Source organism: Halostagnicola sp. A56 (genome assembly GCF_000691505.1).
In the GTDB taxonomy this organism is placed as follows: domain Archaea; phylum Halobacteriota; class Halobacteria; order Halobacteriales; family Natrialbaceae; genus Halostagnicola.
Genome location: NZ_JMIP02000017.1, coordinates 1 through 56,452, shown reverse-complemented (window position 1 = coordinate 56,452; position 56,452 = coordinate 1). Strand labels below are relative to the sequence as shown.

At 63.5% G+C, this 56,452-nt stretch carries 55 protein-coding genes and 1 pseudogene (1 of these 56 cut by a window edge); 26 read left to right on the top strand and 30 right to left on the bottom strand.

Features of this window, described 5'->3' with window-relative positions:
- From EL22_RS07435 to EL22_RS07425, 3 genes are all read right to left on the bottom strand, one after another.
- A protein-coding gene (locus EL22_RS07435) for a TasA family protein (protein WP_050050909.1) crosses the window boundary here: on the bottom strand, positions 1–254 show its 5' end (the start). Its footprint begins 289 nt before the window's first position; 254 of the gene's 543 nt are visible here — the first part of the coding sequence; it begins with the start codon at positions 252–254; its stop codon lies beyond the left edge, outside the window.
- A 321-nt stretch (positions 255–575) separates the two neighbouring features.
- Positions 576–1,307, bottom strand: coding sequence for a hypothetical protein (locus EL22_RS07430; protein ID WP_156184073.1), 732 nt, complete (start codon positions 1,305–1,307; stop codon positions 576–578).
- 225 nt (positions 1,308–1,532) lie between these two features.
- Positions 1,533–2,144, bottom strand: coding sequence for a hypothetical protein (locus EL22_RS07425; protein ID WP_050050907.1), 612 nt, complete (start codon positions 2,142–2,144; stop codon positions 1,533–1,535).
- A 371-nt stretch (positions 2,145–2,515) separates the two neighbouring features.
- Here EL22_RS07425 and EL22_RS07420 point away from each other — a divergent pair, with 371 nt between their 5' ends.
- Entirely contained in the window at positions 2,516–3,709 is a 1,194-nt protein-coding gene (locus tag EL22_RS07420) for a redox-regulated ATPase YchF (protein WP_050050906.1), read from the top strand.
- A 78-nt stretch (positions 3,710–3,787) separates the two neighbouring features.
- Here the strand turns inward: EL22_RS07420 and EL22_RS07415 are convergent, their stop codons facing one another.
- Positions 3,788–4,012, bottom strand: a complete 225-nt coding sequence (locus tag EL22_RS07415; protein ID WP_050050905.1) for a hypothetical protein — start codon at positions 4,010–4,012, stop codon at positions 3,788–3,790.
- 182 nt (positions 4,013–4,194) lie between these two features.
- On the opposite strand from EL22_RS07415, the gene EL22_RS07410 reads away from it, so the two are divergent.
- Positions 4,195–4,848 (top strand): hypothetical protein, encoded by a 654-nt coding sequence (locus EL22_RS07410; RefSeq protein ID WP_050050904.1) that lies wholly within the window; start codon positions 4,195–4,197, stop codon positions 4,846–4,848.
- A 127-nt stretch (positions 4,849–4,975) separates the two neighbouring features.
- Here EL22_RS07410 and EL22_RS07405 read toward each other — a convergent pair whose 3' ends face one another.
- The 4 genes from EL22_RS07405 to EL22_RS07390 all read right to left on the bottom strand — a co-directional run bounded on the left by EL22_RS07405 (position 4,976) and on the right by EL22_RS07390 (position 9,013).
- The gene (locus EL22_RS07405) at positions 4,976–6,859 is read right to left on the bottom strand and encodes a carbon starvation protein A (RefSeq protein ID WP_050050903.1); all 1,884 of its coding nucleotides are present in this window, start codon (positions 6,857–6,859) and stop codon (positions 4,976–4,978) included.
- A gap of 148 nt (positions 6,860–7,007) precedes the next feature.
- The gene (locus EL22_RS07400; protein WP_050050902.1) at positions 7,008–7,970 is read right to left on the bottom strand and encodes a TRC40/GET3/ArsA family transport-energizing ATPase; all 963 of its coding nucleotides are present in this window, start codon (positions 7,968–7,970) and stop codon (positions 7,008–7,010) included.
- On the bottom strand, positions 7,970–8,266 hold the full coding sequence (locus EL22_RS07395) for a hypothetical protein (RefSeq protein WP_050050901.1): 297 nt from the start codon (positions 8,264–8,266) through the stop codon (positions 7,970–7,972). The genes EL22_RS07400 and EL22_RS07395 overlap by 1 nt, the downstream gene beginning before the upstream one ends.
- Before the next feature lie 90 nt (positions 8,267–8,356).
- Complete coding sequence (locus EL22_RS07390) at positions 8,357–9,013, bottom strand: helix-turn-helix domain-containing protein (protein ID WP_050050900.1); 657 nt, start codon at positions 9,011–9,013, stop codon at positions 8,357–8,359.
- Positions 9,014–9,151: 138 nt separating this feature from the next.
- On the opposite strand from EL22_RS07390, the gene EL22_RS07385 reads away from it, so the two are divergent.
- Positions 9,152–9,370 (top strand): DUF2892 domain-containing protein, encoded by a 219-nt coding sequence (locus EL22_RS07385; RefSeq protein ID WP_050051252.1) that lies wholly within the window; start codon positions 9,152–9,154, stop codon positions 9,368–9,370.
- Positions 9,371–9,396: 26 nt separating this feature from the next.
- Complete coding sequence (locus EL22_RS07380) at positions 9,397–9,606, top strand: hypothetical protein (protein WP_156184072.1); 210 nt, start codon at positions 9,397–9,399, stop codon at positions 9,604–9,606.
- Positions 9,607–9,678: 72 nt separating this feature from the next.
- Here the strand turns inward: EL22_RS07380 and gdhB are convergent, their stop codons facing one another.
- The 4 genes from gdhB to EL22_RS07365 all read right to left on the bottom strand — a co-directional run bounded on the left by gdhB (position 9,679) and on the right by EL22_RS07365 (position 15,223).
- Positions 9,679–10,968, bottom strand: a complete 1,290-nt coding sequence (gene gdhB, locus EL22_RS07375; protein ID WP_050050898.1) for a glutamate dehydrogenase GdhB — start codon at positions 10,966–10,968, stop codon at positions 9,679–9,681.
- Positions 10,969–10,971: 3 nt separating this feature from the next.
- The gene (locus EL22_RS17100; RefSeq protein WP_139231136.1) at positions 10,972–11,112 is read right to left on the bottom strand and encodes a rubrerythrin-like domain-containing protein; all 141 of its coding nucleotides are present in this window, start codon (positions 11,110–11,112) and stop codon (positions 10,972–10,974) included.
- Positions 11,113–11,221: 109 nt separating this feature from the next.
- Positions 11,222–14,269: a bacterio-opsin activator domain-containing protein gene (locus EL22_RS07370; protein ID WP_050050897.1), complete on the bottom strand. Its 3,048-nt coding sequence runs from the start codon at positions 14,267–14,269 to the stop codon at positions 11,222–11,224.
- Between the two features lie 99 nt (positions 14,270–14,368).
- A complete protein-coding gene (locus EL22_RS07365) occupies positions 14,369–15,223 on the bottom strand; it encodes a YihY/virulence factor BrkB family protein (RefSeq protein ID WP_050050896.1) in 855 nt (284 codons plus the stop codon).
- 236 nt (positions 15,224–15,459) lie between these two features.
- Between EL22_RS07365 and EL22_RS07360 the strand changes: the two genes are divergently transcribed.
- The 4 genes from EL22_RS07360 to EL22_RS07345 all read left to right on the top strand — a co-directional run bounded on the left by EL22_RS07360 (position 15,460) and on the right by EL22_RS07345 (position 20,339).
- Complete coding sequence (locus EL22_RS07360) at positions 15,460–17,394, top strand: beta-CASP ribonuclease aCPSF1 (RefSeq protein ID WP_050050895.1); 1,935 nt, start codon at positions 15,460–15,462, stop codon at positions 17,392–17,394.
- A gap of 211 nt (positions 17,395–17,605) precedes the next feature.
- Positions 17,606–18,568, top strand: coding sequence for an EamA family transporter (locus EL22_RS07355; protein WP_050051251.1), 963 nt, complete (start codon positions 17,606–17,608; stop codon positions 18,566–18,568).
- Positions 18,569–18,676: 108 nt separating this feature from the next.
- Positions 18,677–18,916, top strand: coding sequence for a hypothetical protein (locus EL22_RS17965; RefSeq protein WP_050050894.1), 240 nt, complete (start codon positions 18,677–18,679; stop codon positions 18,914–18,916).
- A 1-nt stretch (position 18,917) separates the two neighbouring features.
- The gene (locus EL22_RS07345) at positions 18,918–20,339 is read left to right on the top strand and encodes an ATP-binding protein (protein ID WP_082146706.1); all 1,422 of its coding nucleotides are present in this window, start codon (positions 18,918–18,920) and stop codon (positions 20,337–20,339) included.
- A 57-nt stretch (positions 20,340–20,396) separates the two neighbouring features.
- On the opposite strand, the gene EL22_RS07340 is transcribed toward EL22_RS07345, so the two are convergent.
- The gene (locus EL22_RS07340) at positions 20,397–21,461 is read right to left on the bottom strand and encodes a S1C family serine protease (protein ID WP_050050892.1); all 1,065 of its coding nucleotides are present in this window, start codon (positions 21,459–21,461) and stop codon (positions 20,397–20,399) included.
- A 160-nt stretch (positions 21,462–21,621) separates the two neighbouring features.
- On the opposite strand from EL22_RS07340, the gene EL22_RS07335 reads away from it, so the two are divergent.
- The gene (locus EL22_RS07335) at positions 21,622–23,010 is read left to right on the top strand and encodes a tRNA pseudouridine(54/55) synthase Pus10 (protein ID WP_050050891.1); all 1,389 of its coding nucleotides are present in this window, start codon (positions 21,622–21,624) and stop codon (positions 23,008–23,010) included.
- Positions 23,011–23,092: 82 nt separating this feature from the next.
- Positions 23,093–23,767 carry a ribonuclease HII gene (gene rnhB / locus EL22_RS07330; protein WP_050050890.1) on the top strand — a complete coding sequence of 225 codons (675 nt, stop codon included), beginning with the start codon at positions 23,093–23,095 and terminating at the stop codon, positions 23,765–23,767.
- 33 nt (positions 23,768–23,800) lie between these two features.
- On the opposite strand, the gene EL22_RS07325 is transcribed toward rnhB, so the two are convergent.
- A complete protein-coding gene (locus EL22_RS07325; RefSeq protein ID WP_050050889.1) occupies positions 23,801–25,441 on the bottom strand; it encodes a preprotein translocase subunit SecD in 1,641 nt (546 codons plus the stop codon).
- Positions 25,438–26,316 carry a protein translocase subunit SecF gene (secF, locus tag EL22_RS07320; protein WP_050050888.1) on the bottom strand — a complete coding sequence of 293 codons (879 nt, stop codon included), beginning with the start codon at positions 26,314–26,316 and terminating at the stop codon, positions 25,438–25,440. The genes EL22_RS07325 and secF overlap by 4 nt, the downstream gene beginning before the upstream one ends.
- Positions 26,317–26,570: 254 nt before the next feature.
- Here secF and EL22_RS07315 point away from each other — a divergent pair, with 254 nt between their 5' ends.
- A complete protein-coding gene (locus EL22_RS07315) occupies positions 26,571–26,903 on the top strand; it encodes a hypothetical protein (RefSeq protein WP_050050887.1) in 333 nt (110 codons plus the stop codon).
- Positions 26,904–26,942: 39 nt separating this feature from the next.
- On the opposite strand, the gene EL22_RS07310 is transcribed toward EL22_RS07315, so the two are convergent.
- Positions 26,943–27,416, bottom strand: a complete 474-nt coding sequence (locus EL22_RS07310; RefSeq protein WP_050050886.1) for a DUF5812 family protein — start codon at positions 27,414–27,416, stop codon at positions 26,943–26,945.
- A 383-nt stretch (positions 27,417–27,799) separates the two neighbouring features.
- Here EL22_RS07310 and EL22_RS07305 point away from each other — a divergent pair, with 383 nt between their 5' ends.
- Both EL22_RS07305 and EL22_RS07300 read left to right on the top strand, forming a co-directional pair.
- Positions 27,800–29,095, top strand: coding sequence for a hypothetical protein (locus EL22_RS07305; protein WP_050050885.1), 1,296 nt, complete (start codon positions 27,800–27,802; stop codon positions 29,093–29,095).
- Positions 29,096–29,186: 91 nt separating this feature from the next.
- On the top strand, positions 29,187–30,305 hold the full coding sequence (locus EL22_RS07300) for a CPBP family intramembrane glutamic endopeptidase (protein WP_050050884.1): 1,119 nt from the start codon (positions 29,187–29,189) through the stop codon (positions 30,303–30,305).
- A gap of 68 nt (positions 30,306–30,373) precedes the next feature.
- Here the strand turns inward: EL22_RS07300 and EL22_RS07295 are convergent, their stop codons facing one another.
- Together EL22_RS07295 and EL22_RS07290 are read right to left on the bottom strand one after the other, a co-directional pair.
- A complete protein-coding gene (locus EL22_RS07295) occupies positions 30,374–30,832 on the bottom strand; it encodes an NOB1 family endonuclease (RefSeq protein WP_050050883.1) in 459 nt (152 codons plus the stop codon).
- Positions 30,833–30,836: 4 nt separating this feature from the next.
- Positions 30,837–31,082 (bottom strand): PRC-barrel domain-containing protein, encoded by a 246-nt coding sequence (locus tag EL22_RS07290; RefSeq protein WP_049952146.1) that lies wholly within the window; start codon positions 31,080–31,082, stop codon positions 30,837–30,839.
- A 207-nt stretch (positions 31,083–31,289) separates the two neighbouring features.
- On the opposite strand from EL22_RS07290, the gene infB reads away from it, so the two are divergent.
- On the top strand, positions 31,290–33,089 hold the full coding sequence (infB, locus tag EL22_RS07285; RefSeq protein WP_050050882.1) for a translation initiation factor IF-2: 1,800 nt from the start codon (positions 31,290–31,292) through the stop codon (positions 33,087–33,089).
- Positions 33,090–33,109: 20 nt separating this feature from the next.
- Here the strand turns inward: infB and EL22_RS07280 are convergent, their stop codons facing one another.
- Entirely contained in the window at positions 33,110–33,484 is a 375-nt protein-coding gene (locus EL22_RS07280; RefSeq protein WP_050050881.1) for a cyclophilin-like fold protein, read from the bottom strand.
- Between the two features lie 184 nt (positions 33,485–33,668).
- Between EL22_RS07280 and pyrG the strand changes: the two genes are divergently transcribed.
- From pyrG to EL22_RS07265, 3 genes are read left to right on the top strand one after another with little or no spacing between them, the layout of a single operon-like run.
- Positions 33,669–35,342 (top strand): glutamine hydrolyzing CTP synthase, encoded by a 1,674-nt coding sequence (gene pyrG / locus EL22_RS07275; protein ID WP_050050880.1) that lies wholly within the window; start codon positions 33,669–33,671, stop codon positions 35,340–35,342.
- Positions 35,342–36,259, top strand: coding sequence for a glutamine-hydrolyzing GMP synthase (gene guaA, locus EL22_RS07270; protein ID WP_050050879.1), 918 nt, complete (start codon positions 35,342–35,344; stop codon positions 36,257–36,259). The genes pyrG and guaA overlap by 1 nt, the downstream gene beginning before the upstream one ends.
- Positions 36,259–36,579, top strand: coding sequence for a hypothetical protein (locus EL22_RS07265; protein ID WP_050050878.1), 321 nt, complete (start codon positions 36,259–36,261; stop codon positions 36,577–36,579). Before guaA ends, EL22_RS07265 begins: the two co-directional genes overlap by 1 nt.
- Positions 36,580–37,090: 511 nt before the next feature.
- Here the strand turns inward: EL22_RS07265 and EL22_RS07260 are convergent.
- Both EL22_RS07260 and EL22_RS07255 read right to left on the bottom strand, forming a co-directional pair.
- Positions 37,091–37,822 (bottom strand): 5-formyltetrahydrofolate cyclo-ligase, encoded by a 732-nt coding sequence (locus tag EL22_RS07260; protein ID WP_050051250.1) that lies wholly within the window; start codon positions 37,820–37,822, stop codon positions 37,091–37,093.
- A 178-nt stretch (positions 37,823–38,000) separates the two neighbouring features.
- Positions 38,001–38,537, bottom strand: coding sequence for a molybdenum cofactor biosynthesis protein B (locus EL22_RS07255; RefSeq protein WP_050050877.1), 537 nt, complete (start codon positions 38,535–38,537; stop codon positions 38,001–38,003).
- 135 nt (positions 38,538–38,672) lie between these two features.
- Here EL22_RS07255 and EL22_RS07250 point away from each other — a divergent pair, with 135 nt between their 5' ends.
- Positions 38,673–38,984: a hypothetical protein gene (locus EL22_RS07250; RefSeq protein ID WP_050050876.1), complete on the top strand. Its 312-nt coding sequence runs from the start codon at positions 38,673–38,675 to the stop codon at positions 38,982–38,984.
- Positions 38,985–39,044: 60 nt separating this feature from the next.
- On the opposite strand, the gene EL22_RS07245 is transcribed toward EL22_RS07250, so the two are convergent.
- Together EL22_RS07245 and EL22_RS07240 are read right to left on the bottom strand one after the other, a co-directional pair.
- On the bottom strand, positions 39,045–39,362 hold the full coding sequence (locus EL22_RS07245; RefSeq protein WP_050050875.1) for a hypothetical protein: 318 nt from the start codon (positions 39,360–39,362) through the stop codon (positions 39,045–39,047).
- 158 nt (positions 39,363–39,520) lie between these two features.
- Complete coding sequence (locus EL22_RS07240) at positions 39,521–40,075, bottom strand: NUDIX domain-containing protein (RefSeq protein WP_050050874.1); 555 nt, start codon at positions 40,073–40,075, stop codon at positions 39,521–39,523.
- Between the two features lie 147 nt (positions 40,076–40,222).
- On the opposite strand from EL22_RS07240, the gene EL22_RS07235 reads away from it, so the two are divergent.
- The 4 genes from EL22_RS07235 to glmU all read left to right on the top strand — a co-directional run bounded on the left by EL22_RS07235 (position 40,223) and on the right by glmU (position 43,377).
- The gene (locus EL22_RS07235) at positions 40,223–40,750 is read left to right on the top strand and encodes a hypothetical protein (protein ID WP_050050873.1); all 528 of its coding nucleotides are present in this window, start codon (positions 40,223–40,225) and stop codon (positions 40,748–40,750) included.
- Positions 40,743–41,237 carry a hypothetical protein gene (locus tag EL22_RS07230; protein WP_050050872.1) on the top strand — a complete coding sequence of 165 codons (495 nt, stop codon included), beginning with the start codon at positions 40,743–40,745 and terminating at the stop codon, positions 41,235–41,237. Before EL22_RS07235 ends, EL22_RS07230 begins: the two co-directional genes overlap by 8 nt.
- 226 nt (positions 41,238–41,463) lie before the next feature.
- A complete protein-coding gene (locus EL22_RS07225; protein WP_050050871.1) occupies positions 41,464–42,078 on the top strand; it encodes a hypothetical protein in 615 nt (204 codons plus the stop codon).
- 117 nt (positions 42,079–42,195) lie between these two features.
- Complete coding sequence (gene glmU / locus EL22_RS07220; RefSeq protein WP_050050870.1) at positions 42,196–43,377, top strand: bifunctional sugar-1-phosphate nucleotidylyltransferase/acetyltransferase; 1,182 nt, start codon at positions 42,196–42,198, stop codon at positions 43,375–43,377.
- 387 nt (positions 43,378–43,764) lie between these two features.
- Here glmU and EL22_RS07215 read toward each other — a convergent pair whose 3' ends face one another.
- The 3 genes and pseudogenes from EL22_RS07215 to EL22_RS07205 all read right to left on the bottom strand — a co-directional run bounded on the left by EL22_RS07215 (position 43,765) and on the right by EL22_RS07205 (position 47,539).
- The gene (locus tag EL22_RS07215; protein ID WP_050050869.1) at positions 43,765–44,556 is read right to left on the bottom strand and encodes a VOC family protein; all 792 of its coding nucleotides are present in this window, start codon (positions 44,554–44,556) and stop codon (positions 43,765–43,767) included.
- Positions 44,557–44,668: 112 nt separating this feature from the next.
- A pseudogene (locus tag EL22_RS07210) lies at positions 44,669–46,362 on the bottom strand (Na+/H+ antiporter NhaC family protein).
- A 67-nt stretch (positions 46,363–46,429) separates the two neighbouring features.
- A complete protein-coding gene (locus EL22_RS07205; protein WP_050050868.1) occupies positions 46,430–47,539 on the bottom strand; it encodes a GTP-binding protein in 1,110 nt (369 codons plus the stop codon).
- 245 nt (positions 47,540–47,784) lie between these two features.
- Between EL22_RS07205 and EL22_RS07200 the strand changes: the two genes are divergently transcribed.
- A complete protein-coding gene (locus EL22_RS07200) occupies positions 47,785–47,988 on the top strand; it encodes a hypothetical protein (RefSeq protein WP_050050867.1) in 204 nt (67 codons plus the stop codon).
- A gap of 30 nt (positions 47,989–48,018) precedes the next feature.
- Here the strand turns inward: EL22_RS07200 and EL22_RS07195 are convergent, their stop codons facing one another.
- Both EL22_RS07195 and EL22_RS07190 read right to left on the bottom strand, forming a co-directional pair.
- Positions 48,019–49,338 (bottom strand): tRNA(Ile)(2)-agmatinylcytidine synthase, encoded by a 1,320-nt coding sequence (locus EL22_RS07195; protein ID WP_050050866.1) that lies wholly within the window; start codon positions 49,336–49,338, stop codon positions 48,019–48,021.
- A gap of 114 nt (positions 49,339–49,452) precedes the next feature.
- The gene (locus EL22_RS07190) at positions 49,453–49,788 is read right to left on the bottom strand and encodes a 2Fe-2S iron-sulfur cluster-binding protein (RefSeq protein ID WP_050050865.1); all 336 of its coding nucleotides are present in this window, start codon (positions 49,786–49,788) and stop codon (positions 49,453–49,455) included.
- Positions 49,789–49,953: 165 nt separating this feature from the next.
- Between EL22_RS07190 and EL22_RS07185 the strand changes: the two genes are divergently transcribed.
- Both EL22_RS07185 and EL22_RS07180 read left to right on the top strand, forming a co-directional pair.
- Entirely contained in the window at positions 49,954–51,360 is a 1,407-nt protein-coding gene (locus EL22_RS07185) for a geranylgeranyl reductase family protein (protein WP_050050864.1), read from the top strand.
- 88 nt (positions 51,361–51,448) lie between these two features.
- A complete protein-coding gene (locus EL22_RS07180) occupies positions 51,449–52,255 on the top strand; it encodes a DUF4397 domain-containing protein (protein ID WP_050050863.1) in 807 nt (268 codons plus the stop codon).
- 46 nt (positions 52,256–52,301) lie between these two features.
- Here EL22_RS07180 and EL22_RS07175 read toward each other — a convergent pair whose 3' ends face one another.
- Positions 52,302–53,573 carry an amidohydrolase gene (locus tag EL22_RS07175; RefSeq protein ID WP_050050862.1) on the bottom strand — a complete coding sequence of 424 codons (1,272 nt, stop codon included), beginning with the start codon at positions 53,571–53,573 and terminating at the stop codon, positions 52,302–52,304.
- Positions 53,574–53,844: 271 nt separating this feature from the next.
- Between EL22_RS07175 and EL22_RS07170 the strand changes: the two genes are divergently transcribed.
- Positions 53,845–54,846 (top strand): hypothetical protein, encoded by a 1,002-nt coding sequence (locus tag EL22_RS07170; protein ID WP_050050861.1) that lies wholly within the window; start codon positions 53,845–53,847, stop codon positions 54,844–54,846.
- Positions 54,847–55,193: 347 nt separating this feature from the next.
- Here EL22_RS07170 and EL22_RS07165 read toward each other — a convergent pair whose 3' ends face one another.
- A complete protein-coding gene (locus tag EL22_RS07165; RefSeq protein WP_050051249.1) occupies positions 55,194–56,117 on the bottom strand; it encodes a sulfite exporter TauE/SafE family protein in 924 nt (307 codons plus the stop codon).
- Between the last annotated feature and the right edge of the window lie 335 nt (positions 56,118–56,452).

The following is a 56,452-nucleotide window of genomic DNA, read 5'->3' as shown; positions in this document are numbered from 1 at the left end:
GAGCCGGTGTTACTGAACGGTAGCTGGACATCGCTGTAGGACTCTCCCGGTGCGGCGTTCCCCCAAGTGTAGGAAAAGCCGTCGCCCGCGTTCACGTCGAGGTCGATCGTCCCCGCGGAGATCGTGTTGTCTTCGGCCGTTTCTTCGTCGCTGAAGAACGCCCAAGTACCCGCGCCAGCGGTTGCGCCCGCCGCGCCGACCAGTGCCGTACTTGCGAGAACTTTGCGTCGCGTCAGTTCGATATCTTTCTTCATTTGTCTCTCAACTGCGTTTTCACGCAGTAGCGACGAGGGGTGAGACGGCCTTTTGTATACACGTGCTGTGTTTTGGACAAAGAGGCTATACGATCGGACAATAGTCGTATACTGCCCGTATAGATCCTCTACGCCACCGAATTAGAGGGGGTCAGCCAAACACCGATAGCCGCGGTCGAACGGCATGGACCGCTCAGGCCAGTTCCGAACGAGGCCACGGACAACCAGTCGCTTACATACACAACAAATCCGATTGCACGCACAGCGCCAGCCGTTCTCGAGCAAACGCGGGGGAATCTACAGGCCGTAGCGGATGGGGCCTCAGGACGATTCGATGTGGGCGACTTCCGGCGGCGGCCCCTCCATGCCGAGTCGGTTCTGGCGGTTGCGATAGATGTTGACCGCGCCGATGACGGCGATTATCGCCGCGGTGAGCACCGCCCAGACGTCCCCCGAGATGGCGGCGAACGGCGGGAGTCCGAGCCATCCGAGAGCGGAGCCCGCTCCGAAGCTGATCGCGATGCCCGTGTAAAAGACGCTCCAGGGAATCTCGTCCTCGGGGACGACATCCATGTAGATCCGAAGCGTCCCCAGTTTCTCCGTGGGGTGGGCGACCATCTCGTGTGTGTCGTACTCGATGATCTCCATCTTGTCGAGTTTCGGTAAATGTGCCTGATGAAGCGCCGTGTACGTGCGCTTTCGCTGTTTCGACGTGATTTGTGCGCGCGGGATACCGTTTTCCCACGCCGCGATCTGTTCGGACAACGTTCGGAGCGAGACCGGCTCCCACTGTTGCATCAGATAGTGGACCGTAAAGCGCCGGCGACGATTGCTCAAGGCTTGATATGCGACCTCGCGATCGATTTGCGCTCGTTCTTCTCGAGCCATCTGCTGGGAATCCCGCCGACGTTTGTCTGTGAGACTCATGCCGCTCACCCCCAGGTTACGGTCTGCGATCGATCGGTTCCACTCGCGCGAGCGATAGGCGAGGCGACTCCCCAATCCGGCCGCCACTGGGGCGGTTCGCCCGTGTGTGTCAGTTCGTTCTCGCACGCAGATCTCGCGTCCACGCGCCGGTTCGACGTGATATGTCCGTTAGTAGTGTCGTCTGCTGACATTCTGGCTGTGACAAGGGATGTGCTATACTTTTGTATACACAGTATATCCGTGACAGGGTGTGTTTGCGGCGGCAACAAACAGCGTCTGTCAGGCTACAGTCTCCCTATACTGTTCGTAAGCGTCGTATACTACAGAAAATCGATTGAGCGGACGAACTCCTCACCGGGAGTCCGACCGTTCGACCTCCGGCGGCGGCGCCTCGATCGCGAACTCGTGTTGCCGATCGCGGTAGACGTGAACGGCACCCATCGCAGCGACGGTCAGGGAACCGACCAGCGCCCAGAGGTGGCCAGGAAAGAGGTCGAACGGCAGGAGTCCGAGCCACCCGAGGGTGGCACTCGCACCGAACACGAACGCGATGCCGATGTAGAAGACGCTCCAGGGGACGTCGTTTTCGGGAACGACGTCGATGTAGACCTGCAGCGTCTCGAGTTTTGCCGTCGGGTGTGCGACCATCTCTCGAGTGTCGTACTCGATGATCCCCATCTTGTCGAGTTTCGGTAGATGCGCCTGGTGGAGCGCCGTGTACGTGCGCTTTCGCTGTTTGGACGTGACCTGGGACGGTGGTATCGCGTTCTCCCAGGCAGCCACCTGTTTCGAGAGCGTACGAAGCGAAACTGGCGTTCGCTCTCGGAGTAGGTAGTGTACGATAAACCGGCGTCGTTTGTTGCTCAGCGCCTGATAGGCGGTTTCTCGACCGACTCGAGTGGTATCTTCTCCGCGATACTGCGTGTCGGTTCGCTCCGGCTGTTGCTGTTTCAGAGTGTTCATAGTCCCCCCGTACCGACTTAGCTCGCCGACAGACTGACACGAACTCTCCGTCGCCGGCCGAGTCGTGAAACCGGGTTTCTCCTCGCGTCTTCGTCTCCCAGTAGAGATCGACAAAGTGTCGTCGATATTCCTTGATTCGCTGTTTTTCGAACGATCGCCACTCTCACACCATCGGTTTCGAAACCGAACATGTTGCACACGAATATGTGAAGGAATACTAATTAGTTCTTCTGCATAACCCATTATGGTAAAAATTATTCCACTAGTGGTTACGGCGGTCGGACCGCCACACGAGTGCTGTGGTACGCCGTAGCGTCGCACGACGACGACGGACAGAAACCCGTTTAGGTGCCGCCTGCCCACAACGGGCAATGAGTTATCGAATCGGACTCGTCGGCAAACCCTCCGTCGGCAAGTCCTCCTTTTTCAACGCCGCGACGATGAACGACGTGCCCGAAGGGGCCTACCCGTTCACGACCATCGATCCCAGCGTGGGCGAGGCCTACGCCCGCGTCGAGTGTGCAGCGCCCGAGTTCGACGAGGCGTGTACGCCGTCGGTTGGGTACTGCGACCACGGCACCCGCTTCGTCCCGACCAAACTCGTCGACGTCGCCGGGCTGATCCCCGGCGCACACGAGGGCGCGGGACTGGGCAATCAGTTCCTCACCGATCTCAACGAGACCGACGTGCTCGTCCACGTCGTCGACTTCTCGGGCGAAACCGACCTCGAGGGAGAACCCACCGAAGGCCACGACCCCCGCGACGACATCGCCTTCTTAGAGGAGGAACTCGACCAGTGGTATCTCGGCATTTTGGAGAAGGGCATCGAGCGCTACGCCTCCGGTTACACGACTGAAGACGACGCCATCGAGGAGGAACTCGCCGAGCAGATGAGCGCGTTCAAGACCAACGAAGACGAGATCAAACGCCTCATTCGGCGAGTCGACGTCGGTTTCGACCCCGAGGAGTGGGACGACGAGGACGAACTCGAGTTGGCCCGCGAGATCCGCAAGGAGACCAAGCCGATGGTGATCGCGGCGAACAAGATGGACACGCCCGAGGCGCAGGAAAACTACGAGGAGATCACGGCGGATCCCGACTACGAGCACCTGACGATCGTTCCTTGCAGCGCCCACGCCGAGAAGGCGCTCAAATCCGCCGACAAAGCCGGCGTCGTCGACTACCGACCGGGCGACGAAGACTTCGAAATTACGGGCGACGTGTCCGGATCGCAGGAGGACGGCTTAGAACAGATCCGGGACTTTCTCTCCGAGTACGGCGCGACGGGCGTCCAGGCCGCCCTCGAGACGGCGCTGTTCGACGTGCTCGGCGTGATTCCGGTCTTCCCCGGCGGCGCGAACGGGCTCGGCAACGAACGCGGCGAAGTGTTGCCCGACTGTTACCTGATCGATCCCGACTCGACCGCCGAGGACTTTGCCTACAGTCTCCACTCGGACATCGGCGACGGCTTCCTCTACGCGACGGATTGCCGGACGAACCGCCAGTTGGGCAAAGACTACGAGGTCGAGCCTCGAGACGTCATCGAAGTCACGACGACGAACTGATCGTTCCACAGCCGTCGAAACCGTTCGATCGCCTCGTCGAGAGACTCGAGGCGTGTGACTCGCTGTCCGTAGAAGCCGTTACCGGCGCCAGATCGCGCGCTGGGCCGCGTCGTTTAACTGACTCGAGAGGCCGGCAATCCAGCCGTCCGGCGACAGGACCTTCAACTCACGTTCGTCGACTTCGATATGGTTCTGCCCGTACGGTTCGCGCTCGGCCCGCTCGTCGTCCGCCCGATCACCGTTCGCGACGTCGACCGCTACCGACATCGAACAGCGGCCGCACGCTTCGCGGTCCGTAGCCATGATCTATCGTTTGCGATAGGATCGCACGGGGCTTAAGTCCTGTCGACACGCGAGGGTCGCGGTCGGCGACGGTGTCGACGGACTTTTGCACGTGTCGTGCCATCGGGGCGCATGGAGTACCCACGAGCCGAAATGGCCGGTCTCGGCCGACAATCACCTCGAGGATCGACCCGGTGACCGACATGAGTGACGGTACCCACACCCCCGACGAAACCGATTCGGTCACGTCCGCGGCCGGCGATACCGCGACCGAGTCGACAGCCGACGCCCTCGCGGACGTCCCCGACTGGGACGACGAGTACGTCGACCGAGTGAGCGACCGACTGTTTCACAACTACGACCTCGAGAGAGACTACGCCGTCGAGGGTGAGCGATTCACGCTCTACGGCCGAATGCAGTTGGTGAACAAGAAGCACTTCCTCCACCCCGCGCTCTCGCTCGCCGAGCACGAGTCGACCGAACACCTGTTCGTCAGGCGCGTCGACGCCGTCGACGATCGAACGCTCGATCGGTTCGTCGACCTCGGCGAGCGGCTGGCCGACGACTGGATCGACCCCGACGAGGAACACTTCTCGACGGAGTTCACGTTCGTCGCGGTCGCACCCTCGATCCCCGACGCAATCTCCGAGCGCGTGGCGGGCTTCGACGGGCGGACGCTGTTGAAGTACGGCTTCCACGGCCACTACGAGATCAATCTCGCGGTCGTCGCACCCGCCGACGAGGATCTGGTCGCGAGCGAGAACGCCGACGTCGCGAGCGCCTTCCGGCTCTGGGACCCGATCGAGACGGACGACCCAGGGTTACTCGGACTGCTTTCGCGGCGGCTACAGCTATAGCCCGACTCCTCGACGCCGACGCGTCACTCGAGGAAACCGAAATGAAACGGCCACGCGGTCTACGCATCCGGGCTCGAGTCGGCGAAAAACGAGTTCCGCGATCGAAAACCGTGACGGCGAGTCGCGATCAGTCGTCGTCCGAACTGACGTCGGCCGCGACCCCATCGCCTGTTCTCCGGGCTGACTGCATGTTGTCGTAGCCGATCTTGAACAGCGACAGCGCCAATCCGACGAGGACGGCGACGATTACGAGCTGCACGACTGCCGACGCCTGCCCGAGCAGGGCCGTCTCCGCGTCGGCGGTTATGCCGAGCAGTCGTCCGCCGAGGATCTGGTAGAGCCCGACCCACCCGAGGCCGATAATCGTGATGAACCCCATCAGCGCCATCGGACCGCCGGTGGAGAGCAACTGTTTGGACTCGTCCCAGTTCGCGAGCCAGACGGTTCCGGCCAGAAGCGCCAGCGATGCGAGCAACTGGTTCGCACCGCCGAACAGCGTCCAGAGGTCCTCCCACCGACCGCTGGCGAGCAGGAAGAACGCGACGACTCCGATGATCGACGTGTTGACGTAGCGGTTCGCCGCGTACTCCTCAACGGTCGTCTCGGGCGTCCCGACGATCTCCTCTAACATGTATCGGCCCAGTCGAACGGCCGTGTCCATGCTCGTCAGCAGGAAGCTCGCGAGCACGAGCGCCATGAACGGCGCGGCGTAATCGAACGGGATCCCGAGTGTGGTGAGGATCGCGCCGCCGCCGGTCGCGAAGTTAGGCAGCGCGAGGCCGATGCCGCCGTCATCGGCCGGAATCGCGACGATCGTCACCGCACAGAGCGCGACCGCCGCCAGCAGGCCCTCGGCGAGCATCCCGCCGTAGCCGATCAGTTTCGCGTCGGTCTCCTTGTTCAATTGCTTGGCCGTCGTTCCCGACGAGACCAGCGCGTGGAACCCGCTGATCGTCCCGCAGGCGATCGTCAGGAACAGCAGGGGAAACAGCGGCATGATCGGAATGAGCCCCTCTGCTGCGAGCGGACCACCCTGTCCGAGGAAGCCGTACCACGCCCCCGTCACGATCTCGAGCGAGATCTGGGCGTCGGTTTCGGGATTGACCGCACCGCCGCTGGTCCCCGTGATGAACGTTCCGACGACGACCGCGAGCAGGCTCCCGCCGACCCCCGCGTACAGGAGGAACGAAGAGAGGTAGTCCCGCGGTTGCAATAGCATCCACACCGGAAGGATGCTGGCCGCTGCTCCGTAGAGGAGCATCACGAGCACCCACGCACCGATGTTCGCGCTCTCGAGCAACACCGGGAAGAACGACGCCGAATCGAGTAACACGGTCGTGCCCTCGGGATACGCGCTCCCCTCGGCGGCCGGAACGATCGCCAGCGGATACTGGATGCCGATCCAGACCGACGCGAAGACGCCGGCGACGAAGACGACCGTCCCGAGCGAGAACGGGAGGTTCAGCTGGTAGAGCCAAACACCGAAGACGAACGCGAGGGTCACGTAAAGGAGACTCGCGGTCGCCGCCGATGGGAACGCGTTCAGTACGACCCCGATGACGAGCGCGAACACCGCCACGACGAGGATCGTCAACAGGAACGCGAACCACAGCAACATGTTCTTGCCGCGTTCCCCGACGTACTCGCCGATGATGTAGCCGATCGACTTCCCCTCGTGTCGAAGGCTGCTCGTCAACGAGACGAAATCATGGACCGCCCCCAGTAGCGGATTGCCGATAGCGACCCACAGCACGGCCGGGATCCATCCCCAGACCAGCGCGGCCGTGATCGGGCCGACGACGGGCGCGCCGCCCGCGATACTCGAGTAGTGATGCCCCAGTAGCACCGGCTTCTTCGCCGGCACGTACTCCTGTCCGTCTTGGTACTTGTGTGCCGGCGTCTCCCGACTGTCGTCTAACCCCACGAACTGCGAGAGATACCGTCCGTACGCGACGTACGAGACAGAAAACGTCACCAACACTAGTGCCACGATCCAAATGACCCCTGCCATACGTATCTACCACCCTGGTTATTGTATATGTACATAAATCATGGGGAATGGTAACAACGGATTTCCGGTCACAAGGACCCGCTACGAGAACAGACACCAACCGAAGCTAAATCGCCGTGAACGGTCGGGCGGTCGATTCGAAAGCCGCTCACGCCGAGGGGGTAGTGTCAATCTCGAGCGCTTTCCCCACCCGCGCGAGCCTCTCGCCCCTGATCTCCTCGACCGCCGTCTCGATCTCGGCGACGATCGGCGGCGAGAGCACTTGAGCGGCCGTCTCGAGTCGTTCGCGTTCCGTCTCGACCCGATCGCGGAGATAGCGGGCACCCCGTCCCTCCTCGTCCGGGTCGGGTTCGGGCGTGAGCCTGTTCGCAACGAGACCACGAACCTCGAGGCCCTGCTCGGCGAGGTCATCGATCGCGCGTTCGGTCTCCCGAATCGAGAGCGAGTCGGGGTTGAACACGAGGAAAAACGCCGCCTCGTTTCGGAGCATCTCGCCGGCGGCCTCGAAGAACTCCTTGCGATCCTGTAAGTGCGCGAGGACGGGATCGCCCTCCATCACGCGGCGGGGTTCCTGATTCCCGATCGCGGCCTTCTCGAAGAGGTCGATGCTCTTGCGGCGTTTGGCTATCAGTCGGTCGATCCAGCCCTCGAGGTAGTCCGGCAGCGAGAGCAGTCGCAGGGTCCCGCCGGTGGGCGAGGTGTCGAAGACGACACGGTCGAACGGGTCGCTGTTTTGCATGACGTCGACGAACCGGTCGAACAGCGCCGCCTCGTACGCGCCGGGCGTCCCGTGGGCCATCTCGATCTGTCTGTCGACGGCGTTGACCATGGCCGCCGAAACCTGCTGGGAGAGGTTTCGTTTGACATCCGCGAGATGGTCTGACACCTCCGCCTGGGGGTCGATCTCGAGTGCGTGGAGTTGATCGACGCCGTCGACCAGCCGGGGTTCGTCGCCGAACTCCTGATCGAAGAGGTCTCCGACCGAATGAGCTGGGTCCGTCGACACGACTAGCGTCTCGAGGCCGGCGGTCGCGCACCTGTGGGCGTACGCCGCCGAGACCGTGGTCTTTCCGACACCTCCTTTTCCCCCGAAGAAGACGTATCGCTCCATCAGAAGTGATACTGCCGGCCTTTCCGCTCGACGAGCGAGCCGCGATCCCACAGCCGTCGCTCCCACGCTTCGAACTCGTCCTCGAGGTACGGCAGGAGTTCGGCCGTGTAGTACGAGACCGGCGATGGGACGCCGAAGGCGTCGGGGAAACACGACAGCATGAACTCGTCCTCGAGATCCTCGGCTTCGCTCTCGATCTTCTCGTAGGCGGGGTGGGAGAACAGTCCGTGTGAGAGTCCCCGGAGCCACTCCTCGAGCGTCGCTCGAAAGCGGGCGATGCGATCGGCGAGAGTCATTACCACTCATGCTCGAGTGCGAACGCAAAAAGCTGTCGCGTCGCAAAGCGGGGTCCGACGGGACTCCTTCGCTCGCGATGATCGAAACGGTCAGACGTCGAACACGCCGGTTATCACCTTCGATTCAGCCTTTCGAAGGTGCTCTGCCGCGGTCGACGGTGCGCAGTTCAGTTCGCGAGCGATCTCGTCGCTGGTCGCTCCGCGCGGCGTATCGTAGTAACCGAGGTCGATAGCCGTCCGAACGGCTTCTCGTTGCCGATCAGACAGTCGGTCGACGACGCCGTCGGCCGCGACCCGTTTCCCGCCGATCGATTCGATGTCCACACGAACGTCATCCGGCAGTCCGTCGATCGCAGCCTGGATGTCGGACCGTCTGCCCACCGCAGTGAACGTGTAACTCTCCCCGACGTTCCACTCCGCCGGCGGGATCGTCATCAGGCTGCCGCGCTTGAAGTTCTCCCAGAGCGCTCGAGCGTCGGGCGTTCCGGCTCCCGTCACGAAACAGTAGCTCTCGCGCTCGGTTACCGGGAGCAGTTCGTACTCATTGATGGCGGAATCTGCCCGTAGAAGCTCCTCGAATCGAGGAACGTCGCCGCGAACTCGCAGCAAAAACGACGCCGTGGGCGCGACGATGTTCCAGTTGATGACCTGCACCCGCTCAACGATATCGCGTTCGCTCGTCGCCCGTTCGTAGGTCAGGGGCAACTCGAGGTCTCGCGTGTGAATCGTCACTCGAACGCGTTTCATACACCGATACTCGATCGGACGCGGCCAAAAGAATTGGTTCGACCCGCGCCCTGCTCGAGTCCCGGTTCGCGCACTCTTATAAACCCAGTAGAAATGTGCGGCTATACGAATTCCATCCAGCGGCGCGTACCACTGGTCGTGCACCGAAATATCGACACCGTTGATCGGACGATCCGAGGCGTACTGGGTATCTGGTTACTCGTGACGGGGATCGCGGCGCTTAGAGACGAGCAACCGACGAAAGCCGCGACGCTCGGCACCGCTGGCGTCGGATTGGTGGTGAATTGGTACACCGGGTTCTGTGGAGGAAACGCGCTTTTCGGTATCGATACGTCGATGGGTGAGTCACGCGAATGAACGGACGAACGAAGCCTGAAGCTCGAATGATACGAGACGGTCGAAAGATCGATCTCCTGCTCGTGTACGGCTGTATATTCGCTTCGATCATCGCCATCCCCGCGTTCCTTCAGTATCTGTTCTTGTTTCGGGGAATCGAATACACTGAAACGGGGTTTCTGGCCGTCGGAACGCTCGCGATGCTCCCGGGCCTTCTCATGGGCACTACAGCGCTGTGGGTCACAGCGCGGGGGTGAGAACTCGTCCCCGCAACGACCCTTTTACTCGAGTTCGAGAGTCGAGATACTATATCAGCGATTCTCCCACGATTAGGGCCAGAGGCCGCGCACTTCGTGTGCCTCCGCGATCCGCGACAGTGCGACGATGTAGGCGCCGTCACGCCAGCTCACGTCTCGAGACTCGACCTCCGATCGAACCGCGTTCCAGGCGGTCACCATCTCGGCCTCGAGTTCGGCGGTGACCTCCTCTAAGCTCCAGGCTCGGCGGTTGATGTCCTGCAGCCACTCGAAGTAACTCACCGTCACGCCGCCCGCGTTCGCGAGAATGTCGGGGACGACCGGAACGCCCCGCTCTTCGAGGATGGCGGCCGCGGCGAAGGTCGTCGGGCCGTTCGCGCCCTCGATAACCAGATCCGCCCGGATATCGTCGGCGTTGTCCTCCGTGATGACGTTGCCGATCGCCGCGGGAACGAGCACGTCGACGTCTAGCTCGAGCAGTTCCTCGTTCGGGATGACGTCGTCTGCGTTGCGGGTCACCGCTTCGGGCTCCTCGTCGTGGGCCGGAATCGACGCGACGTCGATGCCGTCCGGTTCGTAGATCGCGCCGTTGACGTCGCTGATGGCGACGACGGTCGCGCCCCACTCCTCGAGCTTGCGGGCGGCGTTCGCGCCGACGCTGCCGAAGCCCTGGACGGCGACCGTCGTCTCCTCGAGGGACATGTCGTAGTACTCGCAGGTCTCGCGCGTAACGATGGCGACGCTGTGGCCGGGCGCTTCCTCGCGACCGTAGCTTCCGCCGACGGAGGGCGGTTTGCCGGTGACGACGCCGGGAATGGTCTCGCCCTGTTGCATACTGTAGGCGTCCATGATCCAGGCCATCGCCTGCGAGTCCGTTCCCATGTCGGGGGCCGGAATGTCTCTGGTCGGGCCGATCACGTCGCGGATCTCCTGTGTGAATCGCCGTGTCAACCGCTCGCGCTCGGCCTCGCTCAACGATTTGGGATCGACGACGACGCCGCCTTTAGCACCGCCGAAGGGAATGTCCATCACGGCGCACTTCCAGGTCATCCACATCGAGAGCCCCACGCACTCGTCTCGAGTCACCTCGGGATGGAATCGCAGGCCACCCTTGTACGGCCCGCGAACGCTATCATGCTGGGCGCGAAAGCCGGTGAAGACATCGACGCTGCCGTCGTCTCGCTCGACCGGAACGGTGACCTCCGTGACCTTCGCGGGGTGGTCTAACCGCTCGAGGACGTTATCGCTGATCTCGATCTGGGACCCGGCGCGGGCGAGTTGCCGTCTGGCCGTCTCGAGGGCCGTCTCCGGTTCGTTCGAAGCGTCCGCTCGAGGCGGCGCGGACGAGACGTTCCCGGACATGAATTACTCGACCGGAATCTCTCGATTCCGCATGTCGGCACCGCACTCCGGGCAGTCGATCGGGGACGTCGCTTGCGTCACCGCTCCGCAGGCAAAGCACTCGTATGTCGATTCCTCGTCGGGGTTTGTCGTGACGTCTTTCATGGGTATCACTGCCGAATCGGCGACGCGGCGCTCGTCGGCACTTCAGTGTAATAGGGATATTAGGAAAGACGTATTCGTTATATTACTAGCACAACCCGCGACCCGGGGTTCAGTATTCAACCCCGGGTGCGTCAGTTGCCGGAAAACCGATCTCTTCGAAGAGCACCGAGAACAGTTTTCGCTGGACGGTTCGGTTGTGGCCGTAGAACGCGGCCGGCGAAATGTCGAGCGAGGCAGCGATATCTTCGCCCGTCTGTTCCCGAGGCGACTCGAAGAACCCACCGTGGTAGGCCACGCGAACGACCTCGAGCTGTCGGTCGGTCAGCTCCTCGAGAAGTCTGGTCCGCAGGTCGCCGGCCGACGCGCCCTCGACCGGGCGCTTCGAGCGCAGTTCGACCGATTCGAAGCTGTTGGTCACCATTCGCGTCGGGGCCCGCGCGTCGACGGTGTGGGGCACGTCGACGACGATCCGCGTCCCCGCCGGCGTCGCCCGAACGCTCCGGAGAACGACGCCGTGGTCGGCCAGTCGAATCGCGAGAAACGGCGTGGGAAGCTCGAGGAGGAGCGACCCGCCCGACGCCTCCCCGTCGGCGTGAGAGCCGCCGTTCGGGTCCTCGCTGAGGATCTGTACGTCGGCGACCGAAACGAGGCCCTCAGCGACGGTGGCGACGGTTTCGACCGGCGCGCCGTCGACGGACGCGACGACCGAGACGGCAGCGCCGTCTTCGTGTTGCCGAACGCCGCCATCGAATGAGACCGTACAGTCCGCGCGGGTCGCGAGCTGCTGGAACACGAACGTCTCGTCGTCGATCTCGAGGTCCAGACGCGTCCGCGAGGCGGTCAGTAGGGCGTTCTTGCGTTCGACCGCGGCGATCGCCGACGCGATCGTTTCGCCCAGTTCCGCGAAGACGGCCCGGGACGTCTCACCGAACGCCGATGGGCGGCCGGCGTAAACGGTGAGCACGCCGTAGGAGAACTCGTCGTAGGAGAGCGGGACGCTGATCGCCGACTGGTAGTCCTTCGAGAGCGCGCGCTTTCGCCAGGACTCCTCGTGGAGCCCCTCGGCGACGTTCGAGACGACGGTGACGGCGTCGGACCGTGCCGTCTCGATCGCCGGTTCGCCCGGATTGTCGCCGATCGGGCCCGCAACGGCGTCGAGATACCCATGGCCCGCGCCGTCGTGGGCGCGCGCCTCGAGGCTGGTTCCGTCCGGATCCAGCCCGCTGATCCAGGCGAACGAGAAGCGATCGGTTCCCGTGAGTCGGTTACAGACGGCCGCTTCGATCTCTTCGCGGGTTTCGGCTCTGACGATCGCCTGATCGATCTCGCGGATGAACTCGTTGATGCGATTGAGTCGAGTCAACTGCCGATTGCGCTCTTTCAGTTCCCGCTCCTGTTCGTGTAACGCCGATTCGCGCTCGACCCGATCGAGCGCCGCCTCTGCTGTCGTCGCGAGCAGGTCGACCACCTCTCGAGTGACCTCGTCGAACCCGTCCGCCGCCGTCGATCCGGTGAGGAAGACGCCGTTGTTCCCGAGTGGGACGTACGCACCACTTCGAAGATCGGTCTCCGGTTGCGAGAACCGGGCAGACTCGTGGACATCGTCGAAATGCTGCGACTCGCTGTCGTCAAACATCTGCGTCTCGCCGTCGACGAACGCCCGGCCGACGATGGAATCGGTCGTCGCCCGATGCGATGAGAGAGAACCGTGAGCGTGCTCCATCGCCGACGTCGCTGCCGCCGGCCGGATCGTGCTGTCGTCGGTGTCGAACAGGTAGACGCCGTTGGCCTCGAGATCGAGTACGTCCACGGCGTCCTCGACGACGATGTCCGCGATGTCCGCCCGCGACTCCGCGAGCAACAGTCGTCGCGCGGTCCGGTGGAGTGCGGTCAGCGCCTCCTCACGTCGCTTTCGAGCCGTGATGTCGCGGCAGCTATACAGCAGCGTTCCGCCCTGAATCGAAACCTCGCGGACGTTGACCAACAGCGTGTGTTCGTTTCCTTCCCGGTCGGTCGCGGTGCACTCGAGGTTCGTCAGGACGCCCCGTTCTGCGAGTTCTTCGCGGTCGAACAGGTCGGGTCCGAGAAGCTCCTCGATCGAGCCCATCTCGTGGAGTTCGTCGTCCGTGTAGCCGAAGATGAAGTGGACGTTCGGACAGACGTAGGTGAACGATCCCGACTCGTCCGTGATGAGGACCGTGTCGGTCATGTTGTTGAGCGTCACGCGGTGGAGCTCTTCTGACTCCCGTAGCTCCGCTTCGAGTTCGACCCGATCGGTGACGTCGTTGCCTTCGGCGAGTAAGGAGATGACCGAGCCGGACTCGTCGCGAACCGGGCGGAACGTCACCTCGAGCACCCGTCTCGTCTCCGATCGGTCTCCATCGCCGTCCGACGCGGCGGCACACCGACTGGCGAGTTCCCGCCTGACGGGCTCGCCCGACGCTGCTCGCTCGAGGGCCGTCTCGATCGTCGAGCGATCGGCCGGGAGCCACCACGGCGTCGCCTGTAACGGCCGACCGCGAACGTCGGCCTGTGAAGCGTCGATCGCCTCGAGCGCGGCGGTGTTGGCCCGCCGGACGGTTCCCTCGTGATCGAGCTCCCAGACGTACGTCTCCGGGTCGTCGAAGATCGTCCTGAACCGACGGCTGGCCGCCCTGGTGTCGCGATCTGTGCACTCGCGGTCGATCACTCGCTCGAGCGCGGTCGCGAGGTCGTTGCCCGCCCGTTCTCGCGGGACGTACTCGGCGGCCCCGGCGCTGATCGCGTCGCTCGCCAGCCGCTCCGAACCCGAACGCGGCGAGAGGACGACCGGTACCGTCGGTCGGCTGGCGCGGATTCGCTCGAGCAGTTCCAGTCCGGTTCCGTCGGGGAGATCTGCGGCGGTGAGGACGACCTCGAGGCTGTCGGCCGCGGGTGTCGGCTCTGAGTCAGCCGCGGGTTCCGGTTCGGAATCGGCTTCGTCTACCGGCGGTGACGCTGACTCGAGCCGTGCGACCGCGTCGGCGACCGTTTCGGCGCGAGTGACCGAGAGCGACTCGAACGAGGCGTCGACGGACGCGCCTTCGAGCACGCTCTCGAGTGGAGGCGGTTCGTCCGAACCGGTCGTCGACTCGACGACGAGAACGCGGACCTCGTCGCAGCGGACCGAAGGATCCATACGCAACCCGTATGCGCCCGACGGGATAGAACCCACCGATACGGGCGGGACGTGGGCGGACTGCGGGAGACTTCCGTAGGAGACAGCCGCGGGTCGTCGTCAACTCGCGTTCGGGAGGTCCCCTGACAGCGGAACCCAGCCGTCGTCCGCGTCGACGCGGTCTGCGAGCACCGCGTTGAGCACCGCGCCGACGAGCAGACAGAAACCGCCGAAGTAGACCCAGGTCAGGATCAGCAGGATCGCGCCGGCGACGTCGAACAGCGCGACCGTCTCGGCGGTCGAGACGTAGACGCGAAAGCCGACGGCGAGGAGCGACCACGTGACTGCGGCGAAAGCCGTGCCGGGCACGATTTCGCAGATCGAGACGTTCGGCTGCGGGAAGACGTAGTACATCGGCAAGAACAGCACGAACAACAGCCCCGTCAGGACGAGCAGGCTCGCTCCCGTCGCGAGCGGCCCGGTGAATATCAACGACGCGCTGACACCCAGCGCGCCGACGAGCGCGACCGCAACCGCGACGGTCGCGACGAGCAAGACCGTGTAGAGCCCCGTCACGAGCGACGCCGAGCGGGCGGCCTCGAGCGACGACTGCGTTCGCCTCGAGCCGTATACGGCGGTAAACGCACTATTGACGGCCCGAAAGAGGCGAATCGAACTCCAGAAGAAGATACCGGATGCGAGCAGTGCCGCTCGCGTCCGGTTCCCGCCGGCGCTTGTGACCGCGTCGAGATGCTCCCGGTCGATGACCCCCTCGAGTCCCGTCATCGTCTCGAGCGAATCGACGACGGTCTCGAGCGAGTCGACGACGGTGACGGCGACGAGCAGGAGGATGACGAGCGGGACAAGCGCGTTGAACGAGTGGTAGGCCAGACCCGCTGCCGTGACGCCGACTCGTCGTTCGCGCGCGACCGCCGTGATCTCCGCAACGAGGCTTCGAACGTTCGACCAGCTCACAGCCCCGTTTCATCAAAGCTGGTGAAATAATTCTTCTCTCGACGATAACGGCGGACGGAACTGCGAGACGAATCAGCAAGACGAAGCAGCGAGACGAACCAGCAAGACGAAGCAGCGAGACGAACCAGCAAGACGAATCAGTCTCGGAGACGACACCGCCCTGACTCCCCGCTTTCCGTGGGACGTTCCAGACTCCACGATCGACGGGACGTTCACGAAATCCACATTCGGCGATTATGAGCACTGTAGAGCAGCAACTCGACGATTTGGAAGAACAGATCACGAGCGAGTTACCGGCAGATATCTCGATCTCCTCGGTGAAATACGAAGGCCCCGAACTGGTGGTCTACACGCGCGACCCGAAGAAGTTCGCCCAGAAGGGCGACCTGATCCGGCAACTCGCGAGCAAGCTTCGAAAACGGATCACCGTTCGGCCCGATCCGAGCGTCCTCTCGAGACCCGAAGAGGCGCGCGAGGAGATCATGAACGTCGTCCCCGAGGAGGCAGGGGTGACGGACCTCGATTTCCACGCGGACACCGGCGAGGTCGTCATTGAGGCCCAGAAGCCGGGCATGGTGATCGGCCGCCACGGCTCGACGCTTCGAGACATCACGAAAAACGTCGGCTGGACACCCGAAGTCGTCCGCACGCCGCCGATCGAGTCCTCGACGGTTTCGAACGTTCGAAACTTCCTCAAGCAAGAACGCGACGAGCGCCGGGACGTGTTAGAGCGCGTCGGCCGACAGATCCACCGTGAGGAGATGTCCGACGACGAGTACGTTCGCATCACCACGCTGGGCTGTTGTCGCGAAGTCGGTCGCGCGTCCTTCATCCTCTCGACGCCCGAGACGCGGATCCTGATCGACTGCGGCGACAAACCCGGTGCCGAGGGCGAAGTGCCGTACCTCCACGCCCCCGAAGCGCTCGGTGCCGGCCCGCAGACGATCGACGCCGTCGTGCTTACACACGCCCACCTCGATCACTCCGCGCTGATTCCGCTTCTCTTTAAGTACGGCTACGACGGCCCAATCTACTGCACCGAGCCGACGCGCGATCTGATGGGACTTCTCACCCTCGACTACCTCGATGTCGCCACGAAGGAAGGGCGCACGCCGCCGTACGAATCCGAGATGGTCCGCGAGGCGATCAAACACTGCATCCCGCTCGAGTACGGCGACGTTACGGACATCGCGCCGGACGTCAAACTCACGTTCCACAACGCGGGACACATTCTCGGCTCCGCGGTCAGTCACTTCCACATCGGCGACGGCCTCTACAACGTCGCGTTCTCGGGCGACATCCACTACGACGACACGCGCCTCTTCAACGGCGCGACCAACGACTTCCCGCGGGTCGAGACGCTCGTCCTCGAGTCGACCTACGGCGGTCGGAACGATTACCAGACCGATCAGGCGGAGTCCGAAGAGAAACTCAAGGAGGTCATCAACGAGACCGCAGACCGTGGCGGAAAAGTCCTCGTTCCGGCGTTCGCCGTCGGTCGGTCTCAGGAGATCATGCTCGTCTTGGAGAAGGCGATGCGAGACGGCGAGATTCCGCGGATGCCGGTCCACCTTGACGGGATGATCTGGGAGGCGACGGCGATCCACACGACCTATCCCGAGTACCTCCGCGACGACCTCCGCGATCGGATCTTCCACGACGACGAGAACCCCTTCCTGGCCGACGAGTTCAACCACATCGACGGCGGCGAGGAAGAGCGCCAGGATGTCGCCGACGGCGATTCTTGTATCATCCTCTCGACCTCCGGGATGGTCACCGGCGGCCCGATCATGTCGTGGTTGAGCCACCTCGGCCCGGACCCGGACTCGTCGCTGGTCTTCGTCGGTTACCAGGCCCAGGGAACGCTCGGCCGACGCATCCAGAACGGCTGGGACGAGATCCCCACCAGCGAAGTCGGCGCGATGGGCGACGCCAACGGCCGCGGCACGCTCTCGCTCAACATGGAAGTCGAAACCGTCGACGGCTTCTCCGGACACGCCGACCGCGAGGGCCTCGTGAACTTCGTCGACACGATGAACCCGCGCCCGGAGAAAGTCCTCTGTGTCCACGGCGACGAACGCTCTACGCAGGACCTCTCCTCCGCGCTCTATCACGACTACAACATGCGCACGTTCGCGCCGAAGAACCTCGAGACGTTCCGGTTCCTCTAAGCACGAGCCGGCGTTTCGACTCCGTACAGACTGTTTGTGGCCGCTCGAGTCGCGACGCGAACGAGTCACTTACTCGAACTGCCAAGTAACATTCGAACTGCCGAGTGAACGAGAGCGGTCGCGGCGCGCGGCCCGGATCGAACCCAAGCGACTTTCCGAGTCGGGGCGATACCGCCCCCGTGAGCGATTGCATACGGCGGGTGATCGGCGAGTGATACCGACCTGGTTCGCCTACGCGCTGGTGACGGCGCTGGTCTACGCGGCGATCGCGCTTCTGGCGAAAGTCGTCAGTGGAACCGAGATCGACGATCCGATCGCGCTGACGATCTACTCCTGTGTCCCGTTCTACGCCGTCTACGTCGCGGCCGGATTGCTCCTCGAGCCGACGGTGCTTTCGGCCAGCGCCGTCACCGATCCGACGCCGCTGTCGGCGGCGCTCACCGCGATGGGCTTCGGCGTCGTCTCGACCGCCGGGTACGGGATCTACTACTGGGGTCTCGTCAGCGGCGACGTTTCGCGGTTCGTCCCGGCGCTGGCCGTCGAAACGATCTTCGTGCTCGTTCTCGGCTTCGTCCTCCTTGGAGAGTCGTTCCCCACCGGAGTCTACGCGGGCGTCCTGCTCGTGGTGTTCGGCGCGCTGTTTATTTCCTACGAACACGGGAGCGGGTCGATTCGCGGGACCGTCGGCCCGTCGACGATCGGCGTCGCGCTTGCCGCCGCCGCGGCCTTCGCCGTGCTCAACACGGGAATGAAAGTTCTCACGACCGAGTTCGGGACGCTCGAGGTCCTCTTCTGGATCAGCGTCGGCGGGCTGGTATCGGTCGCTGCGATAGCACCGTTTCGCGAGGGCTCTCGATTCCCGCCGACCGGCGGGAGAGACGACATCTTCGCCCGGCGGCTTTCGAAAGGAACCTCGCTGTTGATCGTCGGCGGGCTGTTGAACGCCCTCGCGTTGCTGACGTTCGTGCGGTCGCTCGAGACCGGGCCGGTGTCGCTCGCGACCGCGATCACCAAACTCGACGTGTTACTCGTGTTCGTGGGCTCGCTGGCGCTGAGCAAACTGACGCCGGAACTGCTCGCCGAACAGTTCGATCCGTTCACGCTGATTCAGAAGGGGACGGCGTCGCTGCTGATCCTCGTCGGCTGTGCGCTGATCCAGTTTGCGGCCACCTAGGGCGGTCGCCTCGCTTTTCTCGCGGATCGTCCGGTCGTCGACCGCGTCGAACCCGGTCGTGTTTCGAGAGGACGGCGCGAAGAGCGAACGTTCGATGGAACCGTTCGAGTGACGGAACGCTCGAAGAACGAGCCGCGAGAACATCGTCGAACGCTCGAGAACGTCCGCAAACAGCTGACCGCTCGACACCGGAACGCCCGCAAACAATCGAACGCACGAGAACGGACGATGAAAAAACGATCGAACGCCCGACAACAGAACGCCCGAAAATCGTCGAACGCTCGAGAGCGCCGATTAGGACAGCTGTTTCGACAGCCAGTTCAGGTTCGTCGCCGCGGCGGCGAGTAAGATCGCGCCGAGCGAGATCAGGATCAGGACCGACGGATTCCTCGCGCTCGACGAGGAATGGGAGTTTACGTACGTCAACGAACGGGCCGCGGAAATTCTCGGGTTGGACGAAAACGAACTCCTCGGGACCAACATCTGGGAAACGTTTTCGGAGAAGCAAGGGACCGAATTCGAAGAACGCTACCGCGAGGCGCTGTCGACGCAGGAATCGGTTTCGTTCGAGGCGTACTACCCGCCCCACGATTCCTGGTACGAAGAACACGTTCACCCCTCCGAGACGGGATTGTCGGTGTACTTTCAGGATATCACCGAGCGAACGGAGGCGCGCCGAAAACTTCACGAGCGCGAACAGCAACTGTCGGCGCTGATGGATAACGTCCCCGGGATGGTGTATCGCTGCCGAAACGAACGCGGCTGGCCGATGGAGTTCGTCAGCGACGCCTGTCGGTCGCTCTCGGGGTACGACCCGAGCGCGCTCGAGGAGGGGACGATCGTCTGGGGCGAGGACGTAGTAGTCGAGGCCGATCGCGAGAGCGTCTGGGATCACGTCCAGACTGCCGTGGACGGCCCGGGAACGTTCTCGGAAACGTATCGTATCGAGACCGCCGAGGGAGAACGACGCTGGGTTCGCGATCACGGGCGAATCGTCGCCGACGAAAGCGAGAGAGAACGCTGGATCGAAGGCATAATCTCGGATGTCACGGAACGAAAACGTCTCGAGACCGAACTCGAGGCCTCGAACGAACGTCTAGAACAGTTCGCCTACGCAGCCTCACACGACCTGCAGGAGCCGTTGCGGATGGTGGCGAGGTACGGGCAGCTACTCGAGGATCGCTACGCGGATCGCCTCGACGAGGATGGGAAAGCGTTCCTCGAGTTCGCCGTCGACGGCGCCGAGCGGATGAAGGAGATGATCGACGGGCTCCTCGAGTACTCCCGGGTCGAAACCGCGGGCGAACCGCTCGAACCGGTCGATCTCGAGGATGTGGTCGCGGAGACGATGGCGGATATCCAGCTGAAAGTCGACGAATCCGACGCCGAAATTACGGTCGACGAACTTCCGGCCGTGAGCGGAGATGTCAGTCAGCTGCGGCAGGTGTTCCAGAACCTGTTCGAAAACGCGATCGAGTACAGCGGGGAGGAACCGCCCCGCGTCCACGTGACGGCCGATCGGACCGGATCGAACTGGACGATCTCGGTTCGAGACGAGGGGATCGGCCTCGACGAGGCCTCCCACGATCGGATCTTCGAGGTGTTCAATCGCCTCCACAGCGGCGACGAATACGACGGAACGGGGATCGGCCTCGCGCTGTGTAAACGGATCGTAGAACGCCACGGCGGCGACATCTGGGTCGAATCCAATTCGGACGGCGGGTCGACGTTTTCGTTTACGCTTCCGGCTGTGCGTTCCGATGCGCAGTGATCGCGGCGCGATTCGCTGCTGTCGGCGGCTACTCTCGAGTGCGTCTCGGCCGAACGGCTAGCGAGTCCCGAGCGTAACCGTCACCGTCGTCTCCTGGCCGTCCCGCCAGAACCCGATGTCGATCTCGTCGCCGGGGCTGGTCTCGAGCGCGAGATACGTCCCCAGCGCGTGGCGGTCGGGGATCGGTTCTCCGTCGAGTTCGTAGATAACGTCGCCGCGCTCGAGTGTGCCTTCAGCGGGACCGTTCGGATCGACACCGGAAACGAGAACGCCGGTCGGCTCTTCGAGGCCGTACTCCTCGACGATTGCTCTGGTGACCTCTCGGTAGCCGATCCCCAGATACGAGTGTTCGTACGCACCGTCGTCGGCCAGCGCCGGGACGACGCGACGGGCGAGCGCAGCGGAGATGGCAAAGCCGATGTTGTCGCCGCCGCCGGCGTTGACGACGCCGATGGCTCGGCCCTCGAGGTCGACGAGCGGGCCGCCGCTGTTGCCGGGGTTGACCGCTGCATCGGTCTGGATCACGTTCGGGAACGGAAACTGGCGATAGGAGACGTCGACCGAGCGATTAACGCCGCTGACGATCCCCTGTGAAACGGACCCCTCGAGCCCGTACGGCGCACCGACCGCGAGCACCTCCTGGCCGACGACCGGCGTCTGCTCGCTCAGCGAGAGCGACACGGCGTCGTCCGGGACGTGATCGACCGCGAGGGCGGCCAGATCGCTGTAGTGGTCCGTTCCAGCGATGGTGGCGGTCGTCCAGTCGCCGCCGATGTACTGAATCTCGACCGAATCGGCTCCGGAGACGACGTGTTCGTTGGTGACGATGTAGTCCCCTTCTTCCTCGAGCGCGACGAGGAATCCCGATCCCTGTCCGGTCCCCTCACCGGCGCGTCTCGGGCTTTCGACGCCGTAGGCGCGGATCTGCGCGATAGAGTCGATGATCGCGTCGTAGACCTGCGTGTAGGCCGATTCGCCGGCGAGGTCGCCGTCGACCTCGAGTTCGGTGGACGAACTCCCCGGAGCGGAGCTCTCCGATTGGGGCGCTGCACACCCCGCGACGACGCCGGTGATGCCGGTCGCGGCCGCGGCGAGATAGCGGCGACGAGTAACGTTGTCCATACGCCACCTTGGGATTCGTCCGATATCAAAGCCGGGAAGACGGTCATCGACTCGTGACACTCGAGAAGCGAAACGAAGCGAGCGCGGGATTTCCCCCGCCGCGATCCGCCGCCGAACGGAAGGGAAAGCGTGTTATCGACGGCGACCCGACACCCCAGGTATGACACCGACGGAAGACGCCCGGGAGTTGCTGGCGACGGGGCCGGTCTGTGACTCCTGCCTTGGGCGTCCGTTCGCCGAACGCAGTTTCGGCCTGACGAACGCCGAGCGGGGACGGGCGCTTCGAACGACGATCGCGCTCGCAGACGACGCGGATTTCGACCCCGTCGAGCCACTCGAGTGCTGGGTCTGTGAGGGATACTGCGGAACGTTCGACGCGATCGCCGAAACGATCGTCGACGCGCTCGAGGGGATCGACTTCACGACCTATCAGGTCGGGAGCCGCGTCCCGCCGCTGATCGAGGAGAACGAGGAGCTCTTCCGCGAGGACGCCGGCCTCGAGCCGGACGTGGGCGAGTCGCTCAAGCGAGAGGTAAACCGGGAGGTCGGCCGCCGCGTCGGCGCAGAAACCGGCGCGGAAGTCGGTTTCGAGCGCCCCGACGTCCTCGCCATCGTCGACCTCGACGGCTTCGATCCGTTCGACCTGCTCGAGGCCGAAGACGACGAAGCGAGCGCGGCGAGAACCAGTGACCCGCAGTCAGTGACGAGCCACGCCGTCGACCTGCAGGTCAACCCCGCGTTCGTCTACGGGCGCTACCGAAAGCTCGAGCGGGACATCCCACAGACCGAGTGGCCCTGCCGGGAGTGTGGCGGCAGCGGCGTTCAGCTTGGCGACGACGGCGAGGAGCCCTGTGACTACTGCGGGGGCTCGGGCTACATGTACGACACGAGCGTCGAACAGGTCGTTCGCCCCCACGTCGTTCAGGCAATGGACGGCGACGAAGGCACCTTCCACGGCGCGGGCCGCGAGGATGTCGACGCTCGCATGCTCGAGGGCGGCCGTCCGTTCGTCCTCGAGGTCAAAGACCCTCGAATCCGGGATCCGGATCCGGAAGCGCTCGAGCGGGAGATCAACGACGCGGCAGACGGTTCGGTCGAAGTCGAGGGGCTCCGTCTCGCGAGCTACGAGATGGTCGAACGCGTCAAGGAACACGACGCGAGCAAGCGCTACCGAGCGGATGTCGAGTTCGGCGACCCCATCGACGAAGCGGCCTTCGGGGCCGCACTCGCCGAACTCGACGGAACGACCCTCGAGCAGTACACCCCACAGCGGGTCGACCACCGGCGAGCGAACATCACCCGCACGCGAACCGTCTACAAGATCGACGGCGAACTCCACGAACCGACGCGAGCCGAAGTCAGACTTCATGGCGAAGGCGGGCTCTACGTCAAGGAACTCATTAGCAGCGACGACGGCCGCACCGAGCCGAGTCTGGCGGGCCTGCTCGAGGTCGACGCCGAAGTCACCGCGCTCGATGTCACCGGCGTCGAAGGCGAGAACGAGCCGTTCGAACGCGAGGAGTACTTCCGGGACGACCGCTCGATCTGATCGGTTTCGAGACCCTTTTTCGCTGTTCTCGAGCGCGCGACGGAAAGCAACGATTTTGCCCGTCGCCCAACCACGGACTGTCATGTACCAGTTCGGGGTCGACGAAGCCGGCAAGGGACCGGTGTTCGGCTCGATGTTCGCCGCGACCGTCTGCGTCGACGATCTCGAGCGGCTGCCCGACGGAATCGCCGACTCGAAGCGACTCGCGGCCGAGCGACGCGAGGAACTGGCCGCTGCGCTTCTCGAGACCGACGGCGTCCACGTCGGCGTCGCCGAGATTTCGACGGTGCGGATCGACGACCCCGAGACGAACATGAACGCCCTCGCCGTGAGCGCGCACGCGAACGCAATCGAGGACGCCACGGCGGGACTCGCGATTGCGGATCAACCAGAGAAAACGGCAATCTCGGGCCTCTGTGACGCCTGCGACACCGACGCGGATCGGTTCGCCCGGCGAGTGAGCGAGGCCTGCTCGCTCGAGGCGACCATCGACGCTCGCCACGGTGCGGACGACGACTCCAAACTCGTCGGCGCGGCGAGTATCATCGCGAAAGTCGAGCGCGACGCTCACGTCGCCGACCTCGCCGCGGAGTACGGCGAAATCGGAAGCGGCTATCCGAGCGACCCCGAGACTCGAGCGTTCCTCGAGTCTTACGTCGAGGAGACGGGCGAGTTACCGCCGTTCGCCCGCGAGTCGTGGTCGACGTGTGCCGACGCGCTCGCGGCGGCGAATCAGACGAGTCTCGAGGGGTTCTGAGCGCTCGGAAATCCAAAAATCGGTTTTCAGACGTTATCTGTCCGTCAGGAGCCGCCGTAGGATATCCCCGTAGGCGGGCCGGGTGATGAGCACGCCGATCAACACGCCGAGGATGGTGATGATGGCGAACCCGCGCAGATCACCCAGACTGAGCACCGCGAGCGGCGACATCGCGATGATCGTCGTCGCGGCCGCGGCCCCGATGACCCAGAACGCTTTGCGGAACCGCGACTCGAAGACGCGCTGGGAGTTGACGTCACCCTCTGACATCACCTCGTCGGCGATGATGATCAGGTCGTCCACCCCCGTTCCGACGACGGCGATGAAGCCGGCGATGTGCGAGAGATCGAGCGGCATGCGTATCAGCGCCGCAAAGCCGAGCAGGATGAACACCTCCGCGAGCGCCGTGAGTATCATCGGCGCCGCGACGCGGCGGTCCTGATAGCGACCGTAGACGACGCCGCTGACGCTGATCACCGAGAGGACGCCGATCAGCAGCGAGTAGGACTTGAACTGGTCGGCCAGCGCCGGCTGGAGCGAGTAGACGTTCCCCTCGGTCAGGTCGAGGGGCGCGCGCAGTTCGCCGGCCTGCAGGTTGACCGACAGCGCCTGTGCGTCCGAGTACTCCTGGGCACCCATCCGGAACTGCGGACTCTCTACCCACTCTCCGGAGGCCATGCTCGATCCCAGTTGCTGGCTCATCGAGTGTGCGGCGACCGGTTCGCCGTCGACGACCGTGAGCAGGCAGTGTTGCTCTTGCTCGTCGTTGAAGGTCATCTCGCCGGTCTGTGGGTCCTGTACGCGACAGTTGCTCCACCCTTGCTGTTCGGAATACCCCATCTCCCGCATATCGGATTGGAAATCCTCGGCGCTGCTATCCTCGACCTGGACGGGGACCTCGTATCCCGTTTCTCGTTCGGGTTGTCTCGGCGGGTCAACCTCTGCGATATCGTCGCCGGTGAGGACCGTCTCGTTGACCTGGGTTCCGTTCTCGCCTCCCGGGTGGTACGCGACGACTTCGACGATACCCCGATCCTCGAGTATCGCTTGGAGTTCGTCTTCGCCCATCTCGGGAACCTCGGTGACGACGTAGTGCTGGTCGCTCATCTCCGCGTCGGTCACCTGCCCGCCGGAGAGTCCGGCCTCGTTGATCCGGAGGGTGATCGTCTCGATCACGTCGTCTCGAGTTTCCTGCGTGACGCCCTCCCTGACATCGTCCTCGGACGCCTCGACGTCAGCGTCCTCGAGGGCGGCGACGAACTCCGCCTCGCTCACGTCGTCGAGGAACAGTTCGACGCTGACGGTGCCGTCGTCGTGGACGACGACGTTCGCGTCGCCGACTTCGAGGCCGAGCGTCTCGTCTGCGTACAGCGACTCTTCGATCTCGGTAACCCGATCCTGATCGACCTCGCCGTCGGAAACGACGCCGGCGTCGACGTTCTCCGCGGTCATCCCGACGACCGGCGCGCTGATTCGCGTCCCGCCCTCGAGACCGAGTCCGTACTCGAGATTGATCGGGTCCTCGGTCCACGACTGGTTGCTCTCTCCTTGCGAGGCGTAGCTGCTGTCGCCCATGACGCCGCCGGGGAGAAACAGCGCGACGACCGCGCCGAGGACGAACACGACGAGCAAGAGAACGCGCCAGTTCTCTTTGAGAAACGCCGTCGGTTTCATCGATTGATCCCCTCGAACTTGTACCAGCGAAGCAGACTGAGGTTCAACATGTAGGTGTTCATCAGATCGGCCGCCAGCCCGACGAACAGGATGGTCCCGATCGAGGCCAGCAGTTCGACGCCCATAATCGTCGCCGCGATGGCCATCACGAGCATGGCGATCATCGAGGTGATCGTCATCGTGACGCCCGTTCTGATCGCCTCGTTCGTGCTCTCGTAGAAGCTCCCGCCGCGACGGAGAATGTGGTTGTTCAACAGGATGTCAGAGTCGACCGAGTAGCCGATCAGCATCAACAGTCCGGCGACGGTCCCGAGCGTGAGCGGAATGTTCGCCAGATTCATGAACGCGAGCGGGATCACGAGATCCGAGAACGCAGAGAGGATGATCGCGATCGAGGGGACGAACGTCCGAAAGAGTAAGAACGTAATGACGCTCATCCCGACGAACGCGACGACGATTCCAAGCAGCGCGGTTTGCTGTGCTTGCGCGCCGAAACTGGCCGACGTTGAGGAGGTCTCTTGGACGACCTCATCGTTGCCCTCGAGCGGCGCGAGATTCTCCTCGGCCTGATCGGTCAGCGCCTGTTGATCCTCGGAGGTAAACTGGACGATGTACTGGTTCGACGCTCCTGTCGACTGGATCGATTCCGGCTCCTCGTCGAACGCAGTCTGGATTGCCGACTCCGAGTCCGTCGTCTCGACGGTCAGTTCCGTGCCGCCGGCAAAGTCCATCCCGAGTGCGACGGGCGTCCCGTAGACTGTGTACGCGATCAGTAGAATCGCCAACGCGACCGCGAGGAAGGCCAACGGAATCGCCGCGAGTTGCCGGTTACTGTACCGGGTGTACTCGATCTCCGGTACGTCGAAATACCCCATATACGCGCCACGTGGGCGCCCCCGAAAGTAAGCCTTCGCAATTCCTGAAGGCCAGTTTCTCGTGGCGAAATCGAACGGAATCCACCGCCTCAATGCGAATAGACGATCAATTTCCGGGCAACCGGGAGTGAATTAATTGACCCATAGCTCGAGGAATCTGCTCACTCGAGTCGTCCACTTCTCGAGCGAGTCCGATCCCTCGAGCCGTCATATCCCACGGTACCGTTTTGAGACTCGAGCCCGTTTCTCTCGCTATGTCGAACAAACCTCGAGCGGAGTCGCGAGAGCGGGCGACGCGCGTCGTCGTTTCCTACCCAGCGGACCTCTCGGAGTGGGGCCAGTCACAACTCGAGCAGTCCTCGTTTCGAGCCTTTCTCCGAAAGACGCGAGACGAGGCTCGAATCGGCGATATCTGGGAGGAGTTCGTCGACGTCGGCTGCTGTGGGAGCACGCTCGACGTGCCGCTGCGGGTCGAGCGACTCGAGGGCGGCGATCTAATCGGCGAGGAAACCGAACTCGAGTACGAGGCCTGCGGCGTCGAGGGCAGTTGGCGCGTCCAGAGCGAAGGCGGCCCGAAACGGGCCTAACGGTTCGTAAAATTCAGCTTCTAGCGGCTATCGCGCCGATTAGTCGGGCAGATACCGTACGCTCAAGACGCCCTCGTCCGGATCCGAGCGAACTTCGACGCGGACGGCCTCGAGTCGGGCCGCTCGAGCCACCGTTTCGTCGTCCTCGAGTACGTCTGTGGCCGCGTCTTCGATGTCCTCGTCCGGAAGCGCGAGGACGTGAATCTCGCCGGTTCCCGCCCGCTCCTCGCGGACGACCTCGCCCGGCTGAGCGTCGGCCGCCAGCTCTCGTTCGTGGGTTGTGGGTCCGAGGTCGCTATCGACGAACTCGACCGTCCGGCGATTCTCCACGTCGACGACCTCCCAGGCGACCTCGAGCGGCGGTTTCGGGGCCACCGTCGCCTCGAGCACGTCGTCGACCTTGAGGCCGGGATTCGACGCAAGGGTGTGAACCTGCGCCGTCTCGACATCTCTGACGACCGCCGACTCTTCTTCCGCGTGGGTGACGACGAACGTCGCCGTCTTCTCGCTCATACTCGAGTCTCGCGGGCGAGGCGTTTCCCGGTTTCGTTCCTCGCCTCCCGTTCCGTGTGGGGTATGAACAACTGGGGAGACGAGCAGGCGGCGAGTCCTTGCAGGAAGAATACGATGAAAGCCCCTTTCGCGCTCGACTCCCGGGCCTCGCTGTGCGCTTCGGTCACTCGCTGCGCTCGCTCCCTGCAGTGCTTGCGTCGTCCGGGTTCGTCGACCCGCGAAAGCCCCTTTCAGTCCCACCCCGCGGTGGATTGGACGGGCTGGCGATTCGAGTGGGGTGGCGGACTGGCAATGTGCGTGGATTGGGTGAAAAGAGCGACACATTGAATCTCGATCGACCGGATGACGGAACGCCTTTAGGGCCGGCCGTCGCGCTCTCGCGCATGGACGTCGACATCGGCAACGCGCTCGCATCGGTCGCCTCGCCGGGCATCTCTCGAGAGGCGCTCGAGCGACTCGACGAGCGGGTCGGTCAGGCCCACGAACGCATCGAAACCGGCAGGGAGAACCACGAGCACGGCTACGCCGCGTTGAACCTCCCCGAGCGAACCGATCCCGACGAGATTCGGCGAGCGGTCGACCCCGTCGCAGACGCCGAGGCGCTGATCACGATCGGCATCGGCGGCAGCGCGCTTGGCGCGGCGACGATCGTCGACGCGCTCGAGGGAGACACCGAGATGGTCTTTCTCGACAACGTCGACCCGGACTGGGTGACGGGCCGACTCGAGTCACTGTCGCTTGCCGAGACGGCTATCAACGTCGTCTCGAAGTCGGGCACGACGGCGGAGACCCTGGCGAACTTCCTCGTCGTTCGGGACGCCTTCGAGGCCGCGGACGTCGACTGGACCGAACGCACGATCGTGACGACCGGCGAGACCGGTCCCCTCTCGGATCTCGCCGAGCGCCACGACCTGCCGAAGCTTCGGGTTCCGGACGGCGTCCCCGGACGGTTCTCGGCGCTCTCGCCGGTCGGGATGGTCGCCGCCGCGGTCGCCGGACACGACCTCGAGGCGCTGCTCGAGGGCGCACAGGCCGAAGCCGAATCGCTCTCTGGCTCGCTGTTCGAGTGTCCCGCCTACGCCTACGGGGCGACAACCTACGCGCTCGATAGTCGCGGGGCCGGGATCAACGCGATGGTTCCCTACGCGGAATCGCTCGAGACCTACGCGGAGTGGTTCGCCCAGCTGTGGGCCGAGAGCCTCGGCAAAGACGATCTCGGACAGACGCCCGTTCGAGCGCTCGGGGTCACCGACCAGCACTCCCAACTTCAGTTATATCGCGCAGGCCCGCGAGACAAACTCGTCACGTTCGTCGCGCCTCGCGATCGGTCAGACCGGACGATTCCGGAGACCGAAGTCGAGGAACTCGCGTACCTCGGCGACTCCACGCTCGGCGAACTGCTCGAGGCCGAATTCGAGGCGACCGAGGCGAGCCTCGCCGCCGCCAGCCGCCCGAACGTCCGCGTCGAACTTGAGACCGTCGACGAGTACGAACTCGGCGGCCTGCTCTATGGAATGGAGGTCTCGTGCGTGTTGGCCGGCGAACTCTACAGCGTGAACGCCTTCAACCAGCCGGCCGTCGAGTGGGCGAAGAACGCAACCCGCGGCCTGCTCGGCGGCGGCGAGTTCGCTGAAGCGGACGCCGTCGCGGAGAAGACGACCCTACGCGTCGAGCGGTAGTCGTCCGACTCCCGGGCGTGGCGACCCCACAGTACGGTGACGCGATAGCCGGATGCGGTGGCCCTATGTGTATCCGCCGGACAGAATGCGTATGGGCACGACAGCACAGTCGGATGCGGACGGCGACCCGAGCGGCGTCGACGCCGTCCCCGCGGTCGGAACCATCGTTACCGCGCTCGCGATGGGGTGTCTCCTGATCCCCGTTCGACAGGGCATCGACGAGCCGGCCGTCATAGGGGCGAGCGTCTTCGCTGCCATCGCCGTCGCGGCCTTTCTCGCGAGCCGATACGGCGTCCTCGAGCGCGAGCGCAGCGGGCTCGTCGCCGCGGTCTCGAGCGCCCTCGTCGTGGTTCTCTCGGCGACGGCGATCATGCTCGGCACGTCCGGCTCGGTAATCGTTCCGGAAGTCGGTTGGTCGATATCGCTGCTTTTCGGCGCTCTCGTGGCGAGTTTTACCGCGACGGGGGTCGCCATCGCGGAGTACGCCGGCATCACGGGGTCCGGACTGAGCCGGCGAGTCGGACAGTTCCTCGAGATGGTGATCCTCGGGTTCGCCGGCCTGATCGCGATGCAGATCGCGTCGATCGTCGTCTCGGTGCCGATGATGGTCGCGGTCGGCGAGCTGACCGAGTTCCAGTGGCAGATCGTGAGCTACCTCGCGACCGGCCTCGGTCTGGGAACGGTCGCGGTCGGCTATCTTCTGTTTCGCGGGTACGGCCTGTCGTACGTCGATATCGAGCTGCCGACGCTCCGAACGGTGGCCTGGATGGTCGTCGGACTGGTTCTCATCTTCGGCGCGAACATCGCCGTCTCCGCGCTCATGACCGGTGCGGGCGTCGAATCTGCCGAACACAGCCTGTCCGAGACGGTCGAACAGAACGTCGGACTCGTCGTCGTCATCATCCCAGCGATGGTACTGATCGTCGGCCCGTTCGAGGAACTTCTGTACCGAAACGTCGTCCAGAAGTCGCTGTACGGAACGTTCTCGCGACCCAGCGCGATCGTCGTCGCGAGCACCGTCTTCATGGTCGTCCACGTCGGCGCCTACGCGACCGCCGGTGCGGGGCAAGTGCTCGCCAGCCTCATCAGCGTCTTCGCACTCTCGCTGGTGCTCGGGACGATTTACGAGCGAACGGACAATCTGGTCGTCCCCGCGCTGGTCCACGGCTGTTACAACGCCTTGCTTTTTGTCCCGTACCTCCTTTCTTGAGAGGAGGGCCGCTATCGATCGCGGGCCAACGCCGATTGCAGTTGTTCTCTCGACGAGTCGCTCGAGAATCAGCTCGGGTTCTTGCGAGCGAGTCCGGATCCGCAGATCGGACAGCGCTCTTTCTCGTCGTCGAACTCACGACCGCAGCCCTGACACTGGAACCGCCAGTCGCGCTGTTCTTCGATCCCCTCTCGAGCGATCACTTCGACATCGACGTTTAACTTCTCCGCGACGTTTTGCATCGCGTAGTCGTCGGTGACGAGGACGCCGTCGAGTTCGAAACTCGCCGCGACGAGTCGGATGTCGGTCTCCGAAAGGGTCTCGAAGTCGCCCGACTCTCGAGCCGCGCGTTCGACCTGTTCGGTGGTGTCCTCGTTCGGAATGTGAATGTGCATTCCGGAGCCTTCCATCGCGTCGTAGCGGTAGGCGCTCTCGTCCTCGAGTTCGTCGCGGACGAGCGGGATAGTCGCAGACTGTTCTGTCGTGTGAAAATCGTGGATAAAAGCCGAGGAATCGAGGATGTACATACCGTTAGCGCTTGACGACGATGTAGTCTTTGACCGCCTGAACGCGGCTGACGGGCACGAGGAATCGGCCGGTGTCGTCGCGGTCGAAATCGACCGCGTGGCCGGGTAGCTCCTCGTCGGGGTCGATGACGAGGTCGTGCAGTTTTCCTGATTTGATGTCCATCGTGACGTTGTAGAGCATTCCCAGTTCGACTCCGTCGGATCCCATGACGGACTTCCCCGAGAGGTTTTCGGCGAGTATGTCGCTCATACCGTACCGTTCAGACTAGTCGCTAATAAATACCATGGAGCGAACACTGATTTCGGAACGGTTGCTCGAGTTTCCGCCGGTGCAGTGATCGACCGCTGCTGGGGCCGGTGCGGTGGACCCGATCGGAATCGGTCGGCGTCGCCGTGACGATGGGTTTAACTACCGTCCTGCGGACCGTTTACCCAAGACCTTCTCTGGTGGTTCACCATGACGGACACGGACACACACGACCCCACATCTCTCAGAACGCCGATCGTGGCCGTCCTCGGGCACGTCGATCACGGCAAGACGAGCCTCCTCGATAAGATACGCGGCTCGGCCGTGATCGAGGGCGAGGCCGGCGCGATCACACAGCACATCGGTGCCACTGCCGTCCCCTTAGACGTCATCTCGACGATCGCGGGCGAACTCGTCGATCCCGACGATTTCGATCTCCCCGGATTGCTCTTTATCGACACGCCGGGACACCACTCCTTTACGACGCTTCGCTCGCGCGGTGGCGCTCTCGCTGATATCGCGATCCTCGTCGTCGACGTCAACGACGGCTTTCAACCACAGACGATCGAGGCACTCGACATCTTGAAGCGTTCGGAAACGCCTTTCATCGTCGCCGCGAACAAGATCGACACCGTCCCGGGCTGGAATCCCAACGAGGACACGCCGATCAACGACACCTACGACGCCCAGTCGGATCGCGCGGCCTCGAGACTCGACGAGAGCCTCTACGAAATCATCGGCGAGTTGAGCGACGAGGGGTTCTCCGCGGACCTCTACTGGCGGGTCCAGAACTTCCATCGAAACGTCGGCGTCGTCCCCGTCTCGGCGATGACCGGCGAGGGCGTCCCCGACCTGCTCGCGGTGATGATGGGCCTCTCCCAGCGCTACATGAAAGCCGAGATGGAGATCGACGTCGCCGGCCCCGGCGTCGGGACTGTCCTCGAGGTCAAAGAGGAGAAGGGATTCGGAACGACGGTCGATACGGTCCTCTACGACGGGACGATCCGTAGCGACGACACCATCGTCGTCGGCGGGACGAACGAACCGATCGTCACCGACGTGCGCGCGCTGCTTCAGCCGCGACCGCTCGCCGAGATCCGGACCGAGAGCCGGTTCGAAAAGGTCGAGTCGGTCAAGGCCGCCTCCGGGATCAAGATCGCCGCACCGGAACTCGAGGACGCGATGGCCGGCGCGCCGGTTCGCGTCGTCAGAGACCGGAATCTCGAGGACGTCGTCGAAGAGGTGCGAGCCGAACTCGCCGACATCGCCGTCGACACCGACGAACAGGGCGTCGTCGTCAAAGCGGACACCCTCGGGAGTCTCGAGGCGATGGCCGACGCGCTCGGTGAGGCCGAAATTCCGATCGTGAGCGCAGAAGTCGGCGACGTCGCACCGCGAGACGTCTCAGTCGCATCGACGGCCGAGGACCCGAAACAACAGGCGATCCTCGGGTTCAACGTCGACGTGCTCGCGGACGCCAAGACGCGGGCCGAACAGGACGACGTGAAACTGTTCACCGACGAGGTCATCTACCAGCTCGTCGAGGAGTACGACGAACACGTCTCGGAACTCGAGCGCGCCCAGCAGGACACGATCCTCGAGAACATCTCCCGACCCGCGCGATTCCGGATCCTGCCGGATCACACCTTCAGACAGAACGATCCGGCGGTCGTCGGCGTGGAAGTCAACGCCGGCACGATCCAGAACAACAACTTCGTCGTCACCTGGGACGGCAACGAGACCGAACGCGTCGGACAGGTCAAAGGGATTCAAGAGCAAGGCGAAGACGTCGACGAGGCCCGCGCCGGCAACCGCGTTTCGGTCGCCATCGACGGTCCGACCGTCGGCCGACAGATCGAGGAGGGCGACGAACTCTGGATGGAGGTCCCCGAGAAGCACGCCAAGATCTTGGAACAGGAACTGACCGACGAGATCCCCGGCGACGAACTCGAGGCGTTGAACATGTACCTCGAGAAACAGCGAAAGCGAGACCCCTTCTGGGGCAAGTAGCGGTTTTTGCAGGGAGCAGCTTAATTTCCGGCGACGATCTGAACTCGAGCACCGCCCTCGAGATTCGACAACGCCGAAACGTCCTCGAGCCGACCGACCACGTTGACGGGCGCGGTCGCTCGCGGTTCCTCGCCGCGACTCGCCGGCGTCGGTCCCCAGAACAGACAGAGTTTGTTCCCGGTGGGCCAGTAGGCGATCGCGCCGACCGGGACCGCCGCGGACTGGTTTTCGGCCGGCACCTCGAGTGGCACGTCGAAGTACAGTTCGTCGCCCCAGCGGACGGCCTCGCCCTCGAGCGGCAGTTCGCACTCGATCGCCCGGCGGGTTTCCGGGGCGTCGTCGTGCCAGGTCGCCTCGAGTTCGCGACCGTCGACGGTGACTCGCAGGTCGGACATATCGAGGCCATCAGACGGCAGGGACGTAATCCTACCGTATGGGTTCGAGCGCCGACAGGAGGGGAACCGAAATTGGGGGCGAGACGATCCCAGTCGAGGGCTCGCGGCTCTCGAGGGGTGACACTGGTTCGCGGAGCGGGTGCCATCCCGAAATGGTTTTCAACCGCTCGCGCGCACACTCGGTATGCCGACGGACTCGGACACTAATTATGACCCCACACTGGGGAACAAGTTCATCTTCGTCACCGGCGGGGTGATGTCGGGACTCGGCAAGGGTATCACGGCCGCCAGCACCGGCCGACTCCTGAAAAACGCCGGTTTCGACGTGACCGCGGTGAAGATCGATCCGTACCTGAACGTCGACGCGGGGACGATGAATCCCTACCAGCACGGCGAGGTCTACGTGCTCAAAGACGGGGGAGAAGTCGACCTCGATCTGGGGAACTACGAGCGGTTCCTCGACATCGATATGACGTTCGATCACAACATCACGACGGGCAAGACCTACCAGCACGTGATCGAGAAGGAGCGTGCGGGCGACTATCTGGGCAAGACGGTCCAGATCATCCCTCACATCACGAACGACATCAAACGGCGCATTCGCGAGGCCGCGGAAGGAAGCGACGTCTGTCTCGTCGAGGTCGGGGGGACCGTCGGGGACATCGAGGGCATGCCCTACCTCGAGGCCCTGCGCCAGTTCTCTCACGAGGAAGACGACGAGGACATCCTCTTCGCACACGTCACACTTGTTCCCTACTCGAAAAACGGCGAGCAAAAGACCAAGCCGACCCAACACAGCGTCAAGGAGGTCCGGTCGATCGGCCTCCAGCCCGACGTCATCGTCGGGCGCTGTGACGACAAACTCGACCCCGAAACCAAAGAGAAGATCGCGCTGTTTTGTGACATCCCGACCGAAGCGGTGTTCTCGAATCCGGACGTCGAGGACGTCTATCACGTCCCGCTGGTCGTCGAAGAGGAGGGGCTCGACGACTTCGTCCTCGAGCGCTTCGACCTCGAGGACGAGGCGCTTCCCTCGAGCGAGCGAACGAAGGAGTGGCGCGAGGTCGTTACGACCGAAAAGTCGGGCGAAGTCGACATCGCGCTCGTCGGCAAGTACGACTTAGAGGACGCCTATATGTCGATCCACGAGTCGCTGAAACACGCCGGCTTCGAACTCGGCGTCGACGTGAACGTCCACTGGGTCGCAGCCGACGAGATGGCCGAGGACCACGACGGACAACTTGAGGGTGTCGACGGGATCATCGTCCCCGGCGGGTTCGGGATGCGCGGAACCGAGGGCAAGATCAACGCGGTCGAGTACGCCCGCACGAACGACGTGCCGTTTCTCGGCCTCTGTCTCGGCTTCCAGATGGCGGTCGTCGAGTACGCCCGAAACGTACTCGGTCTCGAGGGCGCACACTCGGCCGAGATGGACGAGGAGACGCCCCATCCGGTCATCGACATCCTGCCCGAACAGTACGAGGTCGAGGACATGGGCGGGACGATGCGACTCGGATCCCACGAAACGCAGATCGAGCCGGACACGCTCGCCGAAGCGATCTACGGCGACACCTCGTGTACGGAACGGCACCGACACCGCTACGAGGTCAATCCCGAGTACTTCGAGAACTTCGCCGACGAACCCTTCTCGTTCTCGGGAACGGCAGGGAATCGGATGGAAATCCTCGAACTTGAGGATCATCCCTATTTCCTCGGAACGCAGTTCCACCCCGAGTACAGTTCTCGCCCCGGCGAGACGAGCCCGCCGTTTCTCGGACTCGTCGAGTCGATCCTCGCAGAATCCGAGGCTGGTGCTGACGATACGGACACGCAGAGCGGACAAGAGGTGACCTTCTGATGGTGAATACAGACACGTTCGTCCCGGACGCAGTCGAAGAGATCGAAACCGAAATCGGCGACGAAAACGCCGTCATCGCCCTGTCGGGCGGCGTCGATTCGTCCGTCGCCGCCGCCCTCGCCTACGAGGCGATCGGCGATCAACTGACGCCGGTGTACGTCGATACCGGACTGATGCGCAAAGGCGAGACGGCACAGATCCGGGAGACGTTCTCCTACATGGACAGCCTCCGGGTCGTCGACGCCAAAGACCGGTTCCTCGAGGCGCTCTCGGGTGTCACCGATCCCGAGGAGAAGCGGTCGGTGATCGGCGAGCAGTTCATCCGCGAGTTCGAACGCGAAGCGAGAGACGCCGACGCGGACTTTCTCGTCCAGGGGACGATCTACCCAGATCGGATCGAATCCGAGGGCGGGATCAAATCCCACCACAACGTCGGCGGACTTCCCGACGTCGTCGATTTCGATGGCATCGTCGAGCCGGTTCGAGACCTCTACAAAGACGAGGTTCGGGAGGTCGCTCACGAACTCGACCTCGACGAACTCGTTGCCGAGCGAATGCCGTTTCCCGGCCCCGGACTCGCCATCCGCGTCATCGGCGAGGTCACGGCGGAAAAACTCGAGGTTGCCCGCGAATCCTGTCACGTCGTCGAGGAGGAACTCGAAGAGTACGAGCCATGGCAGGCGCTCGCTGCGGTCGTCGGCAAAGCGACGGGCGTCAAGGGTGACAACCGAGTGCACGGTTGGATCGTCTCCGTTCGGTCGGTCGAGTCCCGCGACGGGATGACCGCCCGCGCCCAGGAGATCGACTGGGAGACGCTCCAGCGGATCCAATCGCGGATTACCGGCGAGAACGAGAACGTTTCGCGGGTCGTCTACGACGTCACGCACAAACCGCCCGCGACCATCGAGTACGAGTGATGGATGCGATCGTTTCCGGTCCGGACGAAGACGGCATCGGCGACGCCCTCGAGGCCGAAGGCGTCTCCGTCACTCGACTCGAGGGGACGCTCAGCCGCCCGACGCTCGAAGAGGCGGGAATCCTCGAGGCGGATCTGTACGTACTGACCGACGTCGGCCAATCGACGACGGTCCCGATCGCGCTGGATCTGAACGACGACCTCCGGACGGTCGTCTACGCGCGGGATTCGGTGCCGGAGTTCGTCCGCGGCCAACTCGATCTCGCACTCGATCCCGCGTTGATGGAGCCCGCGATGGTCGCCGAGGAACTGGTCGACTGACCCGAACACCGCCGCTCGAGTGCGTTTTGCCCCAAGTGACCTGGATAGTCGATATAAACTATCTAACGCCAGATATAGGCGTTTTGAACTGTGCTTAATCGTGAGGTAACTCGGAATAAGACGGCACTACCATCGCCATCGTTGAAGTGGAAACCGACGATAGCTGGGAGTGGAGGTCGACGGGCACACCCACACGAAGGCACCCACCGCCTTGGACCCGTGACTTCCAGCAACCCCACCACAGCACCCTTCCCCCACTCGCCATCCCGGCGTGGCGATGCGGGTTCACTGCACCGACTCGCATCGCACTCGGAATGGCTGTCGGGACGACGAGTCCCGACGTGGATCCTCACACCGGATCACCCACCAGATCCCAAGAGTTGTCTGTGATTCTTTCGGTGCTCGAATCGGCGGGCCGGTCAAATCCCGGTTCTGGGACGACCGTATCACCGCTCGGTTCGGACACCAGTTTTCGATTCGAGGAGCGGCGAATACCGCCACACAACCCATATTACTCGCGCAATCGATCCAGAACCGGAATCTCCTCGAGTCGGTCGTCAGAAAGGAGGGTCCAGTCGATACCGGAAGGAGCCCTATCGACGGCGTCGTCCGGCTCGAGCGCTCGGTCGGGCGTGACGATCAGATCCATCGGGACGTCGTGGTCGGTCGTGGGTAGCTCCTCGTCGATACACTGTCGTTCGTGGACGGTCGTCGCAACGGGCGTCTCCCCGTCTACGAGACCCAGTTCGGTGAGGATCGCGTACTCGAGGTCGCTGTAGCCCTCGCCCTTACCGATCCGTGCGCCTGGACTCGAGCCATCGTCGGTTCCCACGGCGACGCTCCCGGAGACGATCAGGTCGATTTGTGCCACCGCTTCGGGGCCGACCTGGACGCCGTGTTTCGACGACCCGGAGACGGTGGTCGCCGCGTCGTAGTCCTCGAGTTCGTCGGGGTCGAGTCGGAGGAAACACTGCTCGTCGCGAAGCCGGGGAACGGCCATGTAGACGGTCTTTCCCTCGCGAAGGGCGCGTCGGCGAACCGGCAACTGCGGTGCGTCGGGGTTTGCCTTGATCGTCTCGGCCCGTTGCCATTCCGGGCGGGCCGCGAGCCGATCGGCCGCAGCCGTCGCGTCGGCGAAGTTCGGAATCCGGCCGTGCGGGGGAAAGGGAAATCTGGCCTCGCCGCTTTCCTCGAGGTCGTCCCAGACGCGTTCGCGGATGTCCTGTTTCGACGGAGTGGGCATGCTCACAGTTCGACGGGCGACCGAGTTCAGCGTTGGTATTTCGCGGCGGAACGAGTTCGACCGCATCGGCGTTCCGCGAGGCGACGATTCCGACGCGAGGCGTCCGAACCGTGCCGTTCGATCGTACACAGAGCGTGACGTCGGTCGATCGTCCACGGAGTGTAGCGCAGCCTATCGATTACGCTCCGGCGCTGTCCGGTCCGTTCGCCAGCGCGACCAATCGATCCGCTTCCGGGACGATGATCGATTCAACCGCGGTCGAGGTCGCGACGGGTTCGTTCGGCAAGCAAAAGACCGGCGTCCGGTCACTGACTCCCGCGAGCGTGCGGCTCGTGACGGCCTTCGTTCCAATCTCGTCGAAGGCGAGCGCGTAGAACAGCTCCGAAAACGCCGACAGTTCCTTCTCGAGCAGCGGACGGACGGCCTCGACGGTCGCGTCCTCGGGTTCGATGCCGGTCCCGCCCGCGGTAACGATGATGTCGACGTCGTCACGGTCGATGAGACGAGATACCTTGGCTTGGACGTTGTCGTGGCCGCGGTCGATTAGCTCTCGAATCGCGATCTCACGCTCGTCGGCGCCGAACGCGTCGACGATCGCGTCGCCGCCCGCGTCGTCCTCGATCGTTCCACCCGCGGAAATAGTGACGACGGCGACGCCGATCTCGCCGTTCGAAGGTGCGTCGTCGGCAGACCCTGCATCGGTTTCTGCGGTCATAGCCCCCGTTCGGCTGCAAGCGGGTAAAACGCTGGCCTGTCGAACGATAGGGTGAGTGACCGGGTTCGATCGCCGAGCGGACGAACGCGGCCCAGAACCGTGACCGCTTTTACCATACGCTCGAAATGCTAGTCCGTGACCTCGAGCGACGACAACGGATACGTTCACGATCCGGCCGATTTCGACGACGAGTCGGCCCACGACGGAGAGGAACCGACGGACGACGAGTGGCTCGAGGATCCCGCCCATCCGGCGGCCACAGATCGGGAGTTCGGAACGCGCGGGTGGATACTCGTCGGCGTCATCGGCTTCGCGTTCGTCGTCTCGCCGCTTACGATCGCGTTCTGGCCGGTCGAGCTCGGCTACTGGTTCGCGTTGTTGATTCTACCGCTGTTTCCTGCCGTCCTGCTGGCGACGACGGCCGTCTGGGCGACAACGCGAGCGTAGACTGATCGGTGTGACTGAGTTGATCGGTGCGATGTGAGAAACCGTTTGCCGACGATCGAGTTACTCGTTTGCGAGCCGCGGCACCGCGCCTTCGATGCGCTCGAGGACCGCGGCCCCGTAGGCGACATCTGACGCCGGCGTTTCCGGGGCGTCGAGATACGTCGAGACGACCTCGTGGACGTTGGTGACTTGCTCGCGAGTGAACGTTCTCCCGTCGGATTCGATGGTTTCGACGACCTCGAGCGCCCAGGCGGGCGGAGCGTCGTCGTCGTCGATGGCGTCGTCGACGCGGCGTGCCACCACGTCGTGGACGACCCACTGTTCGTCTCGGGAGAGATCGACTTCGTACGTCTCGGTTGTCGGTGGCGAGGAACTCATTTCGATATCAGGACCGGTTTCGTCGGCCCACAGGCGACGATACGAACGGGAGAATCATAAACCTTGTTAGCGTATGACACACATAGAGAACTCGATATTTCGTTCGTCGCCGTGTACAACAGCGACTCGAGCGCACACGCGTCGACGGGCGAGAAAGGTTACTGTGTATCGCGACGCATCGCGATCTCGAACCACGGACAGAGACGGAGCTGGCGGTACCACTCCGGATTCGAGTGCAGTCGGTCGTAGGGGACCCACAGCAGGCCTGCGACCTCCTCGGGATCTGGATCGAGTGACGGATCGGAGACGGTCAGTTTCAACACCGAACAGACCTCGTGCTCGACGCCCTCGTTCTCGAAGTAGCGCTTGTACTCGAACCGGTCGGTCACGCGGAGGTCGTCGTACTGCGAGGGTGCGATTCCGAGTTCCTCTTCGAGTCGCTGTCTGGTCGCTTCCTCTTGACTCTGTCCTTCGACGGGGTGAGAGGCGACGGTGCCGTCCCAGTAGGTCCCCCAGAGCCGTTTTCCCGGCGCACGCTGAGCGAGCAGAACGTTGTCGTCCCGGTCGAACACAAGCGAGGTGAACGCCCGGTGGCGGATTCCCTCGCCAGTGTGGGCCTCGAGTCGGTTGACGAGTCCCTGTTCGGTGTCCGTCGCATCGACGGCGATAACGTCCTGTCCGGCGTTTTCGTGGCGGTCCTCTCCCGTATCCATACCGGCACAATCGAAACGGGTACTAAAACCACTACCGGCTTGTGTCGACGGATCGCGCCCCTCGGGTGACTCGAGGCTCCTACAACCGGGTTGGCGACTGTGGCCGATCGATATCCCCAAGTACGGACCCCGTAATCTCGAAGACGAATGGACCGGCGACGGAGACTCGCGCTCGGAATCGTCCTCTCGCTCGCGCTGCTCGGGCTCTGTATCCATTACGGAGCCGCCTACGACGACGCTTGGCCGCATCCGACCGGCGATCAGCTCGCTGCCCACGGGAGCGAGTACGATGGCGAGCGCGTCCTTCTGTTCGGCGACGTCCAAACGGTCGCGGGAAACAGGATCGCTATCCACGTGACCGACGACGGCGGCGATGTCGCGGCCGACCTCGAGGTGCGCGGCGTCGATACCGCCGGTCTCGAACCGGGCGGCGTCGTTCAGATCTACGGGACTCTCGAGTTCGAAGAAACGCGAACCCACGACGGAACCGTGCTCGCAGACGAGGTGGTCGTCGTCAACGCGAGTCCGCGCGCTGGGGCGTACAAGTACGTCGCTTCGGGACTCGGCGGCCTGTTCGCCGCCGGCTTCTTCCTGCGGTACTGGCGGATCGATATCCGACAGCTTCGATTCGTCCCCCGCGGCGACGCCGACTCGGAGGTGTCCGAACGTGGCTGATCTCCTCTCGCACGTCCTGATCGCCTACGCGCTGGGGACCGTCGCGGGGTGGCGACTCGAGTGGCTCTCCCGCCGCTGGGTCGCAGTGGCGATGGTGGGTGCGGTGCTTCCCGACTTGAATCGCATCGGGCTGTTGGTGAGCGATCCGACCGTCGAAGCCGCGCTCGGAACGCCCTTCGCCTTCGACGCGATCCCGACGCTCGGCGGCGTCATCGTCCTCGCCGGAATCGGGGCGACCGGCTTCGAAACTCACCGAACTCGAGCGTACGGGTTACTTCTGGCCGGCGGGCTCTCGCACCTGCTGTTCGACGCGACCAAACACTACGCCGACGGCGAGGCGGGGACGTGGCTGTTTCCCCTGTCGTGGACTCGCCATCCGACGCCGAACCTGTACGTGTCATCAGAGCCCGCGGTCTTACTCGTCGCGCTCTCGATCGCGGCCTGCGTCTGGGCGGTCGACCGACGGTGGGTTGAGGAACCGTCCTGACGGACTCGAGTCAGTCTGTTTTCAGCGAGTCTCGCTGCTCGAATCAGTGGGTTCCAACGCTGTCGAGTGTCGCGTTCTGTGACAGTCTCACGCACCGACAGTTCGATCCAATACGAAGAGGGCAAACTCTTTGTGAGCGTCGCTGGTTTGACTCGATGTAGACACGGTGGGTGTGATATGGACGACGTGGCCGCCCACCGAGGTACCAGCGTAGCCGTTTCCAACTATGATCGACGACGCACTCGAGAACTCGCGGATCGTCCGGTTGCTCGGACGGTGTCGCACCGTCGCCAGCGCCGTCCTCGAGCCGTTTCGCTGCGCGGGCAACCGCCTTACTCGATACGTGAAAGGCTCGGCCGTCTACCGATGGTTGACGAAAGAGCCTGAGCCGGACGTCATCGTGATCGACCTCCGCGAGACGTACACGATCGGACCGTTCGTTCGCCTGTTCGATCGACTGCTTTCGGGCCTTGCAGACAGCTACGAACGCTCGAGAACGCAGGCCACGGTCGAGGCCGTAGCGGAGGTGTGGCGAACTCGACCGTTGAAAGTCGTCGGTCTCGCGGGAATCGGGTTCGTCGTCGTCTCGTCGCTCGCCGCGGTCGGCTCGGGTTCGCTGACGACGGGACGAGCGGCGGCGCTGGCGGTGGTGAGCGTACTCGCAGCGCTCGGAGTTCGGTCGACGCGCACGCTCGAGGAAGTCCTCGAGACCCGCCCCGGTCGGGCGCTCGTCGCCGCGTTCGAACCGCCGGAACCGCCGGCGTCGGCGAACGACCTGCCCACCGATCGGTCGGAGGGGGTCGACGGTCGAGATCGCGCGCTCGAGGACGCCGACTCCTGAACGCCCCGTGGACGGAATCGTACGCTCGAGGATGCCGATTCCGAACGGCTGGCCCGCGGTGCAGGTGATGAGGATCGAACCACACCATTAACTCGCGGCCGATAGTAGCTGGCCTCGATGAAAGCTGTGGTTCTCGCCGCCGGCGAGGGAACGCGAATGCGCCCGCTCACCGCAACCGTCCCCAAACCGATGCTTCCCGTCGCGGATCGGCCGCTGGTCGCTCACACCCTCGATGCCGCCATCGACGCCGGCGTCGACGAATTCGTTCTCGTGGTCGGCTACGAATCCGACGCGGTGGTCGAACACTTCGGAGAGAGCCGTCGCGGGGTCCCGATCAACTACGCGACCCAGACCGAACGCGCGGGAACGGCAGACGCCGTCGCGACCGCTCGAGAGTACCTCGACGGCCCGTTCGCCGTCCTCAACGGCGACAACCTCTACGATCCGGCAGCGATCGGCCGACTCCTCGAGTCCGGGCCCGCAATCGGGGCGATCGAAGTGGCCAATCCGTCGAACTACGGCGTCCTCGAGACTGCAGGCGAGCGCGTCGAGAGTATCGTCGAAAAGCCCGCGAAGCCGCCGACGAACCTCGCGAACGCCGGCGCGTACGTCTTCCCCACGGAAGCCGCGGGGTGGCTCGAGGTCCCCGAGAGCGAGCGCGGCGAACACGAGATCACGGACGTGCTCGCAAAGACCGTCGACGAACACGACGTGACGCCCGTCGTCATGGACCGCTGGATGGACGTCGGCCGCCCGTGGGAGCTGCTCGAGGCCAACGAGTGGAAACTCGGCGGGCAGGACCGACGGCTCGCGGGCGACGTGAGCGACGACGCGAAGATCACCGGCGACGTCGTCGTCGAGGCGGGCGCGACCGTCGAATCGGGCGTCGTCATCGAGGGACCGGCGACGATTAGAACCGGCGCGTCCGTCGGTCCGAACGCCTACGTTCGCGGCGCAACGCTGATCGATCAAGGGGCTTCCGTCGGCCACTCGGTCGAGGTCAAAAACAGCGTCCTCATGGCGGGAGCGACGGTCGGACACCTCTCGTACGTCGGCGACAGTGTCCTCGGACGAGACGTCAACTTCGGGGCCGGAACGACCGTCGCGAACCTCCGTCACGACGACGAGCCGGTCGCGTTCACTGTCAAGGGCAAACGCGTCTCGACGGAGCGACGGAAGTTCGGGGTCGTGCTCGCCGACGGCGTCAAAACGGGGATCAACACCAGCCTGTATCCCGGCGTCAAACTGTCGCCAAACACGACGACGACCCCCGGCGAGGTCGTCGAACGGGATCGGTAAGGCTTCGAACGAAACCGGACGCTGCCGAAAGTGAAGTCGTCTTCCAGGCACTATACTTAGGGTGTGGTAGATAGCTGACTCATACGCCCACAAAAGTTGTTCGCTGGGGGGAGAACAGGTAGTGAAATACGGTTTTCCTTTACACTAAATCATATGACACCTGAAATCCATAGAGCGCCGATAAAAAGTGAGCCGAGTATGCCGAGTATCCCGGCTATGCGTCCGAGGAGTTGTTTCCGTTCTTCGTCCATACGCTCACTAAATATCACTCCAGCATAATTATTGTGACAACCCGGTTCTGACATTTTCGCGTGCACACGCAGCAGGCGACTTCCTTCGAATCACTCGAAAGTAACACCCCGCAAAGGACGTATGCGAGCCTGGACCCTAGAATGGGAACAGCGAATCGGCGCTCGGATCGCGCTCGAGCAGTTCGATCTCGTGGCCGTCCTGATCTTTGGTGAACGCGTACATGTTGTCGTTGCTCTCCGGATCGCGGTAGTCGGCCGCCTCTCGAGTCTGTAGCTGGTCCCAGTCCTCGGTGAGGTCGTCGACTTCGACACAGAGGTGTCCCCAGGCGTCGCCCAGTTCGTAGCTTCGGCCGTCGTAGTTGTACGTGAGTTCGACCGACATCGCCTCTTCGGCGGCGTCCTCGGGTTTCATGAAGTAGTTCGCGAAGGTATCCGACTCCCAGCGGCCGGTGTGTTCGTGCTCGAACTTCCGGGTCCAGAAGCCGATCGCTTCGTCGGCGTCCTCGACGCGAATCATGGTGTGATCGAGCGACCACTTCGCGCCGTGGTCGCGCTTGACGATCTCGATCTCGTGGCCGTCGGGGTCTTTGACGAACGCGTAGCGTCCGCCGCAGGATTCGGGGTCGCGGTAGTCCTCGACGCCCTCGTCCATGAGTTGCTGGTAGGACGACTCGAGTTCGTCCTCGGGGACGCGAACGGCGATGTGGCCCCACGCGTCGCCGACCTCGAGGTCGTCGTCGCCCTCGTTGTGGGTCAGCTCGAGCATCGCGCCCTCCTCATGCATCTCTTCGGGACCGAGATAGACGATGGTGAAGCCGTCGCCCTCGTGGCGGTCTTTCTCCTCGTAGTCGAAGTGGGTCTGGTACCACTCGAGGGAGTCGTCCAAGTCCGCGACTCGCAGCATCACGTGATCGAGCGTTCCGTCCATGTGCGGGTTTACGATCGGTAATTCTAAAAGCGTGGCGAAGCCGGTAGTTCCGCGGCCTGCGGAACGGTTCGTTCGAATCGAATCTCGAGCGAGAATGTGATCGAAAGGCGGCTTACTCCGTCGAGTCGGTCGTGGATTCTCGAGCGTAGTCGGATTCCCGGTCCTCGTGTGGAACGTTCGAGACGACGGGCTCGACGCCGCGTCGCCGAGCGTCTAGTTCCGAGAGCGCGTAGACGAGGCCGACGAGCAGGACGAATCCGAGCGGCAGGAAGAGAAGCGGTGGCACGGCGAGGTAGCCGTACAGCAGGTAACAAACGACGACCACTGCCATCACGGTCCCGGCGTAGTAAAACTGGGTTCGAACGTGGTCGATCAGATCGGCACCGGTGAACGTCGAAGAGAGAACCGACGTATCGGAGATCGGCGAGGTGTGGTCGCCGAAGATCGCACCGGAGAAGACGGCCCCGACGACGACGGGCATGAGTTCGAACGTCCCCGTCATCTCGAATGCGACGGTAATCGCGATGGGCGTCACGATCGTCATGGTCGCCCACGACGACCCCATGGTGAACGCGACGAACGCGGACACGAACACGATGACGAGCGGAAGGAGTTCCACGGGGATAGACGACCCGACGACGCCGGCGACGAAATCGCCGGTCCCCAGCGCGTCAGTCGTCGAACTGATCCCCCACGCGAGGACGAGGATCGTCACTGCGGTCAACATGAGTCGGAACCCGTCGAGCACCGTCTCCACACCCTCGCTGAGATCGAAGAGATCGTAGGCGATGCCGATCGCGATCGCGGTTACGACCATCGCGAACGAACCCCAGATCAGCGAACTGGTGAAGTTCCCCGCGCCGACGATATCGACGAGCACCTGCACCGTTCCGGTTTCGTCCGCCGCGGCACCGAACGCCGTCGGCGCGCCCGCCTCCGCCTGAGCGGAGACCCACGACTGGTGTCCGGTCCAGACCGCGCCGGCCAGCGTGACCGCGAGGAGGACGGCGACCGGCCCGAAGAACGTCCGAAGCATCGGTCTGTCCTCGATCGGTTTGCCGAGGTCCTTCTCGACTTCCTGCAGGGGTTGTGCATCGTCGCGGTTTACCTTCCCGGAGGACCACGCGCGGTGTTCCGCGGTCAGCATCTCGCCGTAGTCCCGCCCCGTGTAGACGATGATCCCGACCATCACGATCGCGAGTAGCGAGTAGGTGTTGAACGGAATCGAGCCGACGAATGTCTCGAATGCGGTCGCGTCCCCGAGACGCCGTCGAGACCATCGTACGCGTCGGCGATCAATGAAAGCTGGAACGCCACCCAACTCGAGAGCCCGATCGTCGCCACGGGCGCGGACGTCGAGTCGACGATGTAGGAGAGCTTCTCGCGGGAGATCCGGAGCTGATCGGAGAGCTCGCGCATGGTACTGCCGACGATCGCCGTGTTCGCGTAATCGTCGAAAAATAGCAACATACCCAACAGCCACGTCGTCAGCCCAACGTTTCGCCGGGTCTGGAGGTTCGCCGTCGCCCACTGCCGAACGGCGGTCGCGCCGCCGAGTCGCCAGATGAGCGCGACCCCCGAACCGAGCAGGAGCGTAAAGAGCAGGATCTCGACGTAGAACCCGTCGTCGGCGATGATTCCGCTCACGATCCAATCGAACGTCTGTGCGATTCCCAGACTCTCGGTGTAGATGATCGCCCCGGACCAGATACCCAGGAACAACGAGAGCATCGGCCGCCGCGTCACGATCGCGAGGACGATGGCGAGCAGCGGCGGCAGCACCGAGAGCGCACCGAACTCAGGCATGCTCGGAAAACGAACCTGTCGCGGATATATTTCTCGGATTCGAAAAAACGGGCCCCGAACGCCGTCGCTATCGGCGGAGGATCAACTTGAGCACGTCCTCGTCCTCGAGGACGTGCTGGTCGCCGACCTGCTGTTCGTCGTGGGTCGCGCTCGGTCCCGAGACGCGGGCGAACCGGAACCGCTCTTGCATCTCGCCGCCAAGTTTGTCGACCGCGTCCTCGATGGTCGACCCGCGCTCGAGCATTAGGGGTTCCTCGTAGTCGACCCCGCGTCCCGGCTTGTCCATGTAGACCCGGATGAGGTCTAAATTCTCCCAGAGGCGATCCTTGAGCGCCTCGAGGCCCTTCTCCTCTTCGGCGCTGATGAAGGTGACCTCCTCGGGGTCGAGCGCGCGCTCTCTCAACTGTTCGTCGACGGTCTCCTTGTAGTCGGGTTCGATCAGATCGACCTTGTTCACGCAGGTGATCGACGGGATGTACTCCCGATTTTCCATCAAGCCGTCGATCAGCCGGTCGATATCGACCTTCTCGCCGATGTTCACGTCGGCGTTGACGTAGCCGTGTTCGCGAAGCACGTCCGAGATCGTCCCCTCATCTAGGTCCTGGTCCGCACTCGAGGTGATCTTGATGCCGTCTTTGATCTTCGGACGCACAGTAACCCGCGGCGGCGTCTTGTCGACTCGAATGTTGATGTCGTAGAGTTCCTCCTGCAGTCGGTCGTACTGTTCGATCTCGAACACTGAGAGGACGAAGAGGATGAGATCGGCGTTGCGGACGACCGAGAGGACCTGCTTGCCGTCGCCCTTGCCGGTCGCCGCACCCTGAATCAGCCCGGGCACGTCGAGTAACTGTATGTTCGCACCGCGGTGTTTGCACATGCCGGGGTTGACGTCGAGCGTCGTGAACTCGTAGGAGCCGGTTTCGCTGTCGGCGTTCGTCAGCGAGTTCAAAAGCGAGGACTTGCCGACGCTCGGAAACCCGACGAGTGCGACCGTCGCATCCCCGGTCTTTTCGACATCGTAGCCGGTGCCGCCGCCGGCCGAGGACTGGTTCTGCAGCTTCTCTTTTTTCTCCGCGAGCTTCGATTTCAGCCGGCCGATGTGGGCCTCCGTCGACTTGTTGTAGGGCGTGCTGGCGATCTCTGCTTCGATCTCCTCGATCTCCTCCTCGAGCCCCATGTACCTACACGCAACCGTTCGTCTGGAAAAACCCTTTCCATGCGACCCGGTCGAACCGAGTTCGCGTTCCCGTCCTCGAGGGGCGATCCTCGAATACAGCGTATTACATCTTTTGGCCGATAGATCTACGACGGAGTAAGTATCGTGCGTATACCCCCTCCTTAGGCGCTGAAGTCCCCTATTACCAATACAAATTGAGTTCCGACACACATAAAACGAGGGACGGGCACAGTCGGAGTGTACGAATGTCGGGACCGTCGCAACTGCGTGATAGCACCCAGATCGTTCTTCAGCAGGAGGTGCTCCAGGAACTCGAGACGCAGTTAGACGACGAGTTCACCGTCACGATCTTCGACGAGAGCGAGGAGTACTGTCGGATCATCGGGAGCCCCGTCGAGATCAAGGCGGCAAGCGACTTTCTCGCCCGCCGCGGGGTCACTATCGCTTAATCTGGGTGGAGCGCTCGGTTCCCATCGTCGCTATCGCTCCGGATGGACCGGGCCGTCGAAGCCGCCCCGAACCAGCGGTTTCGCGATGTGCCGGCGCGCACACGGTGGCACCTCGTACCAGCCGACCTCGAGGTCGCGCTCGAGCGGAACGTCGGATTTTCCCGGCGCGGTCGTCTCGCAGTCCCGGCATCGATACCCCTGATCGCGGCCGGCGCTTTCCATCGTCCGACCGCACTCGAGACACGTCGGCGTGACGAGTTCGGTCTCGACGAGGTCGCGAACCGCCAGCTTCTCGAGTTTGAGCGTCCCGCGCGCGAGTTCCCCACAGACGGTGAGCCGATCGCCGACGCGGAGTTCGCGGACCCGGTCGCGAAATCGTTTGGTCGGCTCGAACGCCGCGCACTCGAGGCGTTCGGGTTCGGATTCTACCGCCCGCCTATCGCCATCTGTGTCTCGATCCGCGTGATCCGCGAGCGACTCGAGCGCGAAGAAGACGTGGCCGCCGCGCCGGGTTTCGGGGGCCGAGGCGACCCGTCCGTCGAGGCGATAGGACCAGCCGTCGCGAACCTCCGAGATCGTTCCCTCGCGAAGGTGCGCGTCGGTCCCCTGGTTCGTCCGGAAGCGCTGGCTCGAGGCCACCGGTTCGCCGTCGATCGCGGCAGCGACGCGTTCGACCGCCTCCGGGTCGTCGCCTCGGATCCCGTGGAGAATCGGCCCTGGCGTGTGCGGGACGCAGACCGTTTCGCCTTCGACGCGGTCGACGGTGTCCCAGACGTCGGGGTAGCCCCGCTCGGCGGCGGCGAAGACGCTTTCGCGGTCGACCTCGCGGGGCGTCCCCCACCGATCGGGTTCGCGGTAGCTGATGTACTCGTCGGTCCACTCCTCGAGCGCCCGCCAGCTGCCGATCGCCGCCAGCGCGCCGATCCGACCGCGGCCGTTGCCCGCGTGCCATGATCGGTAGCCGCGGGCGTCGATCAGCGATTCGGCCTCGTCGATCTCGAGGTGATCGCGAATCGCGTTCCGGGCGAACGCGCTCACCTTGTCAGGGATCGAGGCCGGATCGTGATCGGCGACGACCAGCCCCGGATTCGTCCGGTCGTCCGCCGTTTCCGACAGCGACTCGAGTGTGTCTCGAGCGACCTCGAACGCTCGGGCAGAATCGCAATCGGTGTGAACGGCGAGTGCGGCGTTCCCGCGAGTCTTGTACTCGACCGCGGGATTGAGCCGAACGAGCAGCAGTCGCGAAACGGCGCTCTCCGCACGCAGGCGATTCGCGATCCTCGTCGCCACGTACGTGGTACACATCCCGCGCTCTCGAGAGTCGGTGTCGTCGAGCCCGACGATGGTCATTGGCCGTCGTTGGACGGCGAGTGGGTAACGCCTTTCGGAGCGATACGCGGCCGTCGATCGCAGTGAAAACGAGGTCGGGAATCTCTCCGTTCGTATCGGCCGCAAGCTAACCCGTCAGTCGTCGGCGGTCGCGGCCCCGTTCGCGCCCTCGGAGTCGATTTCTGCCTCGATGCTCGGCGGGTACTTCCCGCGGTCGAGTTTGAGATCAGAATTCGGCCGAGCCATGCAGGTGAGCGCGTACGCCTCGGCTTCGGCCTCCGTGAGCCCGCGGGCCGCGGGCTGGGTGACCTCCCCCTCGACGATTTCCGCAGAACAGGCCAGACACATCCCGACGCGGCAGGAGTACTCCTGGGCGATTCCCTCCTCGAGACAGCGGCTGAGAATCGTCTCCTTGTCCGAACACGTGATCGTTTCGCCGGTCCCGACGAACTCGACGGTGTACTCTGTCATACCGCCTGCTACGAAAGACCACGCTAAAACTCTTTATTTAGGATCTGTCGTGTCACTACCGACACAAAGGGGCTCGCCGACGACCCGTTCGATCCACATTCTGACCCGATCGAACCGACGAATGACACGAAAAACGTTTTCTTACCCGGGTAACCAGTCATAGGTATGAGTACGCAGGAACAGTCGGCTGCAACCGCGACGACGGGGACGCGCTCGCCCGACGTGGTCGTCGTCGGCGCAGGAACATCAGGGTGTTACGCGGCCGCGACGGTCGCACAGGCGGGTTACGAGGTCGTCATCCTCGAGCGGAAAACCGAAGAAGAGGCGGGCCACATCGCGTGTGGTGACGCGTTGAAGGGCGCGGACGCCTTCCCCGAGGCGATCCCGAAATCCAAGCTCGAGCCGGCGTTTACGAACACCGGCGTCGACCACGGCCGCTTCGAGATCCCGCAGGAAGACACCGTCCTCGAGATTCCGGTACCCGGCGAGCTGGCGGTCATCGACCGCTGGGAGTACGGCCGACGGATCATCGATGGAGCACAGGACGCTGGCGTCGACTTTCACTACGATACGGTCGTTCAGGACGTTTTGCAGAACGACGACGGACGAGTGATCGGCGTCGAGGCGATGAGCAAGGGCGACGCGCACACCTACGAGGCTGATGTCGTTATCGACGGCGCGGGCTCGCTCTCGATCCTGCAGGATCACGTCGACTTCTCGGGGTCGACGTACGACACGAACGTCAACTACTCGCAGTTCTGTTCTGCCTACCGGGAGATCGTCCACGTCGACGAGCCCGTCGAGTGGGACGACGCGCTCGTGTTCAAGCCGACCGAACGCGCCGCGGGCTATCTCTGGTACTTCCCGCGCACTGACACGGAGATCAACGCCGGCCTCGGCTTCCAGATGACCGAGGAACCGATGGAACTGGTCGACGACCTGAAACGGGATCTCGAGAACCGGGCGGAGTTCGAGGGTGCCGAAGTCGAGGACAAACTCGGGGCCGCCCTTCCGACCCGCCGGCCGTACGATTCGGCCGTCCACCCCGGGTTCATGTCCGTCGGCGACGCCGCAGGCCACGTCAACCCGACCACCGGCGGCGGTATCGCCGGCGCGGCCTACGCCGGCAGCTACGCCGCCGAGCAGGCGATCGAAGCCCTCGAGACGGGCGACTACAGCGAGGAGACCTTCTGGCGGTACAACGAACGCGTCATGGACCACTTCGGCGCGCGATACGCCGCACTCGACGTGTACAACATCCTCTCGACCGCGATCGACATCGACGACCTGATGGGACTGCTCGCGGCAATGCCCGGCGACAAACTCGCCGAGGCGCTGTACTCCGGCAGCGCGAACATCGGCCTCAAACTCAAACTCGAGTCGCTAATCAAGAGCCGGGGCCACTGGGGAACGATCTGGAACCTCTATCAGACCAAACAGCGCGCCGACGAACTGCTGGCCCACTACGAGGACTACCCCTCGAGTCCCGACGGGTTCGACGCCTGGCAGGCCGAACGCGACGAGTTGATGGAGCGCGTGTACGAAACGACCGGCGCGGATCCGAAGTACTGAGCCCGCACGCGATATCTCTCCGCTCGAACGCTTCGACCCTACGCTGTTAGGATGTAATCGGATTGCGATCGGTTGCCACAGTTGTCGTATGGTTCGAAACCATACACGCCGACGGGTGCTCTCGGGAGCAGGCGCTGCGAGCGTCGTCGCAATCGCAGGCTGTCTGGGCGGTGACGAGGGATCCGAAAGCGATACCTCCGGAGACGAATCGACCGCTGACGACGGTGGAAACATGACTGACGACTCCGGTGACGAGGGCGAGGACGACGAATCGATGGAGGCGTCGGTTCGCGTCGCTCACCTCTCGCCGGACGCACCGAACGTCGACGTTTCGGTCGACGGCGAGATGGTCCTCGAGGACGTTCCCTACCGGACCGTAAGCGAGTACCTCATGCTCGAGCCGGGGACCTACGAAGTGATGATCGCTGCCGCGGACGACCCCGACACGGTCGTCTTCGACGAGGAGCTCGAGATCGGTGCGAGCGCCTACACGGTCGCCGCGCTCGGCGAGCTCGCGGCGGAGAACCAACCGTTCGAGGTTGCGGTGCTCGAAGACGATCGCTCGAGTCCCGGCGAAGACGCCTGCGTCCGACTCGTACACGCGTCGCCGGACGCGCCGGCAGTCGACGTTACGGTCGGCGACGGCGAGACCGTCCTCTTCGAGGACGTCGGCTTCGGCGAGACCGCGACGGCCGAAGTTGCGCCGGGCGAATACACTCTCGAGGTTCGACCCGCAACGTCGAACAACGACGGCGAGGTCGTCGGGACGTTCGATATCGATCCGGCCGCCGGAAATGTCTATTCGGCGTTCGCGGTCGGCTACCTCGAGCCGGCAGACGCTCCGGCGGACGAAGCCTTCGACCTCGAGGTCGTGGTCGACGCGGAGGGAGACTAAGGAGACGACCACTGACGCTGCTCTCCTTATTTTCCGCGCCAGCCGACTACGGCCGTTCGCGGCCGATCTGTTCGATCGCGCCGGTCAACACGTCGATACCGTAGCCGATGCTCTCCTCGTCGACGTCGAAGGTAGCCGTGTGGTGGCCGCCGGGATGATCGGTACCGACGCCGACGTAGCAGGCCAGCCCGCCGTTTCGCTGGACTTCCCGCATCAGGAAGGTCGCGTCTTCGCTCCCGCCGAGTTCGTCTCGCTCAAGCACCGAACCGATACCCTCGACACCGCCCGCGGCGTCGGCGACGATCGAGACGAGTTCGTCGTCGCTGTGTGCGCTCGGCGCTTCGGCCCCCGTCTCGACCTCGAGTTCGCAGTCGTGCATCTCGGCCGCGGATCGGAGGACGTTTCGGGCCTTCTCGTCCATGTACCGCATCAGTTCGGTGGTCTCGCCTCTGACCTCTGCGACCAGTCTCGCCTCCTCCGGGATCACGTTCGCGGCGCTCCCGCCCTCGATGACGCCCGCGTTGATCCGCGTCGCACCGCCGGCGTGGCGCGGGATTCCGTACAGGTTCTGGACGGCGGTCGCGAGCGCCTGATTCGCGTTTCGACCCTGTTCGGGATGGCCGCCCGCGTGGGCCGATTCGCCGGTGAACGTCGCCTCGAGGTGGACGACGGCGAGGAACCCCTCGACGCCCGCGACGACCTCACCGGTCGGGTGATCGAGGCCGACGTGCATCGCGAGCAGGTAGTCGACGTCGTCGATGTGCTCGCTCTTTGCCATCGACTTGCCGCCGCCGACGACCTCCTCTGCGGGCTGGAAGAATACCTTGAGCGTGCCCGAGAAGTCGCTCTCCCGAATCGCCTCGAGCACGCCGATTCCGATCGTCGCGTGGGCGTCGTGCCCGCAGGCGTGCATCGCCCCCTCGTGTTCGGATCGGAAGCCTTCGGCTGCGGGGACGTGTGCCGGATCGTCGGATTCCGGCCGGGGCAACGCATCGATGTCGACACGGAGCCCCACGGTCGGACCGGAACCCTGCTCGAGTACGGCGACGGCTCCCGTGTACCCGCCCTCGAGGGCCTCGAGGATCGACTCGTCGACATCGTAGGCCGAGGCCTGTTCGTACCACGCCGACAGTTCGTCATCGTCGGGAAGGCCCATTCGATGGTCGCCGGCGAGCGCATCCGGGCCGACGTGGAGGGCCGTTAGGTCGAGTTCCGAGAGGGTTTCAACGAGACGTGCGGTGGTGTAGAACTCACACCACGCCGGTTCGGGTTTTCGATGGAGGTCACGACGAAGGGAAACGTGCGATTCGGTGGTCATAGCTACATCTACTCGGGGATCCCCAAAACTGTGCCGCCGCTCGGAACAGGGCGAGACAGGGACTAGACAAGAGATCGACACGACCTCGCTGTCGAAAGACGACCCAGAGACGAACCTGAACCGAACCCAAATCGAATTGGCGATCGTCGTCGACGGGATAAAACGCGATAAATGGGATATACGGCCGTCTCGAGGCCTCGGAGAGCGAAACCGGGAGTCCGGTTCCTGACCCCAAAATTAAACAATATATGAGTACGATGATACGGGTGAAATGAAGATTGATGTCGTCGAAGCGCTCCATCAGCCGGAATACACCGGCGACGATAGATGCGAGCCGTGCACGGTTTTGAACCTGATCATCGCCGCCTTACTGAGTTCTCTCATCGCACGTAAATCGAAACTCGGCGGAGTATTCGCGCTCGGCTGTTCGATCGGCTTGATCTACCTTCGCGGCTATCTGATTCCGGGAACCCCGACGCTGACAAAACGGTATCTCCCGCCCGAGATCCTTCGCTGGTTCGGGAAGGACCCGGAGCCGGTCGTCGCGTCCGGACTCGGTTCGCCCGACGGGACCGCTGCGATCGGAGACTTGAGCCAGGAGGATCGTTCCGACGAACCGACCGAATCAGTATCCACTGCATCCGCGACCGCTCCGAACGGGGAGACGCCAGCGGAAGGAGAGGCCGAAACCGACGGCTACGGATCCGAATCCGACACCGAACCGGTCGACGGCTCCGCTGACGCCCCCGAAGCCGGCATGGATCTCGAGACGTACTTCGTCGACGAGGGAATCCTCGAGCCGTGCGAGAAGTCGGACGACCTCTGCCTGACCGACGCGTTCGAAACGGCGTGGCTCGAGGAGATCGAACCGATCGCGGACGGAGAGATCGACGCAGCCGACGCCGCCGCTGCGTTCGGGTTCGAGGAGGACCCCGACGAGTTCGAACTGTTGACTCGCGACGGCGTGCACACGCTCAGAGCGAACGCGAGTCGAACCGGCCAGTGGCCATCGCGTCCGGCGCTCGTCGCGGACGTCGCCGCGAGCCGGGTCTTCGAATCCTGGGTGGACGACTGGGACGCGTTCGCCCCCGCACAGAAGGGACAGCTGCTGAACAGCCTTCGAATGTTCCTCGAGACGTGCCCGACCACGGGCGGCGACATCCAGATGGGCGAGGAGGTCGTCGAATCCTGCTGTAGCTCCCACAAGGTGTTCGCGGTTACCTGCGAAGACACCGGCGAGCGCCTCTTCGAGCACCGGATCGCTGATACGTAACTCGAACCGGTGAGACGTTTCCCGAACCAGCGACACACCATTTGGACCGGAGAAACGCCCCTGAACGCCGGAGTCGTTTCGCAGACGGCTCCAGATAGATCGCGACGAAAAACGAGAATAGCGCGTCGAAACGACCTCGATCGCCGCCATCGAGTGAGTTTGTTGGCCGTATACAGCGACAAAACCCTCGAGAAAAGGTCTGGGCGCTCGAAACGATGGACGAACTCGCCAGCGAAAGTGAACTCACCGAATGCGATGTTCGGGAAGTCGCCAATAACATAAACGAACGAGGTCTCGAGCGTTTCGAAGGAGGATCCGAGTAATCGAGACGGCGCGTATTTCGTACGCTATAGAAACAGCGCCGGCACGGTATTCCGAAAGATGTTGAGCGAGATGACGAAGAGGAGACAGACGACGAACCAGTTGAACGTTCGCTCGTCGAACTCGAGTCGCCGGAGGTACGTACCGAGGAGCAGCCCGACGATGGTGACGACGGCGATCACCGAGCCGAGCCAGAATCGGTAGGTCGTCAGCAGGTCGGTAAAGAACGCCATCTGAACGATTCGCACTGTAAATATCGTTCCCAGTACCATCGACAGGCCACCGATGTACCGCTCGGCGTCACGCTCGAAGGTGTGGAAGTAGGCAGGTAGCAGCGGGCCGAGGTTCGCGAACGCGAGCAAGAACCCTTGTGAAAGGCCAGCCGCCCCGAGCGCGAACGGGTGGTGTGCTTCCTCGATCGTGACGAAGTTCTGGACCACCTGAAAGGCGACGTAGCCGAGCAACACGAGCCCGATGACGAACGGGACGAGCGGGCCTGCGCTGAACGTCGCCAGCGCCATCACGCCGATCACGCTTCCGACGACGGCGAGAACCAGTAGCGACCACTCTTCGCGGACGAACGACCATCCCGTTCCGGTCTCGGCGATCTGAAACATGTTGAGCATCCACGGCGGAATCGCCAGCACGACGACTGTGACGGTCGGATCGATCACCGTCGCGAAAATCGGCGTCATGATCAGCGAGTAGCCGAATCCTGTCATCCCCTTGACGACGCCGCCGACCACGGCGACCAGCATTAATCCAGCGAGTAATCCGACCGAGAGATCGGACTGAATCCCTTGATCGACGTTCTCGAGTCCCGGAAAGAGGACGACCGAAGCCACTATAGCGAGTAGCGTAGCCCCAACCATGGTGAGCTCGCGATAGTGGAACGCCCGCAGGTTCGTGAGGAACTGTTCGACGTCGACCGTTGGTTCAGAAGCACTCATATTCGTTCGAAAGCGGATGGAGACGGCGATGATTCGTCGATACACTGGTTCAGTGCCCGATCCGTATTTGAGTGTCCGCTTCGGCGAGATTTAGCGCGGCTCGAGTTGCTCCTGAGACGACTGACCACCGAATCGCGACCGCTCAAGCCCACCGACGGGCGTGTTTCGTGAACTCGCTCCGTCACCGATTGCGGATAAAACGGCCGCTACTACCGAAAACAGTCGAATCACTGCTGGAGGCCGGTTTGTCGGAGTCCGTTCGCCCCCCTCAATTACACGTCCTCGTGGTCGTCGTGATTGTGCCTCGCGTGGCTGTCGTGACCGTCGTCAGCGCT

Bases quoted from the DNA above. Each gene is read 5' to 3' on its own strand.
- EL22_RS07340 (WP_050050892.1), bottom strand. From the start codon at position 21,461: ATGGACAACGTTACTCGTCGCCGCTATCTCGCCGCGGCCGCGACCGGC.
- EL22_RS07360 (WP_050050895.1), top strand. From the start codon at position 15,460: ATGAGCACTGTAGAGCAGCAACTCGACGATTTGGAAGAACAGATCACG.
- EL22_RS07260 (WP_050051250.1), bottom strand. From the start codon at position 37,822: ATGCCCACTCCGTCGAAACAGGACATCCGCGAACGCGTCTGGGACGAC.
- EL22_RS07265 (WP_050050878.1), top strand. From the start codon at position 36,259: ATGGATGCGATCGTTTCCGGTCCGGACGAAGACGGCATCGGCGACGCC.
- guaA (WP_050050879.1), top strand. From the start codon at position 35,342: ATGGTGAATACAGACACGTTCGTCCCGGACGCAGTCGAAGAGATCGAA.
- EL22_RS07405 (WP_050050903.1), bottom strand. From the start codon at position 6,859: ATGGCAGGGGTCATTTGGATCGTGGCACTAGTGTTGGTGACGTTTTCT.
- EL22_RS07205 (WP_050050868.1), bottom strand. From the start codon at position 47,539: ATGGGGCTCGAGGAGGAGATCGAGGAGATCGAAGCAGAGATCGCCAGC.
- EL22_RS07280 (WP_050050881.1), bottom strand. From the start codon at position 33,484: ATGTCCGACCTGCGAGTCACCGTCGACGGTCGCGAACTCGAGGCGACC.
- EL22_RS07245 (WP_050050875.1), bottom strand. From the start codon at position 39,362: ATGAGTTCCTCGCCACCGACAACCGAGACGTACGAAGTCGATCTCTCC.
- pyrG (WP_050050880.1), top strand. From the start codon at position 33,669: ATGCCGACGGACTCGGACACTAATTATGACCCCACACTGGGGAACAAG.
- EL22_RS07300 (WP_050050884.1), top strand. From the start codon at position 29,187: ATGGGCACGACAGCACAGTCGGATGCGGACGGCGACCCGAGCGGCGTC.
- infB (WP_050050882.1), top strand. From the start codon at position 31,290: ATGACGGACACGGACACACACGACCCCACATCTCTCAGAACGCCGATC.
- EL22_RS07310 (WP_050050886.1), bottom strand. From the start codon at position 27,416: ATGAGCGAGAAGACGGCGACGTTCGTCGTCACCCACGCGGAAGAAGAG.
- EL22_RS07325 (WP_050050889.1), bottom strand. From the start codon at position 25,441: ATGAAACCGACGGCGTTTCTCAAAGAGAACTGGCGCGTTCTCTTGCTC.
- EL22_RS07415 (WP_050050905.1), bottom strand. From the start codon at position 4,012: ATGGCTACGGACCGCGAAGCGTGCGGCCGCTGTTCGATGTCGGTAGCG.
- EL22_RS07185 (WP_050050864.1), top strand. From the start codon at position 49,954: ATGAGTACGCAGGAACAGTCGGCTGCAACCGCGACGACGGGGACGCGC.
- EL22_RS07190 (WP_050050865.1), bottom strand. From the start codon at position 49,788: ATGACAGAGTACACCGTCGAGTTCGTCGGGACCGGCGAAACGATCACG.
- gdhB (WP_050050898.1), bottom strand. From the start codon at position 10,968: ATGTCCGGGAACGTCTCGTCCGCGCCGCCTCGAGCGGACGCTTCGAAC.
- EL22_RS07295 (WP_050050883.1), bottom strand. From the start codon at position 30,832: ATGTACATCCTCGATTCCTCGGCTTTTATCCACGATTTTCACACGACA.
- EL22_RS07315 (WP_050050887.1), top strand. From the start codon at position 26,571: ATGTCGAACAAACCTCGAGCGGAGTCGCGAGAGCGGGCGACGCGCGTC.
- EL22_RS07410 (WP_050050904.1), top strand. From the start codon at position 4,195: ATGAGTGACGGTACCCACACCCCCGACGAAACCGATTCGGTCACGTCC.
- EL22_RS07420 (WP_050050906.1), top strand. From the start codon at position 2,516: ATGAGTTATCGAATCGGACTCGTCGGCAAACCCTCCGTCGGCAAGTCC.
- EL22_RS07255 (WP_050050877.1), bottom strand. From the start codon at position 38,537: ATGACCGCAGAAACCGATGCAGGGTCTGCCGACGACGCACCTTCGAAC.
- EL22_RS07240 (WP_050050874.1), bottom strand. From the start codon at position 40,075: ATGGATACGGGAGAGGACCGCCACGAAAACGCCGGACAGGACGTTATC.
- EL22_RS07380 (WP_156184072.1), top strand. From the start codon at position 9,397: ATGATACGAGACGGTCGAAAGATCGATCTCCTGCTCGTGTACGGCTGT.
- EL22_RS07180 (WP_050050863.1), top strand. From the start codon at position 51,449: ATGGTTCGAAACCATACACGCCGACGGGTGCTCTCGGGAGCAGGCGCT.
- EL22_RS07225 (WP_050050871.1), top strand. From the start codon at position 41,464: ATGATCGACGACGCACTCGAGAACTCGCGGATCGTCCGGTTGCTCGGA.
- EL22_RS07425 (WP_050050907.1), bottom strand. From the start codon at position 2,144: ATGAACACTCTGAAACAGCAACAGCCGGAGCGAACCGACACGCAGTAT.
- EL22_RS07200 (WP_050050867.1), top strand. From the start codon at position 47,785: ATGTCGGGACCGTCGCAACTGCGTGATAGCACCCAGATCGTTCTTCAG.
- EL22_RS07370 (WP_050050897.1), bottom strand. From the start codon at position 14,269: ATGGATCCTTCGGTCCGCTGCGACGAGGTCCGCGTTCTCGTCGTCGAG.
- EL22_RS07400 (WP_050050902.1), bottom strand. From the start codon at position 7,970: ATGGAGCGATACGTCTTCTTCGGGGGAAAAGGAGGTGTCGGAAAGACC.
- EL22_RS07170 (WP_050050861.1), top strand. From the start codon at position 53,845: ATGAAGATTGATGTCGTCGAAGCGCTCCATCAGCCGGAATACACCGGC.
- EL22_RS07215 (WP_050050869.1), bottom strand. From the start codon at position 44,556: ATGGACGGAACGCTCGATCACGTGATGCTGCGAGTCGCGGACTTGGAC.
- secF (WP_050050888.1), bottom strand. From the start codon at position 26,316: ATGGGGTATTTCGACGTACCGGAGATCGAGTACACCCGGTACAGTAAC.
- EL22_RS17100 (WP_139231136.1), bottom strand. From the start codon at position 11,112: ATGAAAGACGTCACGACAAACCCCGACGAGGAATCGACATACGAGTGC.
- EL22_RS07195 (WP_050050866.1), bottom strand. From the start codon at position 49,338: ATGACCATCGTCGGGCTCGACGACACCGACTCTCGAGAGCGCGGGATG.
- EL22_RS07165 (WP_050051249.1), bottom strand. From the start codon at position 56,117: ATGAGTGCTTCTGAACCAACGGTCGACGTCGAACAGTTCCTCACGAAC.
- EL22_RS07395 (WP_050050901.1), bottom strand. From the start codon at position 8,266: ATGACTCTCGCCGATCGCATCGCCCGCTTTCGAGCGACGCTCGAGGAG.
- EL22_RS07175 (WP_050050862.1), bottom strand. From the start codon at position 53,573: ATGACCACCGAATCGCACGTTTCCCTTCGTCGTGACCTCCATCGAAAA.
- glmU (WP_050050870.1), top strand. From the start codon at position 42,196: ATGAAAGCTGTGGTTCTCGCCGCCGGCGAGGGAACGCGAATGCGCCCG.
- EL22_RS07305 (WP_050050885.1), top strand. From the start codon at position 27,800: ATGGACGTCGACATCGGCAACGCGCTCGCATCGGTCGCCTCGCCGGGC.
- rnhB (WP_050050890.1), top strand. From the start codon at position 23,093: ATGTACCAGTTCGGGGTCGACGAAGCCGGCAAGGGACCGGTGTTCGGC.
- EL22_RS07390 (WP_050050900.1), bottom strand. From the start codon at position 9,013: ATGAAACGCGTTCGAGTGACGATTCACACGCGAGACCTCGAGTTGCCC.
- EL22_RS07335 (WP_050050891.1), top strand. From the start codon at position 21,622: ATGACACCGACGGAAGACGCCCGGGAGTTGCTGGCGACGGGGCCGGTC.
- EL22_RS07235 (WP_050050873.1), top strand. From the start codon at position 40,223: ATGGACCGGCGACGGAGACTCGCGCTCGGAATCGTCCTCTCGCTCGCG.
- EL22_RS07290 (WP_049952146.1), bottom strand. From the start codon at position 31,082: ATGAGCGACATACTCGCCGAAAACCTCTCGGGGAAGTCCGTCATGGGA.